At 41.5% G+C, this 57,671-nt stretch carries 52 protein-coding genes, 1 tRNA gene and 1 pseudogene (1 of these 54 running past the window's edge); 48 read left to right on the top strand and 6 right to left on the bottom strand.

The window, feature by feature from the left end; all coding sequences use genetic code 11:
• The 30 genes from addA to radA all read left to right on the top strand — a co-directional run.
• Window positions 1–3,131, top strand: the 3' portion of a protein-coding gene (addA, locus tag ACWJAF_RS04380; RefSeq protein WP_448862458.1) for a helicase-exonuclease AddAB subunit AddA. The gene continues 547 nt to the left of window position 1, outside the view; only the last 3,131 of its 3,678 coding nucleotides appear in the window; its start codon lies beyond the left edge, outside the window; its stop codon occupies window positions 3,129–3,131.
• Between the two features lie 209 nt (window positions 3,132–3,340).
• Window positions 3,341–3,664, top strand: coding sequence for a PadR family transcriptional regulator (locus ACWJAF_RS04375; protein ID WP_296031130.1), 324 nt, complete (start codon window positions 3,341–3,343; stop codon window positions 3,662–3,664).
• The gene (locus tag ACWJAF_RS04370) at window positions 3,661–4,413 is read left to right on the top strand and encodes a DUF1700 domain-containing protein (protein ID WP_448862456.1); all 753 of its coding nucleotides are present in this window, start codon (window positions 3,661–3,663) and stop codon (window positions 4,411–4,413) included. The genes ACWJAF_RS04375 and ACWJAF_RS04370 overlap by 4 nt, the downstream gene beginning before the upstream one ends.
• A 3-nt stretch (window positions 4,414–4,416) precedes the next feature.
• Window positions 4,417–5,430, top strand: a complete 1,014-nt coding sequence (locus tag ACWJAF_RS04365; protein WP_448862454.1) for a DUF4097 family beta strand repeat-containing protein — start codon at window positions 4,417–4,419, stop codon at window positions 5,428–5,430.
• Window positions 5,431–5,499: 69 nt separating this feature from the next.
• Window positions 5,500–5,697, top strand: a complete 198-nt coding sequence (locus ACWJAF_RS04360) for a PspC domain-containing protein (protein WP_296031141.1) — start codon at window positions 5,500–5,502, stop codon at window positions 5,695–5,697.
• 138 nt (window positions 5,698–5,835) lie between these two features.
• Entirely contained in the window at window positions 5,836–6,054 is a 219-nt protein-coding gene (locus ACWJAF_RS04355) for a small, acid-soluble spore protein, alpha/beta type (RefSeq protein ID WP_296031143.1), read from the top strand.
• A gap of 161 nt (window positions 6,055–6,215) precedes the next feature.
• Window positions 6,216–6,902 (top strand): WecB/TagA/CpsF family glycosyltransferase, encoded by a 687-nt coding sequence (locus ACWJAF_RS04350; RefSeq protein ID WP_448862452.1) that lies wholly within the window; start codon window positions 6,216–6,218, stop codon window positions 6,900–6,902.
• A gap of 213 nt (window positions 6,903–7,115) precedes the next feature.
• The gene (locus ACWJAF_RS04345) at window positions 7,116–8,204 is read left to right on the top strand and encodes a PucR family transcriptional regulator (protein ID WP_296031149.1); all 1,089 of its coding nucleotides are present in this window, start codon (window positions 7,116–7,118) and stop codon (window positions 8,202–8,204) included.
• Between the two features lie 17 nt (window positions 8,205–8,221).
• The gene (gene ftsE / locus ACWJAF_RS04340; protein WP_296031153.1) at window positions 8,222–8,908 is read left to right on the top strand and encodes a cell division ATP-binding protein FtsE; all 687 of its coding nucleotides are present in this window, start codon (window positions 8,222–8,224) and stop codon (window positions 8,906–8,908) included.
• The gene (gene ftsX / locus ACWJAF_RS04335) at window positions 8,898–9,806 is read left to right on the top strand and encodes a permease-like cell division protein FtsX (protein WP_448862450.1); all 909 of its coding nucleotides are present in this window, start codon (window positions 8,898–8,900) and stop codon (window positions 9,804–9,806) included. The genes ftsE and ftsX overlap by 11 nt, the downstream gene beginning before the upstream one ends.
• A 27-nt stretch (window positions 9,807–9,833) precedes the next feature.
• On the top strand, window positions 9,834–11,033 hold the full coding sequence (locus tag ACWJAF_RS04330; RefSeq protein ID WP_448862448.1) for a murein hydrolase activator EnvC family protein: 1,200 nt from the start codon (window positions 9,834–9,836) through the stop codon (window positions 11,031–11,033).
• 23 nt (window positions 11,034–11,056) lie between these two features.
• Window positions 11,057–12,226 carry a S41 family peptidase gene (locus ACWJAF_RS04325; RefSeq protein WP_448862446.1) on the top strand — a complete coding sequence of 390 codons (1,170 nt, stop codon included), beginning with the start codon at window positions 11,057–11,059 and terminating at the stop codon, window positions 12,224–12,226.
• Between the two features lie 159 nt (window positions 12,227–12,385).
• Window positions 12,386–13,312, top strand: coding sequence for an orotidine-5'-phosphate decarboxylase (pyrF, locus tag ACWJAF_RS04320; protein WP_296031161.1), 927 nt, complete (start codon window positions 12,386–12,388; stop codon window positions 13,310–13,312).
• Window positions 13,313–13,443: 131 nt separating this feature from the next.
• Window positions 13,444–14,226: a dihydroorotate dehydrogenase electron transfer subunit gene (locus ACWJAF_RS04315; RefSeq protein ID WP_448862444.1), complete on the top strand. Its 783-nt coding sequence runs from the start codon at window positions 13,444–13,446 to the stop codon at window positions 14,224–14,226.
• On the top strand, window positions 14,226–15,128 hold the full coding sequence (locus ACWJAF_RS04310; RefSeq protein WP_296031165.1) for a dihydroorotate dehydrogenase: 903 nt from the start codon (window positions 14,226–14,228) through the stop codon (window positions 15,126–15,128). Before ACWJAF_RS04315 ends, ACWJAF_RS04310 begins: the two co-directional genes overlap by 1 nt.
• Before the next feature lie 433 nt (window positions 15,129–15,561).
• On the top strand, window positions 15,562–18,114 hold the full coding sequence (locus tag ACWJAF_RS04305) for a YhgE/Pip family protein (RefSeq protein WP_448862443.1): 2,553 nt from the start codon (window positions 15,562–15,564) through the stop codon (window positions 18,112–18,114).
• Window positions 18,111–20,294, top strand: a complete 2,184-nt coding sequence (locus tag ACWJAF_RS04300) for a YhgE/Pip family protein (protein ID WP_448862442.1) — start codon at window positions 18,111–18,113, stop codon at window positions 20,292–20,294. The genes ACWJAF_RS04305 and ACWJAF_RS04300 overlap by 4 nt, the downstream gene beginning before the upstream one ends.
• A gap of 231 nt (window positions 20,295–20,525) precedes the next feature.
• Window positions 20,526–21,206, top strand: coding sequence for an orotate phosphoribosyltransferase (pyrE, locus tag ACWJAF_RS04295; protein WP_296031174.1), 681 nt, complete (start codon window positions 20,526–20,528; stop codon window positions 21,204–21,206).
• 35 nt (window positions 21,207–21,241) lie between these two features.
• On the top strand, window positions 21,242–21,394 hold the full coding sequence (locus ACWJAF_RS04290; RefSeq protein ID WP_296031177.1) for a hypothetical protein: 153 nt from the start codon (window positions 21,242–21,244) through the stop codon (window positions 21,392–21,394).
• Between the two features lie 127 nt (window positions 21,395–21,521).
• On the top strand, window positions 21,522–22,010 hold the full coding sequence (locus tag ACWJAF_RS04285) for a VanZ family protein (protein WP_296031180.1): 489 nt from the start codon (window positions 21,522–21,524) through the stop codon (window positions 22,008–22,010).
• Window positions 21,976–22,368: a DUF6142 family protein gene (locus ACWJAF_RS04280; protein WP_296031182.1), complete on the top strand. Its 393-nt coding sequence runs from the start codon at window positions 21,976–21,978 to the stop codon at window positions 22,366–22,368. Before ACWJAF_RS04285 ends, ACWJAF_RS04280 begins: the two co-directional genes overlap by 35 nt.
• Window positions 22,369–24,411: an aminopeptidase gene (locus tag ACWJAF_RS04275; RefSeq protein ID WP_448862439.1), complete on the top strand. Its 2,043-nt coding sequence runs from the start codon at window positions 22,369–22,371 to the stop codon at window positions 24,409–24,411.
• 42 nt (window positions 24,412–24,453) lie between these two features.
• Window positions 24,454–24,966, top strand: a complete 513-nt coding sequence (gene purE, locus ACWJAF_RS04270; protein WP_296092387.1) for a 5-(carboxyamino)imidazole ribonucleotide mutase — start codon at window positions 24,454–24,456, stop codon at window positions 24,964–24,966.
• A 73-nt stretch (window positions 24,967–25,039) separates the two neighbouring features.
• Entirely contained in the window at window positions 25,040–26,065 is a 1,026-nt protein-coding gene (gene purM, locus ACWJAF_RS04265) for a phosphoribosylformylglycinamidine cyclo-ligase (protein ID WP_296031188.1), read from the top strand.
• The gene (gene purN / locus ACWJAF_RS04260) at window positions 26,059–26,685 is read left to right on the top strand and encodes a phosphoribosylglycinamide formyltransferase (RefSeq protein WP_296031190.1); all 627 of its coding nucleotides are present in this window, start codon (window positions 26,059–26,061) and stop codon (window positions 26,683–26,685) included. The genes purM and purN overlap by 7 nt, the downstream gene beginning before the upstream one ends.
• Window positions 26,686–26,706: 21 nt before the next feature.
• Window positions 26,707–27,981 carry a phosphoribosylamine--glycine ligase gene (gene purD, locus ACWJAF_RS04255; RefSeq protein ID WP_448862436.1) on the top strand — a complete coding sequence of 425 codons (1,275 nt, stop codon included), beginning with the start codon at window positions 26,707–26,709 and terminating at the stop codon, window positions 27,979–27,981.
• A gap of 168 nt (window positions 27,982–28,149) precedes the next feature.
• Window positions 28,150–28,524 (top strand): GntR family transcriptional regulator, encoded by a 375-nt coding sequence (locus tag ACWJAF_RS04250; RefSeq protein WP_296031196.1) that lies wholly within the window; start codon window positions 28,150–28,152, stop codon window positions 28,522–28,524.
• A 6-nt stretch (window positions 28,525–28,530) separates the two neighbouring features.
• The gene (locus ACWJAF_RS04245) at window positions 28,531–30,969 is read left to right on the top strand and encodes an ATP-dependent Clp protease ATP-binding subunit (RefSeq protein WP_448862434.1); all 2,439 of its coding nucleotides are present in this window, start codon (window positions 28,531–28,533) and stop codon (window positions 30,967–30,969) included.
• Window positions 30,970–31,053: 84 nt separating this feature from the next.
• Entirely contained in the window at window positions 31,054–31,467 is a 414-nt protein-coding gene (locus ACWJAF_RS04240) for an endosialidase (RefSeq protein WP_296031204.1), read from the top strand.
• Window positions 31,467–32,834 (top strand): DNA repair protein RadA, encoded by a 1,368-nt coding sequence (gene radA, locus ACWJAF_RS04235; protein WP_448862432.1) that lies wholly within the window; start codon window positions 31,467–31,469, stop codon window positions 32,832–32,834. Before ACWJAF_RS04240 ends, radA begins: the two co-directional genes overlap by 1 nt.
• A gap of 93 nt (window positions 32,835–32,927) precedes the next feature.
• Here radA and ACWJAF_RS04230 read toward each other — a convergent pair whose 3' ends face one another.
• Together ACWJAF_RS04230 and coaBC are read right to left on the bottom strand one after the other, a co-directional pair.
• On the bottom strand, window positions 32,928–33,131 hold the full coding sequence (locus ACWJAF_RS04230) for a hypothetical protein (RefSeq protein WP_296031209.1): 204 nt from the start codon (window positions 33,129–33,131) through the stop codon (window positions 32,928–32,930).
• Window positions 33,132–33,159: 28 nt separating this feature from the next.
• Complete coding sequence (coaBC, locus tag ACWJAF_RS04225) at window positions 33,160–34,356, bottom strand: bifunctional phosphopantothenoylcysteine decarboxylase/phosphopantothenate--cysteine ligase CoaBC (protein ID WP_448862430.1); 1,197 nt, start codon at window positions 34,354–34,356, stop codon at window positions 33,160–33,162.
• Window positions 34,357–34,669: 313 nt separating this feature from the next.
• Between coaBC and ACWJAF_RS04220 the strand changes: the two genes are divergently transcribed.
• Window positions 34,670–35,314, top strand: a complete 645-nt coding sequence (locus ACWJAF_RS04220; RefSeq protein WP_296031216.1) for an ECF transporter S component — start codon at window positions 34,670–34,672, stop codon at window positions 35,312–35,314.
• 169 nt (window positions 35,315–35,483) lie between these two features.
• Here the strand turns inward: ACWJAF_RS04220 and ACWJAF_RS04215 are convergent, their stop codons facing one another.
• A complete protein-coding gene (locus ACWJAF_RS04215; RefSeq protein WP_448862427.1) occupies window positions 35,484–36,035 on the bottom strand; it encodes a nuclear transport factor 2 family protein in 552 nt (183 codons plus the stop codon).
• Window positions 36,036–36,330: 295 nt separating this feature from the next.
• Between ACWJAF_RS04215 and ACWJAF_RS04210 the strand changes: the two genes are divergently transcribed.
• From ACWJAF_RS04210 to ACWJAF_RS04200, 3 genes are all read left to right on the top strand, one after another.
• A tRNA-Trp gene (locus ACWJAF_RS04210) sits at window positions 36,331–36,401 on the top strand.
• Between the two features lie 214 nt (window positions 36,402–36,615).
• Window positions 36,616–37,239 carry a hypothetical protein gene (locus ACWJAF_RS04205; protein ID WP_448862425.1) on the top strand — a complete coding sequence of 208 codons (624 nt, stop codon included), beginning with the start codon at window positions 36,616–36,618 and terminating at the stop codon, window positions 37,237–37,239.
• Window positions 37,211–37,438, top strand: a complete 228-nt coding sequence (locus ACWJAF_RS04200) for a DUF6718 family protein (RefSeq protein ID WP_296031224.1) — start codon at window positions 37,211–37,213, stop codon at window positions 37,436–37,438. Before ACWJAF_RS04205 ends, ACWJAF_RS04200 begins: the two co-directional genes overlap by 29 nt.
• Before the next feature lie 206 nt (window positions 37,439–37,644).
• Here the strand turns inward: ACWJAF_RS04200 and ACWJAF_RS04195 are convergent, their stop codons facing one another.
• Window positions 37,645–38,025, bottom strand: a complete 381-nt coding sequence (locus tag ACWJAF_RS04195; protein ID WP_448862423.1) for a DUF4825 domain-containing protein — start codon at window positions 38,023–38,025, stop codon at window positions 37,645–37,647.
• A 291-nt stretch (window positions 38,026–38,316) separates the two neighbouring features.
• Between ACWJAF_RS04195 and ACWJAF_RS04190 the strand changes: the two genes are divergently transcribed.
• On the top strand, window positions 38,317–39,783 hold the full coding sequence (locus ACWJAF_RS04190) for a hypothetical protein (RefSeq protein ID WP_448862421.1): 1,467 nt from the start codon (window positions 38,317–38,319) through the stop codon (window positions 39,781–39,783).
• A gap of 95 nt (window positions 39,784–39,878) precedes the next feature.
• Here ACWJAF_RS04190 and ACWJAF_RS04185 read toward each other — a convergent pair whose 3' ends face one another.
• Window positions 39,879–40,871: an aldo/keto reductase gene (locus tag ACWJAF_RS04185; RefSeq protein WP_448862419.1), complete on the bottom strand. Its 993-nt coding sequence runs from the start codon at window positions 40,869–40,871 to the stop codon at window positions 39,879–39,881.
• Between the two features lie 256 nt (window positions 40,872–41,127).
• Here ACWJAF_RS04185 and ACWJAF_RS04180 point away from each other — a divergent pair.
• The 6 genes and pseudogenes from ACWJAF_RS04180 to ACWJAF_RS04155 form a co-directional block, all read left to right on the top strand.
• Window positions 41,128–42,244: pseudogene (locus ACWJAF_RS04180) on the top strand (sugar-binding domain-containing protein); the annotation flags it as partial.
• 304 nt (window positions 42,245–42,548) lie between these two features.
• Window positions 42,549–43,073, top strand: coding sequence for a hypothetical protein (locus ACWJAF_RS04175; protein WP_296031236.1), 525 nt, complete (start codon window positions 42,549–42,551; stop codon window positions 43,071–43,073).
• 277 nt (window positions 43,074–43,350) lie between these two features.
• Window positions 43,351–43,860 carry an NUDIX hydrolase gene (locus ACWJAF_RS04170; protein WP_296031239.1) on the top strand — a complete coding sequence of 170 codons (510 nt, stop codon included), beginning with the start codon at window positions 43,351–43,353 and terminating at the stop codon, window positions 43,858–43,860.
• Window positions 43,823–44,350: an HD domain-containing protein gene (locus tag ACWJAF_RS04165; protein WP_448862417.1), complete on the top strand. Its 528-nt coding sequence runs from the start codon at window positions 43,823–43,825 to the stop codon at window positions 44,348–44,350. Before ACWJAF_RS04170 ends, ACWJAF_RS04165 begins: the two co-directional genes overlap by 38 nt.
• A gap of 119 nt (window positions 44,351–44,469) precedes the next feature.
• Window positions 44,470–45,252 (top strand): tRNA threonylcarbamoyladenosine dehydratase, encoded by a 783-nt coding sequence (locus ACWJAF_RS04160; RefSeq protein WP_296031243.1) that lies wholly within the window; start codon window positions 44,470–44,472, stop codon window positions 45,250–45,252.
• Between the two features lie 137 nt (window positions 45,253–45,389).
• On the top strand, window positions 45,390–45,707 hold the full coding sequence (locus ACWJAF_RS04155) for a DUF6465 family protein (RefSeq protein WP_448862414.1): 318 nt from the start codon (window positions 45,390–45,392) through the stop codon (window positions 45,705–45,707).
• Between the two features lie 362 nt (window positions 45,708–46,069).
• Here the strand turns inward: ACWJAF_RS04155 and ACWJAF_RS04150 are convergent, their stop codons facing one another.
• Window positions 46,070–46,414 carry a hypothetical protein gene (locus ACWJAF_RS04150; RefSeq protein WP_448862412.1) on the bottom strand — a complete coding sequence of 115 codons (345 nt, stop codon included), beginning with the start codon at window positions 46,412–46,414 and terminating at the stop codon, window positions 46,070–46,072.
• 388 nt (window positions 46,415–46,802) lie between these two features.
• On the opposite strand from ACWJAF_RS04150, the gene ACWJAF_RS04145 reads away from it, so the two are divergent.
• From ACWJAF_RS04145 to ACWJAF_RS04115, 7 genes are all read left to right on the top strand, one after another.
• Window positions 46,803–47,687, top strand: coding sequence for a DMT family transporter (locus ACWJAF_RS04145; RefSeq protein WP_448862410.1), 885 nt, complete (start codon window positions 46,803–46,805; stop codon window positions 47,685–47,687).
• 27 nt (window positions 47,688–47,714) lie between these two features.
• Window positions 47,715–48,161 (top strand): D-aminoacyl-tRNA deacylase, encoded by a 447-nt coding sequence (dtd, locus tag ACWJAF_RS04140; protein WP_296031252.1) that lies wholly within the window; start codon window positions 47,715–47,717, stop codon window positions 48,159–48,161.
• Between the two features lie 54 nt (window positions 48,162–48,215).
• The gene (locus ACWJAF_RS04135; protein ID WP_448862408.1) at window positions 48,216–51,032 is read left to right on the top strand and encodes a two-component system response regulator; all 2,817 of its coding nucleotides are present in this window, start codon (window positions 48,216–48,218) and stop codon (window positions 51,030–51,032) included.
• A 300-nt stretch (window positions 51,033–51,332) separates the two neighbouring features.
• Window positions 51,333–51,833 carry a MarR family winged helix-turn-helix transcriptional regulator gene (locus ACWJAF_RS04130; RefSeq protein ID WP_296031257.1) on the top strand — a complete coding sequence of 167 codons (501 nt, stop codon included), beginning with the start codon at window positions 51,333–51,335 and terminating at the stop codon, window positions 51,831–51,833.
• 70 nt (window positions 51,834–51,903) lie between these two features.
• Window positions 51,904–54,174 carry an ABC transporter ATP-binding protein gene (locus ACWJAF_RS04125; protein ID WP_448862406.1) on the top strand — a complete coding sequence of 757 codons (2,271 nt, stop codon included), beginning with the start codon at window positions 51,904–51,906 and terminating at the stop codon, window positions 54,172–54,174.
• Window position 54,175: 1 nt separating this feature from the next.
• A complete protein-coding gene (locus ACWJAF_RS04120) occupies window positions 54,176–55,990 on the top strand; it encodes an ABC transporter ATP-binding protein (RefSeq protein WP_448862404.1) in 1,815 nt (604 codons plus the stop codon).
• 562 nt (window positions 55,991–56,552) lie between these two features.
• On the top strand, window positions 56,553–57,521 hold the full coding sequence (locus tag ACWJAF_RS04115; protein WP_448862402.1) for a dipeptidase: 969 nt from the start codon (window positions 56,553–56,555) through the stop codon (window positions 57,519–57,521).
• Window positions 57,522–57,671: the final 150 nt, after the last annotated feature.

The raw sequence follows: 57,671 nt of genomic DNA, 5'->3' as shown, positions 1-57,671 counted from the left end.
GAAGTTATCCAGATAGTGAAGCGTGGCTTGATTCTTGCGTGAAAGCGTATGAAATCGAAGATCTGGAGGCATTCGAAGAAAGTAATGTCATCAAAAAGATCCTGCAGGATGTACAGAAGAATCTGGAAGACGCAAAAGCACTGGTAGAATTCGCAATGCAGACAGCGTTAAGTATAGATGGACCGGCGGCATATGAGGCTGCACTGGAAAAAGATCTGATCGTTATAGAGGATCTACAAAGCGCACGCACATACAGACAGCAGTCAGAAGCATTTGCAAATGTAAAATGGGCCAGACTTCCGGTGAATAAGGATAAGACGGTATCCGAAGAGAAGATAACACAGGTTAAAAAGCTAAGAGAAATGGTGAAAGGCGTGGTAAAGAATATTGCGGCGCAGTATTTTTACGAGACGCCGGAAGCAATGATAGAAGATATGAATCTGTGTGCGCCGGCCATGGAGGAACTGGCAGATCTGGTTCGTTTATTTGGAAGCCGGTTCGAAGAAAAGAAGCGTTCGCAGAATATGATTGATTTTTCCGATATGGAGCAATATGCACTCCGGATACTGACACAGAAGACGGAGGAAGGATTTGTTCCGTCTCCAGTGGCTTTGGAATATCAAAAGCAATATCAGGAGATCATGATTGATGAATATCAGGACAGTAACCTGATACAGGAAGCAATCCTGACCAGTGTGTCAACGTGCAGAAGCGGAAGATATAATATCTTCATGGTAGGAGATGTAAAACAGAGCATCTATCGTTTCCGTTTGTCTAAGCCGGAACTGTTTCTGGAAAAGTTTTACACATATAATATAGAAGAAAGTCAGACCCAGAGGATCGATCTTCATAAGAACTTCCGGAGCAGAAAAGAAGTATTGGAAAGTGTGAATGCGATATTCGGACGGATTATGACAGAGAAGCTTGGCGGAATTGTCTATGATGATCAGGCTGCGCTGTATCCGGGAGCGGAATACCCGGAGAATGAGAACCTGAATACAGAAATTTATCTGATCGACAGCGATCTGGACCGTGTAAAAGAACGTTATCAGTTGGAAGAAAATGAAAACAACGCAGAAGAACTGTCGAAAATCGCGTCAGAAAAAGAACTGGAAGCAAGAGCAATTGCGATGCGTATCAGGGAGCTTTTAAGAACACAGAAGGTTACAGATAAGGCTACCGGCGAGCTGAGAAATGCGAAGTATTCCGATATCGTAATACTGACAAGAAGTGTAAAGGGATTTGCTGATGTATTTACAGAAGTGCTCAACCGGGAAGGAATCCCTACGTATGCTGGAACGAGTGAAGGATATTTTCGAACGCAGGAGATAGGAGTGCTGCTGGATTATCTGCGTACACTGGATAACCGGAGACAGGATATTCCGCTTACGGCAGTGCTTACGTCGCCGTTTTGTGGATTGGATGCAGAAGAGTTAGCAAAGATAAAATGTTTCTATCCGGAACTGCCGTTTTATGAAGCAGTTGTCAGATACCGGGAAGATGACGAAGAAAGAAAAAATGAAAAAGATGAAGTGATCCGTACGAAGATCAGTGCGTGTCTGGAGCAGATGGATGCATTCCGGAGAATCGTTCCATTTACACCGATGCATGAGCTGCTGTGGAAGATTTTGGAAGATACAGGGTATGGGGATTATGTAGCGGCCATGCCGGGAGGACAGCAGAGAAAAGCCAACCTGGAGATGTTGATCGAAAAGGCAAGAGCATATGAATCGACGAGCTATAAAGGACTGTTTCATTTTGTAAGATATATTGAACAGCTGCAAAAATATGATGTGGATTACGGAGAAGCTAGTATCGAAGACGAACATGCAGATACGGTAAGAGTTATGACGATCCATAAAAGTAAAGGACTGGAATTTCCGATCGTAATTGTTGCCGGTATGGGAAAACGCTTTAATATGCAGGATGCAAGAAGTGCAGTAGCACTGCATGCCGGTATGGGAGTAGGACTGGATGCGGTTGACCTGGGACTTCGGACAAAGAGTCCAAGCATCGTTAAAAAAGTGATTCAAAAAGAAGAAGTGTTAGAAAGCCTTGGGGAAGAACTACGCGTACTCTACGTAGCACTGACGCGTGCGAAGGAAAAACTGATCATTACCGGTACGCTTCCAAGACCGGAAGAAAAGTTAGAAGAAAGCCGGATGCTTCAAAGAAGTAATCAGAAGGAATTGTCATTTGGCGAGTTAAGCCACGCCGGAACCTATTGGGACTGGATCCTGCCGGCGGTACTTGGCTGTGGGGAGGATGTACCGTTAGAGGTAAATATCCTGCATTTTGAAGATATTGTAAAAGAAGGACTGAAAGAAGAGACAAAGGGAGTGATATCGAGATCACTTCTGGAAAAATGGGACACAGACAGAGTCTATGAGCCTGAAATGCATACGGTTATGGAAGAACAGTTCGGATTCCATTATCCATATGAAAAGAGCAGTACAAGAAAGCTAAAATTTACAGTTACAGAATTGAAAAAGCGTGCGCATGAGATCGCAATGGATCATAGTCTGGAGGAAGAAGCACAGGAAGAATTACTTTATGAAGAGCCGGAAGTGACACCGTTGATACCAACTTTTATGCAAAAAGAAGAAGGACTGACCGGAGCACCAAGAGGAACCGCATACCATAGAATCATGGAGCTTCTTGCATTTGAAGGACCGGAACCCGACAGCATAGAAGCGGTTGCAGAGTGGATTGACGGGATGGCTGCCAGTGGAAAGATAGAAAAAGAGGCAGCTGAATGTGTGAAAGCATACGATATCTTCCGGTTCCTGGAGACGTCATCCGGAAAGCGGATGAAAAAGGCCGCCAAGAGCCAGAAACTCTGGAAAGAGCAGCCGTTTGTATTAGGGATAGATGCGAAAGAGCTTTATCCGGAAGAAGAGGATGGAGAACTTATACTGGTACAGGGAATTATCGATGCATATTTTGAAGAAGAGGACGGACTGGTTGTGTTGGATTATAAGACGGACCGGGTGAGAAAGGCAGAAGAATTGGTGGAAAAATATCAGGAACAGCTGCGGTATTATGCAAAAGCACTGGAGCAGATGACTGGGAAAAAAGTGAAAGAAAAGATTATCTATGCATTTTCACTTGGAAAAGAAATACGTATATAGAAAGAAAAGAATGTGAGAAAAAGAATGACGCAAAAAGGAAATGTGTCATTCTTTTTTTTGATGCCAAAGCATGCAAGAGAAGCTGCCAGTGGCAAGTTCTCTGTATAGCAAAATATAATATATGTTGACATACTATATTATACGACGTATAATATGTGTAAAGAAATAATATTGTGATGCAAATTATAAAATAACAAGGAAGTGAGCATATGGTTTTTAATACAGGAGCAGCGCTTCTGGATGCAATCGTCCTGGCTGTTGTGTCGCGGAAAGAGGAAGGAACATACGGATATAAGATCACACAGGATGTCAGAAAAGCAATCGATGTGTCAGAATCTACGTTATATCCGGTCCTTAGAAGATTGCAAAAAGGGGAATATCTGGAAGTATATGACCGGCAGTTCGATGGAAGAAACCGCAGATACTATAAAGTGACAGAAAGCGGCAAAGAACAGCTTGCGATGTACCAGACTGAATGGAAGAATTATTCGAAAAAAATCAGCGCATTATTTGAGGGAGGGAGTTTGGAATGAACAGAATAGAATTTATGGCTGAGTTGTCGAGACTCCTGGAAGGAATTCCGGAAGAAGACAGACTGGATGCACTGAACTATTATAATGATTATTTTGACGATGCGGGCAGTGAAAATGAGCAGAACGTAATAGAAGAACTGGAAAGCCCGGAAAAGGTCGCTATGAAGATCAAAGCCGAAAGAGGGGATATAGAGGTTGTAAATATTAAGAGCACAGAGGCCGGGGAAGAGGAAGAGGCCGGATCTGGATATCAATATTATCAGGAATCAAAAGAAGAAACCGGATACAGAGAAAAGAATGTATATTATGATAACGGAACCTATACATATGATAATGATAATCCGGAAGAATCAGAAGCAGATAAGCCGTGGACCAGTAAACCATTAAAATATCTTCTGATCGCAGCAATTATTCTGGTAGGATGTCCGGTTATCGTTCCGCTGGCAGCAGCTTTGGTGGTAACAGTACTGGCACTTGTGGTAGCAGCATTTGCAGTATTTGCGTGTATTGTGATCGCATTTGCGGCAGTGATTCTGGTAGGAGTTGTGCTTTTGTGTTCCGGAATTGGAAGTCTTATAAGTTCTGGTGCAGCAGGACTTGGGATCATGGGAATTGGACTGATTGTAATACCGATAGGGCTGATTGGAACAATTGCAGGCATAAGACTATGTACGATCGTATTCCCGGGGATGATAAGAGGAATCGTATGTGTATGCAGAAAACCATTTCACAGAAGAACGGAGGTATAGCTTATGAAGAAAAGATGGAAAATATTCTGGATTGTATGTGGAGTAATGTTCCTGACCGGTGTGATATGTTGTGTGGCAGCTAACAGAGTGTTTGGGGTAACATTGACAGATATTGCAGCAGAATTTCCGCATGGAATTGTGATTGGATCAGACACAGATGAGGATGACTGGGATGATGATGATGGTGATTGGGATGACGATGATGATTGGGATGACGACGATGATGATTGGGATGACGATGATGACGAGGATGACTGGGATGACGATTGGGATGACGACGATGATAAGGATCATGCGGCAAAGATAGAGAATAATAAGAATAAAGCTGCTACGAATACAAAAGAAAGTGGGAAAGAACGCATGCTCAATGGAAATGGCAAAGCAGTTTATCAGCAGATTACATCAATCAAAGGAAAAATCTATGCAGGAAGGGTGTACTTTAAAACTGCAGCAACAGATGAGATTACAGTTGAGAGTAAGGATACACATGAAAAACTTGGATTTCAGGCTTATGAAGAGGACGGAGTCCTGTATCTGAAGACGAATAAAAAGGTGAAAAATAAAAATGATATAGGAAAAGGTTCAATCACAGTGACATTACCGGAGAAACAGACATTTGACAAGATTGATCTGACACTGAAAGCTGGAGAATTAAATGCGGATGAATTCAGCGCAGATGATCTTGAAGTAAAAAATGGAGCCGGAAAGGTATTTGTTAAGGATTTTACAGCGAAAAAAGCAGAATTTGAAAGTGGAGCCGGATCATTGTCTGGAACGGGTGATGTATCAGAAAAGATGGATATAGATTGCGGTGTCGGTGAGATAGATCTGAAACTTAAAGGCAGCCAGAATGATTATAATTACGATCTGGAATGTGGAATCGGAGAGATACAGTGTGGCGACAATAGATACAGCGGTTTTGGAAGAGAAGTACATGTAGATAATCAGGCTTCGAAAGAGATGAAGATTGACTGCGGCATAGGACAGATTACGATCAGTTATGCGACAGAAATGTAAGGGACTTTTGAAAAAAGCCGGATTTGAAATATAAAAAAAGAGTCTAAGAAAGAGCAGGAGGATATGAAGATGGAGAATAAGAGATTATACCGTTCAAGAAAAGACAGAATGATCTGTGGAGTATGTGGAGGGATTGCAAAATATTTTAATATTGACCCAACATTAGTCAGACTGGCATTTGTACTGATTGCGTTGTGGGCAGGATCAGGAATCTTTGCATATATTATTGCTGCAATTATTATTCCAGATGATCCAAATGAAGTGTAAGAGATTACAGTATCCGGGAATTGCGCAGCAATATAGCAATCTGTGGACAGCAGTAGGAACATAAAATAAAATCAAAATAACAGTATAGTTTGCAAAAAGCGGGCCATAATAAGAAAAAAACGAAAGGAAGTTCTTATTATGGCCCGAAAAGCAAAAGCACCTGTCCGGTTTGACGATCTTGCACCGGAGGATAAGCTGAAATATGAAATAGCTGACGAACTGGGACTCCTGGACCGTGTTATGCAGGATGGATGGAAATCCCTGACTTCAAAAGAAACAGGAAGGATCGGAGGTCTGATCACCAAAAAGAAACGGCAGGATCAAAAAAATGACAAAAATATTACGAATGTTAATTAGTATGAAGATTATGTAATAAATGTTGAAAAGGGAATATCCATTTGCTATAATCGAAAAACTGGAAAAGATTTGTGTGCCTGTTTGAAATGCGTAATATGGTCAGAGCCGTGTTGCCATTTGCGCCATGTACAAACCGCAGACAAGAATTAGCAGGTGAGGATATGAACGAGAAGATTAATGTTTTAGATGTGAATATAGACAGCTGTACAGCTAAAGAGGCCATGAAAGAAACCATTGCTTTTCTGGAGTCGGATCCTGTAAGTGTTGTAGAGATTGTAACCGTGGATGGTCTGATGCAGATGAATGATCTGCCGGAACTAAAAGAGCAGATGAATGAATTCAATCTGGTGCTGGCTGGCGAAAAGCAGATATTAGAAGCTGCGGATACCAGGAGTGTATCCAGAGTAAAAGAGATAGATCTTAAGCTCTTTTTTAAGATGTTTATGCGATATCTGCATAAGAATCATAAAAGGATCTATCTGTTGGTGGAATCCGAAGAAGAAGGGCAGGAAGCATTCCGCTACATGCAGAAGTATTACAGCGGGATCCAGCTGATCGGACTGGCGAAGGTGTCGGCAGAGGCAAGGGCTGATGATATGCTTGTCAATGCGATCAACGGAAGTGAGGTAGACTGTGTATTATCGGCATTATCCGTTCCTCTTCAGGAAGATTTTATTGCAAAGAACCGGAATCTTCTGGATGCCAGGGTATGGATCGGCGGAGGAAAAAGGATGTTTTCGGATCAGAAAAACGGTCTGGGAAGAGGACGTATTGCGCACTATCTTCTGAATCATTTTTTTAAAAAAGAACTGGAAAAACGAAAAAAAGAAGAAAAGTTCGAATCGTAAGAAAAATATAAGAAAATTGTTTCGTTATTATGTCCATGGTATAAATGTGAATAAATTGTGAAAAAACCGAGGAAATCACCAAAAAAGTGTGATTTCCTCTTTATTTTTTTGGTCATATATATTAAGATAAGATTTAGCAGTATACATTTTAGAGTTTTAATGGAAAGATTTGTTGTGAAAAATGTATATTGAAAAGAGTGGAGGAGATGGAATATGATATCTAATCAAATACTTCAAAACACAATTGAAGGATTGAAAGGGATTACACGAATTGACTTTTGCGTGATGGACACAGATGGTAAATCTCTTGCAAGCACATTTTCAGAACAGGAGAACTATGTAGAGGAGGTTATCTCCTTTGTTGAATCCCCGGCAGACAGTCAGGTTGTGCAGGGATATCAGTTTTTTAAGATTTTTGATGAGCATCAGCTGGAATATATCCTTCTTGCAAACGGAGGAAGCGATGATGTATACATGGTAGGCAAGATTGCAGCCTTCCAGATTCAGAATCTTCTGGTCGCATATAAAGAAAGATTTGACAAGGATAACTTTATTAAAAACCTGTTGTTGGATAACCTGTTGCTGGTAGATATTTACAATCGTGCCAAGAAATTACATATTGACACAGAAGTAAGACGTGTTATCTTTATTATCGAGACAAAGCATGAAAAAGATACGAATGCGTTAGACAACGTGCGCAATCTTCTGGGCAACCGTACCAGAGACTTTGTGACAGCCGTTGATGAAAAGAATATTATCGTAGTAAAAGAGCTTGAGCCGAATGACGGACATGCAGAGCTTGAAAAAATTGCAGGGAACATGTACAACCTGTTGAAAGATGACGGGGAAGAAGATGTTCTGATCGCATATGGAACTGTAGTAAATGATATCAAAGAAGTATCAAAGTCATACAAAGAGGCAAAGCTTGCGCTTGATGTAGGTAAGATCTTCTTCAGTGAGCGCAGCGTGATCGCATACAGTGCTTTGGGAATTGGCCGTCTGATCTATCAGCTCCCGATTCCGCTTTGTAAGATGTTCATACGTGAGATTTTTGAGGGGAAATCGCCGGATGATTTTGATGAGGAGACATTGACAACGATCAATAAATTCTTTGAGAATAATCTGAACGTATCAGAGACATCCAGACAATTGTATATACACCGTAATACACTGGTGTACAGACTGGACAAGCTTCAAAAGAGCACCGGTCTGGATCTTCGTGTGTTCGAAGATGCCATTACTTTTAAAATCGCACTCATGGTTGTGAAATATATGAAGTATATGGAGTCATTGGAGTATTAATAATTCAGGAGGAAACTATGATCGAACTAAGAGAAGTAACGAAAGAGTACTCAAAAGGGGTTGCAGCCCTGAATGGTGTCAATCTTAAGATTGAACAGGGCGAGTTTGTGTTTATCGTAGGAGACAGCGGTTCTGGTAAGTCTACTTTGATCAAACTTATTATGAAGGAGCTGGAGCCTACATCTGGAACGATTATTGTAAATGGCAATAACTTAAGCCGTCTGAGACATCGTAAAATACCGATGTACAGAAGAAATATCGGCGTAGTGTTCCAGGATTTCCGTCTTTTAAAAGATCGTAATATTTATGAAAATATTGCGTTCGCTCAGAGAGTTACAGAGACACCTGCAAGAATCATTAAGAAAAAAGTACCGGCTGCATTATCACTGGTTGGTCTTGCTCAGAAGTATAAGGCGTTCCCAAAGGAACTGTCAGGTGGAGAGCAGCAGAGAGTTGCGATCGCAAGAGCGATTGTCAATGAGCCTGCAATTCTGCTGGCAGATGAGCCGACTGGTAACCTGGATCCGACAAACTCATGGGAAATCATGAAGCTGTTGGAAGAGGCGAACGAAAGAGGAACTACGGTTCTTGTCGTTACACATAACCAGGAAATCGTAAATGAGATGCAGAAGCGGGTTGTTACAATGAAAAAGGGTGTCATTGTAAGCGACGAGAAAAAAGGTGGGTATAAGAATGAGAATTAGTACATTAGGATATTCGATGAAGCAAGGCGTTAAGAACATCCGCAGAAACAAGATGTTCTCGATTGCGTCTATTGCAACAATGGCAGCGTGTATCTTCTTGTTCGGATTGTTCTATTCCATTGTAGTCAACTTTAACTACATAGTTGAGAAAGCAGAGGAAGGTGTGGCAATCACCGTATTCTTCAACGAAGATGCGACTCAGGAGCAAAAAGATGCAATTGGCAAGGAACTTAAGAAAAAAGATGGCGTTTTAAAAGTCAACTATGTAAGTGCGGATGAAGCATGGAACAAATTCAAAGATCAGTATTTTGGAGAATCTGCTGATCTTGCAGAAGGATTCAAAAGCGATAACCCGCTTGCAAATTCGGATAACTATGAGGTATATCTGTCAGATGTATCAAAACAGAAATCTATCGTATCTTATGCAAAATCATTAGAAGGTGTGCGTAAGGTTAATAAATCAGATGTAGTAGCAAAGACACTTACCAGTGTGAACAAGCTGGTTGGATATGTATCAGTTGCAATTATTGCAATTCTGTTAGCAGTATCCGTGTTCCTGATCAGCAATACCGTTACTATGGGTATCACCGTACGACGGGAAGAAATTGCGATTATGAAATATATCGGAGCGAAGGACGGATTCGTCCGTGCGCCATTCGTAATCGAAGGTCTGATCATCGGAGCAGTGGGAGCGGTTATTCCGTTGGTATTATTGTACTTTATGTATGATAAGGCAATTACATATATTATGGCAAAATTCAGTCTTCTGAATAATATCGTAGACTTCCTGCCGGTTGCAACCGTATACAGAACATTACTTCCAATCGGAATTATTCTCGGTGTTGGAATTGGTTTCTTAGGAAGTACTGTCACGATCCGCAAACATCTTAAGGTGTAATGGTTCTATCCGGGAAAGGGGCAGTATATGATTAACAGAAAGAAGATGGTAAGTCTTCTGCTTGTCCTGACACTTTGTTCGGGGATGGTTGTGAATGGCTATGCATCCGAGATTGATGACACCAAGAAAAAAGCAGAAGAACTGGAAAATAAGAAAAAGACTGCAGAAAATGAAAAAGCATCTCTGGCAGAACAGTTAAAACAGCTGACGCAGGAGATGGAAAATACAAAGAAGAAGATTACAGAAAAAGAAGACGAAATTACAACCAAGGAAGAAGAGCTGGTTCAGGCAAAGATTGATGAAGACGATCAGTATAATAGTATGAAAAAAAGAATCCGCTACATGTATGAAAATGGTAATACCGGATTCGTAGAGATTCTCTGTTCGTCAAAGTCCATCGGCGAGTTTCTGAATAATGCAGAGTATATCAGCACGATATCGGGATACGACAGAGACATGCTGGTAGAATTCCAGAAAGTAGTAAAGAATGTAGAGGCACAGGAAGCATCTCTGAAAAAGGAATATGACAAACTGCAGACGATGCAGGATGATTTAATTACAAAGCAGGATAATGTAAGCCAGCTTGTACAGAATAAGCAAAGCGAGATTCAGTCTCTGGACAGTGAGCTTGGTGATACAAAGAACAAACTGGCACAGCTTCAGGCTGCAGCAGCAGAAGCAGAAAGAAGGCAAAAAGAAGCTGCTGCAGCAGCGGAAGCGGCAAAACAGGCGGCAGCACGGCAGGCAGCAGCTCAGGCTGCAGCTGCAAAGAAAAGCAGCAGTAGTTCTTCAAGTTCAGGAAGTTCTTCGGGTTCTGCAGGATCTTCGGTAGTGTCTGGTAATGGAACATTTGCACATCCTTGTCCTAGTGGGTATATATCCAGTGGTTTCGGATATAGAACACAGCCAATCGCAGGTGCAAGCACGAACCATAAGGGAATTGATTTTGCAGCAGCTACCGGAACACCGATTTATGCAGCAGCATCCGGAACGGTAGTTTCAGCAGGGTATGCAGGTAATGCAGGAAACCTTCTGGTAATCAATCATGGCGGTGGTCTGGCAACGTATTATATGCATTGCAGTAAGATCTATGTCAGTGCCGGACAGAGTGTTACAAAAGGACAGAATGTGGCAGCAGTAGGAACAACAGGTAATTCAACAGGACCACATTTACATTTCCAGGTAATGTTAAATGGAACACCGGTGAATCCGGCGAATTATCTGTAACAGGTAAGAGGCAGAAAAATAGAATGAAAAACAGAAAAAGTTTTTTGAAAGGGGCGCTTTGCGGCGCCCTTGCTATGTTATTAGTGGCAGGACTTGTGTCCTGTGGATTGCGTATAGGAAGCGGAGATATTACCGCAAAGACAAGTGAGAAGCTGTCAGAACTTCAGAATCTGATTGACAAACATTACATGGGTGATGTGAAAGAAAAGGATCTGGAAGATGGCATATACAAAGGATATATCAGCGGATTAAATGATCCGTATTCGGTATATTATAATAAAAAAGAGACAAAAGCACTGTATGAATCAACCGGCGGGGAATACGACGGAGTCGGGGCAGTTATGTCCCAGAGCTATGATACCGGAGTGATCACAATCACACAGGTATACAAAGATTCTCCGGCAGAAAAAGCTGGATTAAAGGACAATGATATCCTTTATAAGGTAAATGGAAAAGAAGTTACCGGAAAGGATCTCAGCAAGGTTGTAAGTAAGATAAAAGGGAAAAAAGGTACAACAGTCAAGCTTACAGTATTGCGAGGGGAAAATGCAGATGAAGTAACTGTCACGGCAACGAGAGATACCGTACAGGCACAGACGATAGAGTATAAGATGCTGGACGATCAGATTGGTTATATTGATGTGTCGGAGTTCGATACCGTTACCTATGACCAGTATAAGAGTGCACTGGAAGACCTGGAAAATCAGGGGATGACAGGACTGGTGGTAGATCTTCGTAATAATCCGGGAGGTTCGCTTAAGACAGTATGTGATATGCTGGATCTGATGCTTCCAGAAGGATTGATCGTTTATACTGAAGATAAAGACGGCAAGAAGACAGAGATGAAATCAGATGATGAGCATCAGTTTACCAAGCCGATGGCAGTGCTTGTTAATGGCAACAGTGCCAGTGCATCTGAAATTTACGCAGGCGCGATCCAGGATTACGGTATCGGAAAGATTGTCGGAACACAGACCTATGGAAAAGGTGTGGTGCAGCAGATATTTGATCTGGATGACGGAACTGCTGTAAAACTTACAATCGCAAAATATTTTACCCCAAAGGGAAGAAGTATCAACGGAAAAGGCATTACACCGGATACAAAGATTGAGTATGAGCAGGATGAAAATAATCCGGACACCGATAACCAGCTTGATAAATCGGTAGAAGAAGTAAAGGCACAGATGAAATAGAGACAGAAGAATAAAAGATGACCGTCAGGCAATGACAATCATACGGATAAAATGAATTGTAAAGGGAATGCAGTTTTGCATTCCCTTTTACTATGCCTTATGGTAAAATAAAAACAATGTAAAAAATTAGTTTAACCAGTAAGGTAGGAGGAAGAAACATTGATTAATCAGTTAGTAGCCAACATAAAAAAGACAGGAGCACCAATCGTAGTAGGATTAGATCCGATGTTGAATTATATTCCGGAGCACATTCAGAAAAAAGCATTTGCAGAATATGGTGAGACATTGGAAGGTGCAGCAGAAGCAATCTGGCAGTTTAACAAAGAGATCGTAGACAAGACATATGATCTGATCCCGGCTGTAAAACCACAGATCGCAATGTATGAGCAGTTTGGCCTTCCGGGACTTGCAGCATTTAAAAAGACAGTAGATTACTGCAAGGAAAAAGGACTGGTAGTAATTGGAGATATCAAACGTGGAGACATAGGCTCAACTTCCGCAGCATATGCCGTAGGACATATCGGAAAAGTAAAAGTCGGAAGCAAGACATACGCACCATTTGATGAAGATTTTGTAACGGTTAACCCATATCTTGGTTCTGACGGAGTGAATCCGTTTCTGGATGTATGTAAGGAAGAAAAGAAAGGTATCTTCGTACTGGTAAAGACATCTAACCCATCCAGCGGTGAATTCCAGGATCAGAAGATTGACGGACGTCCACTGTATGAGCTCGTAGGAGAAAAAGTAGCTGCATGGGGCGAAGAAGTCATGGGTGATGAGTACAGTTATGTAGGTGCTGTTGTCGGAGCTACATATCCAGAGATGGGTAAAGTATTAAGAAAAGTAATGCCAAAGGCATATATCCTGGTTCCAGGTTACGGTGCACAGGGTGGAAAAGGAAAAGATTTGGTACATTTCTTCAATGAAGACGGACTTGGAGCAATCGTTAACTCTTCCAGAGGAATCATCGCAGCATATAAGCAGGAGCAGTATGCAAAATTCGGAGCAGAGAACTTTGGAGATGCATCAAGAGCAGCCGTTGAGACAATGATCGCAGATATTAAAGGAGCTCTCGAGAACAGATAGAGAAAACAAAGGAAGATATCATGCTATGAGCATGTATCTGTTCTGGACCAGAGAAAAAAAGATGAAAAGGTTACTGTTTACACAGTGTGTGAACAGTAACAGCAAGAATAAAGTCAGGAGAAAAAAGGAACATGGAGAGAAAGAAAGAGCAGGCAAAAGTCCTGTCACAGGAGATGCTTGCAGATGGAATCTACAGTCTGTGGATCGAAACAGAAGCAGCACTTGAGGCAAAGCCGGGACAGTTCGTATCTGTATATACAAAAGACGCAAGTAAATTACTTCCGCGTCCGATCAGTATCTGTGAAATTGATAAAGATGCAAAGAAATTAAGACTTGTATACAGAGTAACAGGAGAAAAGACCGGAACAAAACAGTTTTCAGAGCTGAAAGCCGGTGATACCGTTCCGGTGATCGGACCACTGGGAAATGGATTTCCGTATGAGAAGGCAGAAGGAAAGAAAGTATTTCTGATGGGCGGAGGAATCGGAGTACCTCCGATCCTGGAGCTTGCAAAACAGATGAAATGTGAAGAAAAGCAGATCGTAGTAGGCTACAGAGATGCACATACATTCCTGAAGGAAGAGTTTGAACAGAACGGAAAACTCTATATCTCTACAGAAGACGGAAGCGTCGGAACGAAGGGAAATGTCATGAATGCAATCCAGGAAAATGCACTGGATGCAGACATGATCTATGCCTGTGGACCGACACCGATGCTTCGTGCAATCAAAGCATATGCAGAGGAGAAGAAAATCGAGTGCTATATCTCACTGGAAGAGAGAATGGCATGTGGAATCGGAGCCTGTCTGGCGTGTGTGTGCAAGACAAAAGAAAAAGATGCACACAGCAATGTGCATAACAAGCGCATCTGCAAGGATGGTCCGGTATTCTTATCTACGGAGGTGGAATTATAATGGATATGAAAGTAAATATCGCCGGTGTAGAATGGAAGAATCCGGTAACGGTTGCATCCGGAACATTTGGTTCAGGGGAAGAGTTCAGTGATTTTGTAGATTTGAACCGTCTTGGAGCAGTGACTACAAAAGGAGTTGCTAATGTACCATGGGCAGGTAATCCGACACCTCGTGTGGCAGAAGTATATGGCGGAATGATGAATGCCATCGGACTTCAGAATCCGGGAATCGATCTCTTTTGTAAAAGAGATATCCCATTTCTTAAAAAATATGACACAAAGATTATCGTAAATGTCTGCGGTCATGCGCCGGAAGAATATCTTGCAGTAGTAGAAAGACTGGCAGATGAACCGATTGATATGATGGAGATCAACATCTCATGTCCGAATGTCAATGCGGGATTCCTTGCATTTGGACAGGATGCGAAGCATGTAGAAGAGCTGACTGCGCAGATTAAGAAAATCGCAAAACAGCCGATTATCATGAAATTGACACCGAACGTAACAGATATTACAGAGATTGCAAAAGCAGCAGAAGCAGGTGGAGCAGATGCATTGTCACTGATTAATACTCTGACAGGTATGAAGATTGATATTAACCGTAAGACATTTGCCGTAGCAAATAAAACCGGTGGTGTATCGGGACCGGCCGTTCATCCAATTGCTGTCCGCATGGTATACCAGACTGCACAGGCGGTTAACATTCCGATCATCGGAATGGGCGGTATCGCGACACCGGAAGATGCAATCGAGATGATCCTTGCAGGAGCATCCGCAGTATCTGTCGGAACAGCAAACTTTTATAATCCGAATGCAACCATCGAGATCATCGACGGAATCGAAGCCTATATGAAGAAGAACGGATTCGACTCTGTGAAGGATATGGTTGGTATCGTGAAATAAAAATAATCAAAGTATAAAAAATAAACAAACGAATATATTAATAATAAAAATGCATCAACATGGAAGAAAATTCGCCCATATTGATGCATTTTTCTATTCAAAGCAATAGAATATGACTATTGGCAGGACAGAGAGCTGATCAGTAATCAGACTTTGAAGCCGGACAAAACTCTTTTTTATGCATTTGCCAGATACACTCTGGTTCAAGTGTACAAAATAAAATACATATTTTAATGACCATTCGTCAGTTTTGTGTGTAGATTTTGTGAAACCTTTTTGTTATACTGTTAAGCAGTATGACACGGGAGTGGTTAATGTTCGCCGGCAGCGTGTCTGAAAGATGCCATCTGTAAGGTGTGCAGGAGATAACCACGCATATAACAATATGTGATAGAAATACTAACAGCAGAAATGATAAACGGAGGTTGATTGAATGAAGAAATCGTTTCAGATTTTCAAAAGAGATCTTGGCAGACTTTTCCGCAACCGGGCAGCAGTGCTGATCCTGGTAGGAATCAGTGTGTTACCATCTCTGTATGCCTGGTTTAACATTGCGGCCAATATGGATCCATATGGGAATACCAGAGGAATTAAAGTGGCGGTTGCGAATCAGGATAAAGGGGCAGACAGTGAACAGATATCCCTGGATGCAGGAAAGACTATTATAGATAGTCTGAAGGAAAATAAGCAGCTGGGATGGACATTTGTAGACGAAAGTCAGGCAAAAAAAGGAGTCCGTTCCGGAAAATATTACGCTGCCATTGTGATACCGGAAGATTTTAGCGAGTCGCTTTTAAGTATCTTATCCGGAGATATCAAACAGCCAAAATTAGACTACTATATTAATGAAAAGAAAAATGCCATTGCTCCAAAGATCACAGATACCGGAGCAAGTACGATCCAGCAACAGATCAATGATACGTTTACATCTGTTGCAGCAGAATCCATCGCTGATCTGGTAGGAGAAAAAGCCGGAGATGTGGCAGGAAAAGTAGATGAAAATAATTCCGGAATTGTAAAGGATATCGCACAGATCAGAGAGAATCTGAAGGAATACAATCAGGTCCTTGATAATTTCCAGAAGACGGCAGATAAGTCAGATTCGGTGATCCAGACTGCGGTATCTGCCCTTGATCAGGTTAAGACAACTGCCGATACCGGAGCAGCAGCCTTAAAAGACAGTACCGCTGTCATGGATGATACAAGATCAGCAGTCGGTACATTTTCAAGTGAATTCGCTAAAGGATTATCAAACGGCGAGACACTTATGAATGATACGTATGTATCTGCCGCTGCAAAGCTTGGCGTATTTGAAACAAAAGCCTCACAGGCACTGACGACTGTAGATGATACACTGACAACTGTAAACTCACTGGTGCAGAAGAACCGGGAACTCTTAGATCAGCTCCAGGCGCTGAATGACAAAATCCAGGGACATACAGAACTTGCACAGCAGTTTTCGGCACTGATCGGTGAAAAGATCACGGAACTTCAAAATCAGAATACATCACTTCAGAATCTGATTACATCGCTGCAGAGTGGAAATGCAGGAATCAAAAATGCAGTTGAAACGGCGCAGACAACAAGAACTTCTCTTGAAAAGCTTGCCGCAAGCAGCAAAGAAAGCCTGCAGAATTACAGGAATAGTTTCGATACTAATCTGATGCCGCAGCTGAATCAGTCATTAGACAGTCTTGCATCATTAAGCGGAAGTCTGTCATCAACACTGACTGGAATAGAACCTACAGTGAATCAGATGAAAGTGATCCTGAATCAGTTAAACCAGAGCTTAAAGGACAGCGCAAGTGCGCTTGGACAGACCGGAACGATACTTGCAAGGGTAGATGAGCTGCTGGCATCGGTACAGAATGACCTGGGAGCATTACAGAGCTCTGAACTTTATCAGAAGCTTGTATCACTGGAAGGAATTGACGCGGATTCTATCGCAGATTTTATGTCATCACCGGTCAGCATCAATTCAAAAGTATTCTATGATGTAAAAAATTATGGATCAGGAATGACACCATTTTATACCAATCTTGCCCTCTGGGTAGGCGGGCTGATTCTTGTTTCTATCCTGAAACAGGAAGTAGACAAAGATGAAAAAATCAAAAGATTTACCGCAGCGAATGCATATTTTGGAAGATGGCTTTTGTTTGTGTCAGTAGGACTGGTACAGGGATTTATCGTATGTGTGGGAGATATCGTGCTGTTAAAGGCACAGTGTCTGCACCCGGTTGCATTTGTATGTGTCGGAATGTTCTGCTCATTTATCTATGTAAATATTATCTATGCACTGGCACTGGCATTCAAACATATCGGAAAAGCATTAGGAGTGCTGCTTGTAATCCTGCAGATTCCTGGCTCGTCCGGAACCTATCCGATCGAGATGACACCGGCATTTTTCCAGCATCTGCATCCACTTCTTCCATTTACTTATGGAATCAATGCCATGCGTGAGTGTGTTGCCGGGATGTATGGAACGAATATCTGGAAGGATGTGGGAATCCTGGCGATTTATTTCCCACTGTCACTGCTGATCGGACTGGGACTGCGGCCGCTTCTGATGAATCTTAATCATCTGTTTGATAAGCGTCTTGCAGAGACGGAGCTCATGCTTGGAGAGACGGAAGCAGAAGAAAGAAAACGTCCAGAGATTGCAATGATGATGAAGACACTGATGCAGGATGAAGAATGGAAGCAGGAATTTATGGAAAGATCTGCAGCCTTTGAACGCAGATATCCGAAGATGATAAGATGGGGATTTGCAGGAATGATCGTGATACCGCTGATCTTTCTGGTGTTAATGTTCAGTCTGGAATCTAAATTGGTATTCCTGGTTCTGTGGATCGTATCGATCATCGTGCTGGCACTTTATCTAATCTGTGTAGAGTATTTCCACGATAAGATGGAACGCGAGCTGGAAGCAATTCATATAACGACCGAAGAACTGATACACGAATTAAAGGAGGAAAGAGGCGAATGAGAAATATATGGGAAATCTTCCGAAGAGACGTAAAACGGATCCGAAAGAATGTAATAGCCATGATCGTAATCGTTGGTATTACGGTCGTACCGTGCCTCTATGCCTGGTTTAATATTGCTGCCAGCTGGGATCCGTATGGAAATACAGGCAATCTGAAAGTAGCAGTAGCAAGCGTGGATGAAGGATACGAAGGCAGTATCATTCCAATCCAGATCAATGTCGGGGATCAGGTGCTGACCTCACTTCGGAGTAATTCACAGCTGGACTGGGTATTTACGAATAAGAAAAAGGCAGTAGAAGGAGTAAAATCCGGAAAATATTATGCGGCAATCGTGATACCAAAAGATTTCAGTAACGATATGATGAGTATCTTCTCTGAAAATATAAGCAAGCCAAGCATTACGTACTATTCAAATGCAAAAGAAAATGCAATCGCACCGAAAGTAACAGATAAAGGTGCAAGTGCAATCAAGACACAGGTCAACGAAGTGTTCATAGAGACGGTGACAAATACAGCACTGACGTCATTTAAGACAATTGCAAATGTAGCGGACCAGGGCGGTGTAGAATCCATTGCGCTGAATCTTGCCAATAATCTGGATAAGATTGCATCAGATCTGAATACAGCATCTGCAACACTTCAGTCATTTTCAGGAATGACGTCATCAGCACAGCAGTTACTGGACACCACCGGAACATTTTTAAAAGAGACACAGAGCCGGTCATCGGATACTGCATCGTCACTTAAGAAGACGAAAAAGTCATTCAGCGGAATTCAGGGAACGATAAGCGGTGCAACCGACGGGGTAAATGAAGCGCTGAATTCCGGAAAAGATTTTTATGCACAGATGTCTGACATCGTGGATCAGGCATTTTCATCGAATTCATCCAGTGCAGATGATATCGCCGGAATGCTCAATACGCTGGCTTCAAGAGTACAGAAAGTAATCGATGCGTATACATCACTGCAGAATGCGATCAATGGTATTAATGTAGATGATTTTGCAGAACTGAACCAGATCAAAGGAAATATCATAGGAAAGCTTGGAGAGACCATTGCAACACAGACAGAACTAAGAGATAAGCTTACGAATACAGCAGCATCTCTGCAGGGGGCGGCTTCCGATGCGGTGAATAACAAAGCAGAGCTCGACGCCCTGATCAAATCAAGTGCGGACAGTCTCGCAAGTGTGAAATCTGATTATGAAAAGAATGTAAAAGGAAGCCTTAATAAGCTTTCCTCTTCACTTGGAGATACAAGCGGCAGCCTCAGTACACTTATGAACCAGCTAGATCAGAGTGTGGATGGCGTCTATGATCTTTCAAGTACGGCATCATCAGATCTTACAGAGATCGAAAAAGCACTGAATAATTCCTGTGATCTTCTAAACCAGGCAGCAGCAAAGATTACAGATACAACGGCAAAAATAGGAGAAATGCAGGAAAGCGGTGATTTTTCACAGCTTCAGGAACTGATATCAGGCGACTCGAATGAAATTGCAGAATTCCTTGCGGCACCGGTAAGCTTAAAGACGAATAAGATCTATAAGATTGAAAATTATGGATCATCCATGACACCGTTTTATTCTTCGCTGTCTATCTGGATTGGCGGAATCGTCCTGGTTGCCATGTTAAAGACCGGTGTATCGGAAAAATGTATAAAAGGATTACGAGGAGTAAAACCACATCAGGAATATCTGGGAAGATATCTGATCTTCCTTGTGGTTGGTCTGATGCAAAGTACACTGATCTGTCTCGGAGATCTGCTATACCTTGGAATACAGTGTAAGCATCCGTTCCTGTTCATGCTGGCAGGATGGTTCTCAAGCATTGTATATGTCAATATTATCTATACACTTACGGTGTCATTCGGAGATATCGGTAAAGCGGTAAGCGTTGTGCTTCTGGTTGTACAGGTGGCAGGTTCGGGAGGAACGTTCCCGATCGAGGTTGCGCCGGCATTTTTCAAAGCCGTATATCCGCTGCTTCCGTTCGTACACAGCATGGCGGCCCTCAGGGAGACTATTGGAGGTATGTATGGAATGACATACTGGATCGAACTTGGAAAACTTGGAATCTTCCTGATATTGTCACTGATCCTTGGTCTGGTGCTTAGAAAGCCGATTATCCGGATGAATGAGGCATTTGCTGAAAAACTGGAAGAAACTAAGATTATGTAATCATATGATGAAAAAAGAATACAGGATGTATGGAGCCATTGGGTACCGGAACGGGGAATAAGATGCCGGGCATACATCAGGATAAAAGGGAGACAGAAAGTAAGTTGACAATGAATGTCTCTCTTTTTTCGTATAACCTGAATTGAAAAAGTGATTTTTATATGATAGAATTATAAAGAATTATGAGAACTAATAAGACCAGAAGGTCAGAATATATGGAGGTATCAGAATATGGAAAGCTATAAGCAGGAATTTATTGAATTTATGGTAGAAAGTGATGTGCTCAAATTTGGAGAGTTTACATTAAAAAGTGGAAGAAAGTCTCCATTCTTTATGAATGCAGGAGCATATGTGACAGGATCACAGCTTAAAAAATTAGGACAGTATTATGCAAAAGCCATTCATGACACATATGGTGATGATTTTGATGTATTATTTGGACCAGCTTACAAGGGAATTCCACTTGGTGTTGTGACAGCAATTGCTTATAGTGATCTGTATGGAAAAGAAGTACGTTACTGTTCCGACAGAAAAGAAGAAAAAGACCATGGCGCAGATAAGGGAAGCTTCCTTGGAAGCAAGTTAAAAGACGGAGACCGTGTCATCATGATCGAAGATGTGACAACATCCGGAAAATCCATGGAAGAGACCGTACCAAAGGTAAAAGGTGCAGCAGATGTAACCATCGTAGGACTGATGGTATCACTGAACCGTATGGAAGTCGGAAAAGGCGGAGAAAAATGTGCGCTTGATGAAGTAAAAGAGTTATATGGATTTGATACAGCGGCAATCGTTACAATGGAAGAAGTTGTAGAATGCCTGTATAACAAAGAATGCAACGGAAAAATTGTGATCGATGATACATTAAAAGCAGCCATCGACGCATATTATGAACAGTATGGTGCGAAATAATAAAAGCACAGATCAAAAAAGCGGAGGAACGGACAATGAACGAAAAAGCTTATAAGACTATGGGACTTGCAGGCGGAGCCGGAATTGCAGTAGGTATCGTTGTGGCAGTCGTAGGAGTAGCAGCCGGGATCATCTCGATCATCAGCGGGGCACGCCTGTTAAAAGAGCGGAAAGGGTTATTATTTTAACCAGATCAGGTAAGTTCCCCGGCTTCAATTGCGAAAAGCAATCGCAGTGGGAACATGTCTTGTATTATATACAGGGGAATGAAAGGTTATCACTCGGATGGTAACTATGTTAGAAGGGAGTATAAAATTGGATTCAGGGAGAACAAGAAGAATCCGGATACTGGGGAAGATACTGTTTGTATTATATGTTATATTTATTATATATTTCCTGTTGTTCTCTGACTGGTACGGGCGTACCGGTGAAATGCAGGAATACCACTATAATCTGGTGCTGTTTCAGGAAATAAAAAGATTCTGGCAGTACCGGGAGCAGCTGGGATTCTTTGCTATGTTCACGAATTTATTTGGAAATGTGATCATATTCATTCCATTTGGCTTTTTTCTTCCGATGGGAAGCAGATACAGAAGTTTCTTTACAACCACATTTTACAGCTTTGGGTTAAGCCTTGGTGTAGAGATGTTTCAGTTTATTACAAAAGTAGGAAGTTTTGATGTAGATGACCTGCTTTTGAATACCATCGGGGGAACATGTGGCTATATATTATTTGCAATATGCGCAGCAATAAGGAGAAGCAGAAGACATGCTGGGAAAAAGACTAAGAACAGAAGACGATAGAATCAAAGCGGCAGCAAAAGCCCGCAAAAAAAAGCGCAAAAAGATGCTTAGAACAAAATATGGACAGAAAGCAGTCAGACACTCCAAGAGGGGTGTCTATTCCTGTACTTATGCAGCTGTCATAGCATTTCTGGTAATTGTAATGATATTATTTTCATTCAAGAACAGAGGGGATGTAGGTATTCTGATAGGATTTTGCGGACTGGGAACGGCAGTCATGTCCGTGATCGGAATATGGCTGGGAATCAAAGGATTAAAAGAGCGCGAGAAGAATTATGTAACCTGCAAAGTAGGAATTACAACGAATGCTATATTTTTAGTGATGATGGCAGCAATGTTTGCAAGGGGGCTTGTATAGATGATAGAAGAAAGATATGAACTGGCACTGGAACGTATCCGTACGATGCAGACGGAGGAGACGGTAAAGGAGCCTTATAGAAGATATTTCCGGCAGATGGCAGAATTTGTCCTGATGCTGGATGAACTGCGGGGGGAGCTTCTGGATGGAAGATACCAGAAGCTTGAGCTGCATGCATTAAAAGAATGGAACGAACGTCTGTATCAGGACGTTCTGCCGGGGCAGTATGAAACAAGTTATGCCAATCCGGATTATGCATGTGCACTTCTCGGGGAAGAATACGGGCAGATATTGAGTGCTTTGTATACGGAACTGAGGGGTGCAATTGTCTATGTATTCGAAGGAAAGACGGAATATCTGGATGTGTTGTATGAACTTCTGATCGAAGTATATAACCAGTTCGAAGAAGAACCGGATATCAAGGCAGTCCGCAATATTTTTTACTGGTATGCAAGTGATTATTGTGATGTCTTTGTCGCAGACCGGGTAAGAGAGCAGATACTTCCGGAAGAATCATTTGCCACAGATATTATTGAGAACAGTGATCTGTCTGACCTGCGTTATCTGTATCAGTTTGGAGAATATATCAGTGATAATGAATGGAAAACCGCAGAGCATCTGATGAAGCTTCCGGAGGAGACCATTCAGAAGATGGCAGATGTATATACAGAAGGATACCGGATTGGATTCATTAACACTGGAAAAGACCTGTCTAAAAAATCGGTTGTAAATATCCGGTATATTCTGGGATTTGAAAGAGTTGTAAAAAAGGCAATTGAGAACTTTGAAAAAATGGGGCTGAAGCCTGTAATCTACCGTGCGGCGGTCAGTGTCCTGACGAAGAGACAGCATATCAAGATTGGATATTACGGTGCTGTAGCGAACAAGCAGTATGAATACGACCACAAAGATGACCAGGCGTTGTTCCTGGATAAGAAATTCATGGAGCGTAGGTTGGAAGTTATGCAGACCACTTATGAACATCATAAAAAAGAGGCAGCAGGATTTGCAGGTCCGGCAGTGATAGAGATGTTCGGGGAAGAGCCGTTTGAACCACAGGCAAAAGAGTCTGTGATCAAGCTGTCGAAGAATCAGGAAGAACTGGTACTAAGCGGGGACAGCAGACAGAGCCAGATGGTGAACCGTTATATCAAAGGTGAGGAACGAAGTTTTACGATCATCGCATATCCGGTTCCGGAGATCGGGAAACAATACGAAGAGATCTTTGATGAGATCATCAAGATCAACACACTGGATGCAAAAGTATACGAGAAAGTGCAGCAGACACTGATCGATGCACTGGATCAGGGAGAATATGTACACATCCTGGGACAGAACGGGAACCGTACAGACTTAAAAGTACAGCTGCATCCATTGCAGGATCCGGATAAAGAAACCATATTTGAAAACTGTGTGGCAGATGTGAATATTCCGGTTGGAGAAGTATTTACCTCACCGGTTCTGGAAGGTACGAATGGGGTATTGCATGTCGGCAAAGTCTATCTGAATGAACTGCAGTACCGTGATCTGGAGATTGCATTTTCCAATGGTATGGTTTCAGAATATAATTGTGCCAATTTTGAGCGTGAACTGGAGAATAAGGCCTATATTCACGATAATGTGTTGTATAAGCATCCAACACTTCCGCTTGGGGAATTTGCGATCGGAACGAATACAACCGCATATGTAACTGCGAAGAAGTATGGCATCGAAGATAAGATGCCGATTCTGATCGCAGAAAAGATGGGGCCGCATTTTGCGGTAGGAGATACCTGTTACAGCTGGTGTGAGGATATTAAAGTCTATAACCCGAACGGAAAAGAAATCATTGCCAGAGACAACTCGGTATCGATCCGCAGAAAAGAAGATGTATCAAAAGCATATTTCCACTGCCATACAGATATCACGATTCCATATGAAGAACTGGGCAGTATTGTGGTCGTTACCAAAGATGGAAATGAGATAAAATTGCTTGAAAATGGAAAATTTGTACTTTCTGGTACAGAGATTTTAAATGAACCATTGAAAAATTCTAATAAATAGGGTATGATTTATTTGTCAAACTTATAAGAAAGGATGAAAATTATGCCAAAAGTAGGAATTATTATGGGCAGCGACTCAGATCTTAAGGTTATGAGCAAAGCTGCAGTAATGCTGGAAGAGTTAGGAATCGATTATGAGATGACCATCATCTCAGCACATCGTGAACCAGATGAACTGATTGAATGGACCAGAGGAGCAGAAGACCGTGGAATAAAGGTTATGATCGCCGGTGCAGGAATGGCAGCAGCCCTTCCGGGAATGTGCGCAGCATTATTTGCCCTTCCGGTTATTGGTGTACCTCTCTCAGGAAAGAATCTGGACGGAATGGATGCAGTGTTCTCAATCATGCAGATGCCGCCGGGAGTTCCGGTTGCAACCGTAGCAATTGACGGAGCGAAGAATGCAGCAATCCTTGCAGCAAAGATTCTTGCAGCATCAGATGAAGCACTTCTGAAAAAGCTGAAAGAATATACAAACGAACAGAAAGAAGCAGTAAAAGCCAAGGCTGCAAAGCTTGATTCGATCGGATATGAGGCATATCTGGCATCAAAATAAAAGAAAACTTATAAAAGATAAATAAAAATCAGGTATCAGAAAAAACAAAACAAAGTACATAAGGAGACGGGTTATGGATTACAAAAAAGCAGGTGTGGATATTGAAGCAGGTTACAAATCAGTAGAGCTTATGAAAGAGCATGTGAAAAAGACCATGCGCCCAGAAGTTCTTGGTGGACTTGGAGGATTTTCAGGAGCATTTTCTCTTGCAAAGATCAAAGAGATGGAAGAGCCGGTACTGTTATCCGGAACTGACGGATGCGGAACCAAGGTAAAACTTGCTATGATCATGGATAAGCACGATACGATCGGAATCGATGCAGTAGCCATGTGTGTAAATGATATTGCATGTGCAGGTGGAGAGCCATTATTCTTCCTGGATTATATTGCATGTGGTAAAAACTATCCGGAAAAGATCGCATCAATCGTAAAAGGTGTGGCAGAAGGATGCCTTCAGTCAGAAGCAGCACTGATCGGTGGAGAGACTGCAGAACATCCTGGACTTATGCCGGAAGATGAATATGACCTTGCAGGATTTGCAGTAGGTGTATGTGATAAGAAAGACATGATCACAGGTGAAGACTTAAAAGCCGGGGACGTACTGATCGGTATGGCATCTACAGGAGTTCACAGCAATGGATTCTCCTTGGTACGTAAAGTATTTGAGATGACAAAGGAATCTCTGGATACTTATTATGATGATCTTGGAACAACACTTGGAGAAGCATTACTTGCTCCGACAAGAATCTATGTAAAAGCATTAAAGAGCGTAAAGAACGCAGGCGTGAAAGTAAAAGCATGCAGCCATATCACAGGTGGTGGATTTTACGAGAACATTCCAAGAATGTTAAAAGACGGAGTAAGAGCAGTGGTAGAAAAAGACAGCTACCCGGTTCCACCAATCTTTACAAAGCTTGCAAAAGAGGGAAATGTAGACGAGCATGCAATGTATAACACATATAACATGGGTATCGGTATGATCGTTGCAGTAGATCCTGCTGATGTAGATAAGACAATGGAAGCAATCAAAGCTACAGGAGATACACCGTATGTGATCGGTCACATCGAAGACGGAGAAAAGGGAGTAACATTATGCTAAATGTTGTAGTTCTGGTATCCGGAGGAGGAACTAATCTTCAGGCAATCATAGATGCAGTAGATTCCGGTGTGATTACTAATACAAAGATTGCAGGAGTCATCAGCAATAATAAAAATGCATATGCGCTGGAGCGTGCAAAAAAGCATGGGATTGCGAACCAGTGCATTTCTCCTAAGGATTATGAGACGCGTGAGATATTCAATCAGGAATTCATGAAGGCTGTAGATAAGCTGCAGCCAGATCTCATTGTACTTGCCGGCTTCCTGGTAGTGATTCCGGCAGAGATGATCGCAAAATACAGAAACCGCATGATCAACATTCATCCGTCATTGATCCCGGCTTTTTGCGGAACAGGATTTTATGGACTGAAGGTACATGAAAAGGCACTGGAACGCGGCGTCAAAGTTGTGGGTGCGACGGTTCATTTTGTAGATGAAGGGACGGATACCGGACCGATCATTCTGCAAAAAGCGGTGGAAGTAGAACAGGGAGATACACCGGAAGTGTTACAAAGACGTGTGATGGAGCAGGCAGAATGGAAGATTCTTCCAAAGGCCATTGACCTGATCGCTAATGACAAGGTAAAAGTAGAAGGACATCATGTGACGATCGAGTCATAGAAGATAAAGGAGTAGTGTAAGATGAAGGTATTAATCGTTGGAAGTGGCGGAAGAGAACATGCAATCGCATACAGCGTTGCAAAAAGCGATAAGGTAGATAAGATTTACTGTACTCCTGGAAATGCAGGAATTGCAGAATTCGCAGAATGCGCACCGGTCGGAGCGATGGAGTTCGATAAGATCGTAGCATTTGCAAAAGAAAAAGAGATCGATCTTGTGATCGTAGGTATGGATGATCCGTTAGTTGGCGGTCTGGTAGATGAACTGGAAGCAGCAGGAATCCGTACATTCGGACCTAGAAAAAATGCAGCAATCCTGGAGGGATCCAAGGCATTTTCCAAGGATCTTATGAAAAAATATCATATTCCTACCGCAGCATATGAGAATTTTACAGATCCGGACAAAGCAATTGAATATCTGAAGACAGAAGCAAAGTTCCCAATCGTATTAAAAGCAGACGGACTGGCACTTGGAAAAGGTGTACTCATTTGTCAGAATCTGAAAGAAGCAGAAGAAGGCGTGAAGACGATCATGCTGGATAAAAAGTTCGGTACAGCCGGCAATGAGATGGTCATCGAAGAATTCATGACAGGAAGAGAAGTATCGGTATTATCTTTTGTAGATGGTAATACGATCAAGACGATGACTTCCGCACAGGATCATAAGCGTGCAGGAGATGGAGATACAGGACTTAATACAGGCGGTATGGGTACATTTTCACCAAGTCCGTTCTATACAGAAGAAGTAGATGAATTCTGTAAGAAATATGTATACCAGGCAACTGTTGATGCCATGAAGGCAGAAGGAAGACCATTTAAAGGTGTGATCTTCTTCGGACTGATGCTGACAGCGGACGGACCAAAAGTTCTGGAATACAATGCAAGATTCGGAGATCCGGAAGCCCAGGTTGTACTTCCTAGAATGAAGAATGATATCATTGACGTGGTAGAAGCATGTATTGACGGCACACTGGATCAGATTGATCTGCAGTTTGAAGACAATGCGGCTGTATGTGTTGTTCTGGCAAGTGACGGATATCCGGTAAAATATGACAAAGGACTTCCGATCAGCGGACTGGATGAATTTAAAAAGCATGATGGTTATTACTGCTTCCATGCCGGTACAAAATTTGACGGAGATCAGATTGTAACAAATGCTGGACGTGTACTTGGTGTAACAGCAAAAGGAAAAGACTTAAAAGAAGCAAGAGCCAATGCCTATGCAGCAACAGAATGGGTAAAATTCGATAATAAATATATGCGTCATGATATTGGTAAAGCGATCGATGAGGCATAAAAAGAAATATCATAAAGCAGATGCTTAGCAGCTGTATATAGAATGTTTCATGACAAATCATATTTGACAAAGAATAGTACGAAAAAAAGAGCTTACGATTTTGGTTGTAAGCTCTTTTTAGTTGTGTTATATTATCTCTATAACAAATGATAGAGATAAGGTGATAGGATGCTAATAGAAATTGATTTTAACAGCAATGAAGCAATCTATGTGCAGTTACAGAATCAGATCATCATGGGAATTGCAACGGATATGATCCGGGAGGGAGATACACTTCCTTCGGTCAGACAGCTGGCAGATACCGTGGGGATTAATATGCATACGGTGAATAAGGCTTATTCTATCCTTAAGCAGGAGGGATTCATACAGCTGGACAGAAGAAGAGGGGCTGTGGTAGCCATAGATGCAGACAAGGCACAGGCAATGCTGAAACTCAGGGAAAAACTTGCAATCTTACTTGCAAAAGGATGTTGTAAGAATATCGGCAGAGAAGATGTGCATGCATTGGTAGATGAGATATTTGACGAATATAGAAAGGAATAGACAGGCATGGATTACACAAGGCAGGCAAAGGAAGTGCTGGCGATTGCAGAAAAAAGTGCAAAAGAGATGGCACATCCTTATGTGGGGACAGAACACCTGCTTCTGGGACTTAGAAAGGTATATACCGGCGTGGCAGCACAGGTCCTTGGGGCAAATGGTGTAGATGAAGATAACATACAGAAGGTAATGGCAGAACTGATTTCTCCATCTGAGGAAACCGAAAGAAAAGGAAAGCCACAGTTCAGCCCGAGACTTTCTTATATATTAGAAGACAGTAAGATAGAAGCAGAACAGTTTCATTCAGATGAGATTGGAACAGAGCATATGTTAGTTGCGCTGATCCGGGATGTAGACTGTGTGGCTGCGAAGATCTTAAGCACACTGGGATCCAATCTTCAAAAGATTTATCTGGATATATTCGAAACCGTTGGGATCGATCCGAAAATGTATCAGGAAGAATACGGACCGGACGGGGGCAGAAGACGCGATGGAGTTCTGGATCAGTACGGGACAGATCTGACGGCAGAGGCAGAAGAGGGAAAACTGGATCCGGTAATCGGAAGAGAAGAAGAAATCGGACGTCTGATGCAGGTGTTAAGCAGAAGAACAAAGAATAATCCGTGTTTGGTCGGGGAACCGGGTGTTGGAAAGACTGCAGTCATCGAAGGTCTGGCAACACAGATTGCAGAAGGCATTGTACCGGAAGGGATCAGAGATAAGAGAATCTATACGATGGATCTTGCAAGCATGATTGCAGGATCAAAATACCGTGGTGAATTCGAAGAGCGTATGAAACGCCTGATCCAGGAAGTAAAGGCAGCGGGGAATATTATATTATTCCTCGATGAAGTGCATACCATTATCGGTGCCGGCGGTGCAGAAGGGGCAATGGATGCGTCTAATATCCTGAAACCGTCTCTGGCAAGAGGAGAGCTTCAGTTGATCGGAGCAACGACGATTACAGAATATCGTAAATATATCGAAAAAGATGCAGCACTGGAAAGAAGATTCCAGCCGATCACAGTAGAAGAACCGGATCAGGAAAAATGTCTGGAGATATTAAAGGGCTTACGTCCAAGATATGAAAAGCACCATAAAGTAAAGATACAGGATGAAGCACTTGAGACGGCAGTAAGATATTCCAGCCGTTACATTAACGACCGTTTCCTTCCAGATAAGGCAATCGATGTGGTAGATGAGGCATGCTCAAAGGTAGGACTTCGTGGATTCAAAGTCCCGGACAATATCTATAAGCTTGAAAAGACCGGACAAGAGCTGGAAAAAGATCTGGAGGATGCAATCCGTCATGGAGATATGACAGAGGCATCACTGCTTCACAAAGAACTACATGCGACGGAAGAAAAGCTGGAACAGATTAAGAAACGCTTCCACAAGAAGAACGACGGCAAACATCTGGAAGTTACAGAGGATGATATTACAGAAGTTGTGGCACAGTGGACGAAGATTCCGGTCAGCCGTCTGGCAGAATCGGAAAGCGCCAGATTAAACAAACTGGAGCAGACACTTCATAAACGTGTCATCGGACAGGACGAAGCAGTAACAGCCGTAGCAAAATCAATCAAACGCGGAAGAGTCGGATTAAAAGATCCAAAACGCCCAATCGGATCATTCCTGTTCCTTGGACCAACTGGTGTTGGAAAGACAGAATTATCCAAAGCACTGGCAGAAGCACTTTTCGGAGATGAAAATTCGATGATCCGTGTAGATATGTCAGAGTATATGGAAAAGCACAGTGTGGCAAAGATGATCGGTTCGCCTCCGGGATACGTGGGACATGATGATGGAGGCCAGTTAAGTGAACAGGTAAGAAGACATCCGTATTCTGTAGTACTTTTTGATGAGATTGAAAAAGCACATCCGGATGTATTCAATATATTATTACAGGTGCTGGATGACGGACATATTACAGATTCACAGGGAAGAAAAGTAGATTTTTCCAACACAGTGATTATCATGACATCTAATGCTGGAGCACAGTCCATTATCGATCCGAAGAAGCTTGGATTTAATACAAAAGAAGATGCGGCGGGAGATTACAAGCGGATGAAGAGCAATGTGATGAACGAGATCAAGTTCATCTTCCGTCCGGAGTTCTTAAACCGTATCGATGAGATACTGGTATTCCATCCACTGACACAGGAACAGATGCAGAAAATTGTCGGCCTGATGTGTAAAGAACTCATAAAACGCGCAAAAGAACAGCTTGGAATCAAGCTTACAATCCGTGATTCCGTGAAGAAACACATTGTAGAGACCGGCATGGATAAAAAATACGGTGCAAGACCACTAAGAAGAGCTGTGCAGAATCAGCTGGAGAATAAACTTGCAGAAGCCATACTGAACGGTGAGATTGGAAGAGACATGGAAGTCGTTGCCGGAATCTCTAAAAAAGAAATTAAATTTACAGCAAAGACTACAAATTAAAAATATTTTATTATATAATAGAATGAACGAAAGAAGATGTTACGGTTTGAACAGTAACAAGAAGAACCTTAGGAGGACAAAAAAATGGCAGCAGTGAAAGAGCTTTTAAGAGCTGAAACAGACGGTACACTTAGTTTTGGAGATTACACATTAGAGAGTAAAACTAAGCTGGATGGATTTGATTTTCAGGGGGATATCTACAAAGTTAAGACGTTCAAAGAGATTACAAAGTTAGAAAAGAACGGAATGTTTGTATATGAATCTGTACCGGGAACTGCAGTGGAAAACTTTAAAGCAACAGAAAATGTAGTTTCATTCAAGGTGTGTGGAGAGACAGACTTCCAGTTCACACTTGGAATGGAAGCAGATGCAGAATATGTAGTATATATGGATGATGTCAATATCGGAGATATGACAACAAACTTAAGTGGAAAGCTCAGCGTAAGTGCAGAAGCTGATCCGGGCAAAGAGATTGAGATCAAAGTTGTAAGAAAATAATGGCAAAAGCAAAAAAGAGCGTTTATTTCTGTCAGAACTGTGGACATGAAGAGAGCAAATGGCTGGGACAGTGCCCGATGTGCAAAGAATGGAATACATTTGTGGAAGAAAAAGTAGTGACGACCGCAGGTGGAATCTTAAGAGGCAGCAGCGTGACAAAGCCGGAAAGCCAGATCGTAACCCTGTCCAGTGTATCAACGACAGATGAAGAACGGACAAAAACTGGAATTAAAGAATTAGACAGAGTATTAGGCGGGGGAATCGTACAAGGTTCCCTCGTATTAGTAGGAGGAGATCCGGGAATCGGTAAGTCGACCCTGTTATTGCAGGTCTGCCAGAAGCTGGCAGCTATGAAGAAAAAAGTCCTGTATATATCAGGAGAAGAATCCTTAAAACAGATTAAACTGCGTGCGAACCGTATGGGAGAATTCTCAGACAGCCTGTATCTTCTGTGTGAGACAAATCTTGCGACAATACAGAGCGTGATTGAAAAAGAGACGCCGGATGTCGTAGTGATCGATTCGATCCAGACGATGTATAACGAAGAGGTATCATCGGCTCCGGGAAGTGTCTCGCAGGTGCGGGAGTCGACGAATGTCCTGATGCAGCTTGCAAAAGGCCTGAACATATCTACCTTTATTGTAGGACATGTAACAAAAGAAGGAACCGTTGCAGGACCAAGAGTACTGGAGCATATGGTAGATACAGTGCTTTATTTTGAAGGTGACAGACATGCATCATACAGAATCCTGCGCGGGGTTAAGAACCGGTTTGGGTCTACGAATGAGATCGGTGTCTTCGAGATGCGAAGAGAAGGCTTATGTGAAGTGGAAAATCCATCGGAATTCATGCTAAGTGGTAAGCCGGAGAATGCCTCGGGATCAGTTGTGGCATGTGCGATGGAAGGAACCAGACCGATGCTTATGGAGATTCAGGCGCTGATCTGCAGAAGTAATTTTGGAATGCCAAGGAGAACAGCGGCAGGGCTTGACTATAACCGCGTCAATCTTCTGATGGCAGTTCTTGAAAAAAGAATGGGACTTCCACTGTCTAATTATGACGCATATGTTAATATTGCCGGAGGAATCCGGATGAATGAACCGGCAGCAGATCTTGGAATCGTGATGGCAATTGCATCCAGCTATAAGAATAAACCGATATCCGAAGATACAATCGTATTCGGAGAGGTTGGATTAAGCGGCGAAGTAAGAGCTGTAACCATGCCGGAACAACGTGTTGCCGAAGCGAAGAAACTTGGCTTTAAGACCTGTATCGTACCGGAAGTGTCGATTAAGACCATCGGTAAGGTGAGTGGTATTGAAGTAATCGGGGTTAGTAGTGTGAACCAGGCGATGAATTATATTTAAAAGAAATATATTTAAAAGAAATGATATACAGAGAACCTGCCACTGGCAGGCTATATAAAAGACCTGCCAGCCAGCAGGTCTTTTTTGACAACTTTATAAACTTGCTTCAACGAGTACAGCCACAGCCATGGCATCGTCCTCTGTGAATCCCTGTGCGCAGGTAAGGATTGTCTGTACGTAGTCTTTTGGAAGATCGAGTTTGTGACAGATAGTGTCCATGTCACGGCCTTCCAGATTCAATTCAGTTACATTTTTAACGTCCTCTTTGATTTGTTCCATTGATAAATTTGCATCCATGATAAGTTCCTCCTCTTAAATCTCAAGGTTATTTCTTAAGCTCTAATATTTTATCTAACAGTCGGAATGCGACGTCTTCTTTACTCATGAGTTCCAGTTCGAATACCTGATCTTCGGTGATCATAGTAACGATATTGGTATCTGTTTCAAATCCGGCGCCCTGCATCTTCAGGTTGTTGGCTACGATCATATCCAGATTCTTTTTCTGGAGCTTTTTCTTGGAATTTTCGAGCATGTTCTGGGTTTCCATAGAAAAACCACACAGGAACTGTCCGGTTTTTTTGTGCTCGCCAAGGTATTTTAAGATGTCGTCTGTGCGTTCCAGTGGGATGGACATGGCATCATCGTCTTTTTTCTTGATCTTTTCATCGGCGACGTTACAAGGTCTGTAGTCAGCAACGGCAGCAGCTTTGATGATAATATCCATCTCAGCGCTTCGGGAAGTCACTTCTTCGTACATATCTTTTGCGGAGATAACCGGGACAGTATTGACGAACAAAGGCGCTTCAAGAGAAGTACGTCCGCTTACCAGTGTGACGTCGGCACCACGAAGTGCGCAGGCTTTTGCAATACTGTAACCCATCTTTCCGGAAGAGTGGTTGGTGATATAACGTACCGGGTCGATCGCTTCCTGCGTAGGTCCGGCGGTAACCAGTACTTTCATGCCGGCCATATCTTTTTCATGAGTAACTGCTTTACACAGATATTGGAATAAAGTTTCCGGTTCCGGCATCTTTCCGGCGCCGTTGTCTCCACAGGCCAGATGTCCGCAGGCAGGGGTAATAACCTCCATACCATAATGCTGTAGTAACCGGATATTGTCCTGTGTAACCGGGTTTTCATACATACCGGTGTTCATAGCCGGGGCAATGATCTTAGGTGCGCGGCTGGCAAGAATTGTGGTTGTCAGCATATCATCGGCAAGTCCGTGGGAAAGTTTTGCTATAACATTAGCCGTTGCCGGGGCAACCATGATCACATCAGCAAGCTGGGCAAGAGCCACATGCTCTACTTTGAATTCAAAATTGCGGTCAAATGTATCTACGACACATTTATGTCCGGTTAAAGTCTCGAATGTAATTGGATTAATAAAATTTGTGGCATTCTCTGTCATGATAACATGGACATCAGCCCCTGACTTTACAAGAAGACTTGCCAGATTTGCAATTTTATAAGAAGCAATGCCTCCGGTAACGCCAAGCAGGATATGTTTTCCTTTTAACATAAATATGCATCCTCATTTCATTACGTTCTTGTTGGTTATCATGTGAATAAGCATTTATGCAAAATATAGTCATAACTGCCAGGTTTCATATTCACATGGTAAAATAAAACAATTATAATCACTATAGCTCTTTTTTGCGATTCTTGCAAGATGTAGGATGCGAATGAAAGTAATAATGAAGAAAAAAGTGGGAAAACTGGGCATATTGTACGTTTTTTTGTACTTGTTTGGGAAAGGGGTGAATGATATAATGAGACACGATAATTGTATTGTATCCTGCAGGGCAGGAATGATAACAAGGAGGAAATTGAATATGAAAACGAAGAAACATGACACAAGCTGGATGGTCAGTGTTGCACTTATGGCAGCAATCGTAATCGTTCTGGCGAATACACCGCTTGGAATGATACAGCTTCCGATTATTAAGGCGACAACGGTACATATTCCGGTAATTCTTGGAGCAATTTTATTAGGACCGGCAGCAGGGGCAATCTTAGGTGGTGTATTTGGATTGTGTTCACTGATCAGTAACACGATGGCACCGACATTATTGTCATTTGCATTTTCACCATTTATGAGCACGACGGGGATACCGGGAGCTATGAAAGCAATCTGGATTTCTGTAGGATGCAGGATTTTAATCGGTGTGGCAGCAGGATGGCTGTGGATTCTTTTATCAAAAATAAAGTTAAATAGCGTGATCGCACTTCCAATCGTAGGATTTGCAGGAGCAATGGTAAATACGATTACAGTTATGGGAAGCATCTACCTTCTGTTTGCAAAACAGTACGCAGAAGCAAAGGATGTAGCCGTTGGCGCAGTATGGGGCCTGGTAATGGGAACCGTAACAGCATCCGGAATCCCGGAAGCAATCGCAGCGGCAATTCTTGTTCTGGCAATCGGAAAAGTATTACTTGGGGTATTCAAGAAGATGAATATCGGAACAGCGAAAGCGTAAGAGAGTAATATAGATAATAATAAATGAATCGAAAAAGTAAAAGAGCTGTTATTAGGAAGTTTTTTATGAGTGATACATTATAATATAAAAAAATCAGAGATGATTCAGGTTCGATGAAGATATAATGGCAGATATATTTTCATTGAAAAGATCATCTCTGATTTTTTGGTTAGTTTTCAACCGGACATTTCCATTCTTCCCACTTTTTAGGAGTCCATCCATCGGGAACATCATAGTCGTCAAGGCTTCCGTTCATCTTGCGATAACCAATCCGCATCTTACTGATCCGCCAGATTCCGTCCTCACATTTCCGGAAATCATTGCAGTAGATGGAGAATCCTTCGACCGTATGATCAGAGTAAGAATTATTATCTTCATAGAGGAAGATTCCACGGGCATGTGTATCATCCATCAGCCAGATGAGAGGATTGTGGCTCATATGCATGGTCATCATATTGCGGTTGACATACTTAGAACGGAGCGCCTGATCTTTGGGAACTACAGGATTTTCCGTAAAACACCGGTAAGTAAAATCCTCTGTAAAAAGATCACAGACATATTCCTCCTTTTTCATATCCATAGACCAGTAGTAAAAATACTGCGCATCAAGAATACGCTGGCGTTCACATAATTGTTCCGGAGTATAAGTCTGCTGACGGACCTGCTTCATCGTTTCGATGACAAGCTTTTGAATAGTAGAATCCTGTTTTAAAATTTTCATTAAGAAAGCCCTCCTTTTGCATTATTCGGCTTGTCAATAAGTATCGATTGTTTATTTGTACAGGCATAAACGAATTGATATTTTTGACGTTTACATCAAGTTATAATTATTGTAACAGATGTGGGAAAAAGAAAAGATACAAAAAATGGGAAAAAGCTATCGAAAAGAAGTGTTTTGTAGATAAAATTTGAAAAAATACAAAAAAATTGAAAAAAATGAAAAATTCTGTTGACAGACACATAAGGAATATGGTATAAATAATGAGTACCAAGCAACGGGGTACAAAAACAAAAATAGGGGATTGGTCAAGTGGTATGATAGGGGTCTCCAAAACCTTTGGCGGGAGTTCGATTCTCTCATCCCCTGCTTGATTGGAAGGCTAGAAATCTTGAGTTTTAAGGTTTCTGGTCTTTTTTTGTTTTCTTGGAATAAATATTCACCTACTTCTACAACATTTTTTCCATTGTCGTTTTTCCAATATCTAAATCTTCAAAAAAGTTCTGGCACTTATACAGTCTTGATAATTCAATATATCTGTAGTAACATAAATGAAGAATCCAGATGAGTAGAAGGTGTGTTTATGAATGAGCAGTTGCTAAAAATGAATGGTTTATCTGTGAAAATTTTAGATATGTTATCGTTTGAATCACATCTGGGAATCCCATTAAAGAAAAATTTACATTATTTTGATAAGGAGTCTTTAATTGAGGAATTAATGACAATGACAGAATGGCTGGACGAACAGGAACTACTTTCTGAAATTGCATTAGACTACAGAATAAAGAGTTTAGACTCTATATTGATGAAATACGAGCGTTATTATCCGGATCATCAGACGCGAAAAGTATTTAATGATATTTTGGGTTTCAGAGCGTTTTGTGATGGCTATAAGCAAATATTGGAAGAGAAATCTCCTCAGTTTCGAATTGCTGATATGACAAAAGGAAAAACAGTGGATGATGGATACAGAGGAGTTCATGTATATTATCAGAAAAGTGGAAGACACTATCCGATAGAAATTCAGTTTAATACATTGTTTGACAGACAATTAAATAATTGGCTTCATGATTATTTATATAAGAAGAATTATCCAATAGAAATAGGCAAGATAATGCGTGATAAATATGAAAGTGGATTCATACGGAATGAGCATGAATTTAAGGAGGTGCTGAATAATGTGTTATTTGATAGCGAAAGATCGTGATTCACATGGTTGTTATGCTTTAAAAACAAATCATGGAAGGCATCTTGTAGAATTGAAGAGAGAATTGAACAAAGCTGTTGGATATAAGGGAGTACAGCTTGTAACGATTAGCAGGCCAACAGCATATGGTGAGTATGCACCGTATCATTTTGTTGATACAGAACAAGAGTTTCAAGCGCTTGTCAGAGGACTACGTTAAGATAAGGCGTCGTTGAAAGGAAAAATACGGGAACTGATGAACTGGGTCTCCAAAACCTTTGGCGGGAGGTCGATTCTCTCATACCCGCTTGATTGAAAGGCTAGAAACCTTGAGCTTCAAGGTTTCTGGCTTTTTCCTTTTGGGGTGACAATAAAATATAATCCTAAAGGTATCCCCAGTTAAACTGGAAATGCTTAATAATCCAATTACCGTTCATACGATGCAATAATTTCTTTACTATCAGCTGTTCTATAATCAAGTGTTCCAAGATTACCAATCAAATCAAAAGTTATATCTGCATTAACCTGTAATTCATCTTCAAGCGTAGAAGCCGACGGGTTAGATTTTAGAAAAACAGTTAATCCATAAGGCTCTGTTTCAGACTGTATCTCTATGCTGTCATAGGTGTATCCTTCTGGATAATCCTGTCTGCTTACGATATTGATAACATTTGAGGAATTTCCTACGTAATCTGTCTTGTATTGAGATAAATCAGGTATCTCGTATAGTGCTTCTTTTTTACCACACGAAGAAATTGATGTTATAGATATGACAGACAGGATAAGTGCAAGTGTTTTTCCATTCATAAAGATCTCCTTTCCAAATTCAAATAAAACTAGTTAGTTTAAGTATCCGACCAATAATTATATAACTATTGTATCATCAAGCGATATGTAAGTCATGTTAAAATGTATATCAAGTTAGCATCAAATAATTTTCTGAAATACTGTTTGTAATGGAGTTAGATATGTTAATAACTGCTGCAGTTTTTTGAATATATTTTGAAAAATATTTGAATTTTTAAAAGGCAATGCTAAAATGATATCAATTCAGGAGGTGATCTTATAAAACAAGCAAATAAAACAAAATGGGTGTTTGTGTTACTGGAAATATTTGTTCTTATATTGCTGGTGTATGTGGAGTGTACAACAGATGTATGGACTAGTGGCGGATTTATCTGCCAGGGGCTTGCGATTATAGAACTGAGTTGTGGATTACGGCTTGCTGAGATAGCACAGAATAGAAAAAGATCCTATAAGCTATCGCCGAAAGAACGGCATGCATATGCCCGGCAGCTATATGAAAAACAATACCGCAGTTATCCGGCAGCAGCGAATCATACGTTTTTTGTTATGGCACGGATGGATGTTCAGATGGGAAAGTATGAACGGGCAGGGAAGGAACTGGAAGAAATACGTATAAAAAAATGCAGCACAATGCAGCTGAAACTATATTATTATCTGAAAATAATTGTATCAGTGTCGGAAGAAGACATAACAGGAGTGAAAGAGAACCGTATGCGTTATTTGGCAATTCCAGACGCAAAAGGGACATATCCGTCGGAAGATAAGTTAGATATGTGGATAAAACAAAGAGATATAGAGCAGATGGCAGAAGGAATGAAAAAGGCTGTGCCGGATAGGAAAGAGCATCCGATGAGAACCTGTATCATTACAATGATTCTCGCATACAGTACAGCTTTTTATGGATTGTGGTATGGTATTAACCGCGATAACGGATATGAAGTAAGATTACATTTTACAGAAATATCGGTTGTGGCTAGTACAGTAGGGCTTGTGATTGTTATTGTTTGCGCAATTATAAGTATATATAGACGTAACTGTCAGGAGTTGGTGAAACATCCAGGCAAAATAAAAGCGCTCTTGCTGTTGTTTTATGGAGTTGTTGCGGCATTGTTACTTATGATTATAGGAACCCTTGGGCAGAATGTGATACATGAGACGAATTGGACAGAAACAATAACGGAGAAAGATGGCAAATATGTATATATAAAAGTAAAGAATGATTACGGAAGAGTGAGTACATATAGAGCGGATAATCCATTTGTCATGCAAAACCTGAATCGTATGTGGCCGTTTTCAGATACAATGGATGAAAAAGATGATGAAGAGAAAGCACCGGATACAAATACTGATAATCCGGAAAATGAATCAGACACTCAGAATGAAGAAAATGCTAAAGATGATACATCAGAATACCAGGGAGATGGATTGACGATTCAAAATGAGATGTTAGCAGTTTATAATTATCTGCAGAGACAGAATACGCTGCAGAATATGGCATTCAGTTACACAGCGAGTGCAAAAGGTGAAGTCTATGCAGTTGTCAGTGAAATGCAGGAAGAAAAAGATGGAAATATGGTAACCGTCCGTTATTGTCTGTATGATAATGGGGGAAAGAAAGATGCAGAAGGAAATCCGTGTGAAGAACTTGTATTAGAAAAAGTGTATCCAGACGGCGGTTATGAAAATGAGCTGGTAAATTTCTATCTGGTAAATGCGGATACGATGCAGGTGACGGATGAGCAAAAGGATACATGGTAAGCAATTTTTGCATTCCTTGTTCATAAAGTGCATTTAAAAAGCCAGAAATACTGATATTATTAGGTATTTCTGGCCTTTTGTTTTTGGCTGATTGCTTACTTCAGGGAAATTTCATCAATCAATTTCAATTCTTCTTCAGTAAATGGTGCACAGGAGGCTGCTTTTACGTTATCAAGAATCTGCTGTGGTTTGGAGGCTCCGATCAGGACACTTGTAACTTCCTGATGCTGCAGAAGCCAGCCAAGAGCCATGTCTGCAAGTTTTTCGCCACGTTGTGCTGCAAGGTTATTTAACTTATGGATTTGATCCATCCTGTGGCTATTAAGAGCGCTCTCTTTGAGAAATCTTCCGTCTGTACGGATACGGCTGTCTTCAGGAATTCCATTCAGATAGCGGTCGGTAAGTTGCCCCTGTGCAAGAGGGCTGTAGGTAATCAGGCCTTTCTGCAACTTCCCTGTCATATCTTTCAGCCCGTTTTTTTCAACTGTTCTGTCAAAGATCGAGTAGCGGTTCTGGTTGATGATAAACGGGCAATGAAGTTCCTTGAGAATGTCTGCTGCCGCTTGTAATGTATTGCCATCATAATTGGAAAGTCCGACATAGAGAGATTTACCACTTTGTACCGCACTTGCCAGTGCACCCATGGTTTCTTCTAATGGAGTATCAGGATCCATTCTATGATGATAAAAGATATCTACATAATCCAGTCCCATCCGCTTCAGGCTCTGATCCAGACTCGCAAGAAGATATTTCCTGCTTCCCAAGTTTCCATAAGGACCTTCCCACATATCATATCCGGCCTTGGTAGAAATAATCAGTTCGTCGCGGTAAGTTCCCAGATCTTCTTTCAGAATACGTCCGAAATTCTTCTCGGCACTTCCAGGTTCAGGTCCATAATTATTTGCCAGATCAAAATGAGTGATGCCATTATCGAAAGCAGTAAAACAAAGCTGTTTCATATTTTCGAAAACGGTGGTATCCCCAAAATTGTGCCATAGTCCGAGTGATACCTTTGGCAGTAATAGGCCACTCTTTCCACAACGGTTATAATCCATTGCTGTATATCTGTCTTTTGAAGCAGTGTACATATTCATATCCTCCTAAGTTTCATATTAAATGTTTTAACAAATTATCTACTTGTCTTTCGGGAAAGTCAAGTAGCTGGTTTTAATTAAATAGAAATTCATATTTTTTGAATAGATTAGGTGGAAGGTTTTGTGTATTCTGTTATTTTATGCATATATTCCAACATTCCGTTTATATGAATTGAATGGCATTCACTATATAATAAGGATAAAGAAAAAGTAATAACGAATATTTAATTATCCAGAGGAGGGCACGCAAATGATCGTACCTAATTATTATGAAAACCTTCAGGTATTGCATGAACACACCATGCCATACCGCGCATATTATATCCCGGCATCAAAGTCAATGGGACCACTTGTTCATGACAGAGAAACTTCTGACCGCTTCCAACTGTTAAATGGTAACTGGAAATTTAACTTCTATAAAAGTATCTATGATCTGCAGGAAGAATTCTATCAGGAAGAAGCACTGACAGAAAACTATGATGAGATTCCGGTTCGGGCATTTGGCAGAATTATGGCTATGACAGCCACCAGTATACCAATGTACGCTATCCGATCCCGTTAGATCCACCATATGTACCACAGGAGAATCCTTGTGGAGCATATATTCACGAATTTGATTATGAAAAAGATGAAAAAGCACCAAAAGCATACCTGAACTTTGAGGGGGTAGATTCCTGCTTCTATGTATGGATGAATGGCAGGTACGTAGGTTACAGCCAGGTATCCCATGCGACCGCAGAGTTTAACGTGACAGAATATATGAAAGATGGAAAGAACCGTCTGGCAGTATTAGTCTTAAAATGGTGTGACGGAACCTATCTGGAAGATCAGGATAAATTCCGCATGACCGGTATTTTCAGAGATGTATATATCTTAAAACGTCCGGAAAATACAATATATGACTATTTTACAACGACGACAATAAACGGAACAGAAGCGAAGATAGAAATCTGCGCAAATTTTACAGGAGAAGGAAATGTAGCAAAAGATATGAAGCTCCCACTCTCTGGAATCCGGAACAGCCATACCTGTATCAGCTTATCTTGTTCTCTGATACAGAGACGATTGTAGACCGGATCGGTATCCGTGAGATTACAAAAGAGGGAAGCATCATTTACATCAATGGTGAAAAGATCAAGTTCAAGGGCGTAAACCGTCATGACAGCGATCCGGTGACGGGTTCGGTTATCAATATCGGACAGGCAGAGAAAGATCTGATCATGATGAAACAGCATAACTTTAATGCAGTGCGCAGCAGCCATTATGCAAATGCTCCGTATTTTTACCAGCTCTGCGATGAATATGGTTTTTTCGTGATCGGGGAAGCGGACAATGAAAGCCACGGGACACAGACCCAATATCTGAAAAACGCAGAGTGGGACAATGTTGTGGAACAGCGCCTTAGAACCTTGTCAGGAGAGATCGGTGAAGGAGAATATAAAAGAGTATGTGAGCTTTTTGAAAAAGTTGTCTATGGTGATATAGAACTGGAAACATATGAGCTTCGTACACTGGAAACATTTTTAAAGAAACTTCTGGAAGAAAGCAGAAAATGCAGTACAAAGATCAGGATAAAGATCCGCTACCGTTACCTGACTTTGCAATGATTGGCGATTAATGGTATAATCTGACTATTGGGGGATTGTTTTATCGCAAGGAGGCGTAAGAAAAATGCAGGAGAAGAAGATACAGGGCGGAATTATGAATGGCGTAAAGATGCTGGTGTGCCCGACCTGGGAACGCAATTTCCGGGAGGAGATCCAGAAGACAGGAGGATGCTTTCGGATCAATATGGATTATAGTGCAGTAGATGTATCCTGGTGGAAAGAACTGGAAAAGATAGCTGTAAAATATGGCTATACACTGGATGAAGAGTGCATAGATATCATTCAGGAATACGTGAAAAAATACAAAAAATATGAAGAACATTCCTGGGAGTATGGAGATGGAAAAGTAAGCTTCGAACAATTTTGCAGGATGCTAAGTAAAAAAGCGGGAATCCAGCCAAGAGAAGCCAAAGATTATGTGGCAGGAAATCTTCAGAATCTCGAACACAAAGAAGTTTTGGATGCGTTATTATTTTCCTTACAACTGATTAAGGCAGAAAGCGGTCTGGAAGGAACACAGTGGACAAAACCGACCTGTGATTATATCAAAAAAGATTTTGAAAAAATGATCATAAGCGGAAAATATTAAAAAGTATATGCGTGGTCTTTCGGAGCCTGTTTATGTAAGAAGAGTCTGAAAGGACACGAAAAAAGCGGGGGACTCAGAAGAAAAAAGGAGGTTCCCGCTTTTTCTTATCGCCATGCATTCGGAAGGAGCTGCCAGTGGCAGGTCCTGTAGATAAGAGAGTGTTTGAAAAAAAGTGTTTCTGTAATCGAAATATCACATTTGGCAGTATACAGATTGCAGAACGTATTATTTTAGAAGCGATCCAGAATATATTATGACAAATAAGGAGAAGAAAACTATGGAATTATGGGATATTTACGATGAAAATAAAAAAAGAACCGGACGCACAATGAAACACAACGACTGGAACATGCAGCCGGGTGAATTCCATCTGACAGTGCTTGGAGTACTTATGCGTCCGGATGGAAAATACCTGATCACCAGAAGAAGACTGGATAAAGAATGGGCTGCCGGATGGTGGGAAGTACCAGGCGGTGGAGTACGTGCAGGAGAAGATTCCAAAGATGCAGTGATCCGTGAGATCAAAGAAGAGACTGGTATTGATGTGACAGGTGCAGAAGGTGGATATGCATTTTCTTATAAGAGGGTGAATCTGGAAGAGAAGAATAATTATTTTGTAGACATTTATAAATTCATTCTGGATTTTGATGAATCCGATGTAAAGACACAGGAAGAAGAAGTGTCGGGCTTCAAGATTGCGGATCTTGAAGAAATCAAAGGGTATGCAGAAGAGGGTGTCTTCTTACATTATGACAGCATCAGACAGGCATTTGAAGAAAATGTATAAAGAGCAGATCATGAATGAAATTAAAGAAGTGCTGAAAGAACTGGACGAGCAGGGAAGAATGAAGCATACGCAGAAATATATGCAGCACAGTGACATATCCGTATACAAGCACTGTATCAGTGTGGCATATACAAGTGTGGAACTTGCTGAGAAGTTCTCATGGGATGTAAATCGAAGAGAACTGATCAGAGGAGCATTGCTTCACGACTATTTTCTGTATGACTGGCATGAAAAAGATGGAGGACACCGGTTTCATGGTTTCATACATGCAGGGCGTGCACTTCAGAATGCGAAGAGAGATTTTGAACTTACCAGACGGGAAGAGAATATCATTTTGCGTCATATGTTTCCGCTGAATATTGTCCCGCCAATGTGCAAAGAAGCGTGGCTTGTCTGCCTGGCGGATAAGATCTGTGCATCGAAAGAGACCGTAATCGGAAGAATACATGACCGGAAGAAGAAAAATAAAAAGAATGCGAAGCAAGAATAGGAAGCTGGTAAGAAATCAGTTGACGTGCTATATACCCTACTATTATAATAGGAATTGCTCTGTAAAATCGCAGGAAGAATATAGATGGTGAAAGAATAAGAATAATCGGAGGAAAGAATATGTTAAATCAGTTTTCCAGAACACAGCTTCTTCTCGGAGCTGACAATATGGACAGACTGGCAAATGCAAAAGTTGCAGTCTTTGGAATCGGTGGTGTCGGCGGATATGTAGTAGAGGCACTGGCAAGAAGCGGTGTAGGTTCATTTGTATTAGTGGATGACGATAAAGTATGTCTGACCAATATAAACCGTCAGATTATCGCAACAAGAAAAACAGTTGGAAAATACAAAGTAGATGTCATGAAAGAAAGAATTCTGGAGATCAACCCAGATGCAGAAGTAGAAGTAAGAAAATGCTTCTACCTTCCGGAAAATGCACATGAATTTGCATTTGAAGAATACTCTTATGTTGTAGATGCCGTGGATACAGTTACTGCAAAAATCGAGATCATCATGCGTGCCAAAGAGGCAAATGTACCGGTAATTAGCTGTATGGGAGCGGGAAATAAACTGGACGCATCTGCGTTCCAGGTAGCAGATATCTACAAGACAAAGATGTGCCCGCTTGCAAAAGTAATGCGAAGAGAATTAAAAGCCCGTGGCGTAAAGAAACTGAAGGTAGTATATTCAGAAGAAAAAACGGTACGCCCATTGGAAGATATGAGCATCAGCTGCAGAAAACACTGTGTCTGCCCGCCGGGAACAGCAAGAAAATGTACCGAGAGAAGAGACATCCCGGGAAGTATTGCATTCGTACCATCGGTAGCAGGACTGATCCTTGCAGGTGAGGTTGTAAAAGATCTGACGATCAATCAGTATGGACGCGGAGATGAAGAAGCGTAAGAAGAGGGATGTATAAAGCATTATATGTCAAAAAGAGGATATAAAATAGATTATAGAATGACAATATTTTGACATTTTTCGTAAATGCTTTATAATAGAAGAAGTAACGATTTATTATAAATTGAGGAGGTTAACACATGAAGAAAAATAGAAGAAACAACAGACCGGTAGCAATTGCAACTGCAAAAGATACAACAAAGGCAATCGAAACAAGAGCTGGTGTATTAAAAGAGGCAGCTGACGAAAAGAAAGAAGCAAAGACAAGCATCTACCTTCAGTACATGGGGAAAGAAGTCAGCACAGAAGAAATTACAAAAAAAGTTCAGGATGCATGGGTAAATGCGACAGGTAAGAGCGTTGCAGATATCAAGACACTGAACATCTACATCAAACCAGAAGATGCAGCAGCATATTATGTAATCAACGAAGAAACAACAGGGAAAGTAGAGTTATAAAGTATTTCATACATTAATTTGGGTTGGATTCCCGGTCCTTGATAAGCCCTGAAACTAAGGCTCTTCACTAAGATTCCACTCGGCAGAAGTTCTAGGCGAGTCAGAATCCCCTAAGGACGAAAGGAGCTCCGTTCAAACTCGCGTTGCTCAGACAGTTCTCTTCGCTCCTTTAACGGGGTTTCTGACTCACCAAGAACTGCTACACCTCGTTCCATATACGTTCAGTTCCTTAGTTTCAGGGCTTATCAAGTCGTGACTGGCTGGCGTAATGTATGAAACAATGGTGGCGTAACCGAGAGTGCTTACCCCAGATGTTTTTTCAAAAAACTTCCGGGGTAAGCACTCTCGGTTACGCCCTTCAACTACCCGCAATATTTCCGCACGTCTTCCTCCAACGCATCCACCTGCGCAGCTAATTTCGCAATCTGATCATCTGAAAGACTTCCAAGAACCGCATTCATATCCGCTTCAATTTTCCCAGGATTATAAGGCACCTCCAGTGCGAAATCGCTGAAAGCACGCAGTTTCTGGAAATACGTATTCGTTTCCGGTTCCTCGCCTCCTGTGCGGCACATCTGATACATGGTAACGCAGTCTGTGGCATCCTGATCTGTACATTCTTTGCAGATCCATTTTCCAAAGTAATAATAAGTGCTTCCAACCTGATAAAGGAATCCTGGAAGCTTTAATAAGCGTTCTGTTAACATGAAAAAACCTCCTTAATCTGTCGTAGATCCACAGGCGATTGCTTTTTAAGCGGCAAAGCGGCCGAAAAAACAGAAAGCCGTTGGTCATTCTCTTTTATAAGTATCCCGTGAATTTACACAAAAGTCAAGTTAGATTTGAATGCTGAAAATGAAAACTAAAATGAAAGATGTGGTGTATGATATGCCACAGAAAGTTGTATTGTATCTCGTATTTCTTTTGGAAAAATATAAGTTTAGTGCATAAAAATGCAGAAGTTACATCATTTTCTTTGTAAATTGCTAAAAAGTGTCGTATAATGAATTAATGTATGTTAGAATGTTAATTATACAAATAGATTATATGAGCGTAGTTTTAACACGCGTACATATATAATGTATGGAGAGAAGAATGAGGGTAAAAAATGGTGTAATGTTGTTCCTGACAGCATTTATATGGGGAACGGCATTTGTAGCACAAAGTGTGGGAATGGATTATCTGGAGCCTTTCACATTCAATGGTGTGAGAAGCCTGATCGGGGGCATAGCACTTTTGCCGTGTATCTGGCTTTTGCATAAGCTGAATGGAGAAAGCAAGAAAGAAGAATCTGGAAAAGTTCTGTTAATCGGAGGTCTTGCGTGCGGAGTATTATTGTTCGCGGCGAGCAGCCTTCAGCAGATAGGACTGAAGTACACGACGGCAGGAAAGGCAGGATTTATCACAGCATTTTATATCGTGATCGTTCCGGTACTTGGAATTTTTCTTCATAAGAAGATCGGATGGAAGATATGGCTTGCGGTAGTACTGGCACTTGCCGGACTTTATTTTTTATGTATTACAGAGTCTTTTTCGATAGGAAAAGGAGATATTCTGATATTTCTTTGTGCGTTGATATTTGCAGTGCATATTCTGGTCATTGATCATTTTTCACCAAAAGTGGATGGTGTGAAGATGTCATGTATTCAATTTTTTGTCTGTGGAATATTATCACTTCCTTTTATGTTTACAATAGAGACACCAAAGGCTGCGGCTATGACAGCTGCATGGATGCCACTTTTATATGCAGGTGTGCTATCCTGCGGAGTAGCTTATACATTACAGATACTTGGTCAGAAGAATGTGAATCCGGCGGTTGCATCCCTGATTTTAAGTCTGGAGTCGTGTTTTTCTGTACTTGCAGGCTGGATCGTTCTGGGAGAGCGGCTTTCGCTCAGGGAATCAGCAGGATGTGTGCTGATGTTTGCGGCGATTATACTGGCACAGCTCCCGGATAAGAAGGCAATGGTAGAAAAGTAGTAAGAAGATGCAGCAGGAGGATAAAAGATGCGTTTTGTGATCCAGAGAGTTACGAACAGCAGTGTAAAAGTAGACGGGGAAGTGATCGGTCAGATCGGAAAAGGTTTTATGGTTCTGATCGGAGTTGCGGATACGGATACAAAAGAGATTGCAGATAAGATGATAAAAAAGATGATCGGTCTTCGTATTTTTGAGGATGAAAATGGTAAGACTAATTTGTCGCTTGAGGCAGTGGAAGGGGAACTGCTGCTGATCTCACAGTTTACATTGTATGCAAATTGTAAAAAAGGAAACCGCCCAAGCTTCATAGAAGCAGGAAAACCTGATATGGCAGAAGAGATGTACGAATATATCATAGACAGATGCAAAGAACAGGTTCCTGTCGTAGAACGGGGCAAATTTGGAGCAGATATGAAAGTAAGTCTGGTAAATGACGGGCCGTTCACTATCGTACTGGATTCGGAAAGATTGTGATAAAAATATGAGTATAAAATCACGAACAAAAGTTCGGGGGGGGGGTAAAACGATATGGTAGAACAGAAGAAAAAGATATTAATTGTAGATGATTCTGAGATGAACCGTGAGATTCTGATCAGTATGCTGGAAGATGAATACGATATTATAGAAGCCGAAGACGGACAGCAGGCAGTTTGCATTATGACTGAGAACCATAAAGACTTGTCCCTTCTTCTTTTGGATATGAACATGCCGGTTATGAATGGCTATGAAGTCCTCCGTGTCATGAAAGAAAGACTCTGGCTTGACCGGATACCGGTTATCTGCATATCAGCAGATTCCTCAGATGATACAATTGGAAAAGCCTATGAACTGGGAGTCAGCGATTACTTTGCAAGACCATTTGACGCGGCAGTCGTCTTAAGAAGAGTACATAATACGATTGCACTTCATGATAAATCTATGGGAAATTTCCAGGATGCGATCGGCATGCTGTCTGCATTCTATTACCTGATCTTAAAGGTGAATCTGACGACGGACAGTTATCTGATCTTAAAAGATGGAGTTGAAGATCAGGAAAAGTATTTTAATGAACAGACATCATTCTATGACAGAGTATACAGTTTCATAGAAAAAGAACACATTTATCAAGATGACGAAAAGGATTATCTGGAGTTCTGCAGCCTGCAGCGCTTAAGAGAGGCATTTGCCGGTGGATCCAAACAGGAAAGTATCCGTTACAGGAGAAAAGTCGGTAATGAATTCAAATGGGTATCCGTAACCATGATATGCAGTGAAGAGTACCAGCCGGATAATCAGGTGGTGATGCTGTATGTTAAGGATATTAATGATGATTATCTGAAGCAGTTAGATGAAGTTATGCGTAAAACCACGGATTCTCTTGGAACCGTGACGGTGAATGTATCAGAAGGATATTGCGTGTCATGTGCGGTAAAAGATAAGAGCATGGATATGGCCGGTGAAAAAGAAAGGCTCAACTCTTATGTAAGACGTCTGTCACAGTATGCAATTGGCTGGGAGGATCGGATCAAAGCAGAAGAATTGTTTTCACAGGAATCGCTGCTACAGAGTTTTGAAAATGGAAGGACGAATGTTTCTCTGGAGACGGCTGTGCAGGGGGATGACGACGAAAAGATCCGTATGTTCCGTGTGGCAATTGAGATGGCGAGAAATTCGGTGACACAGGAGATCGAAGGTGTCATGTATTTCCTGGACATTACAGAGAGCTATCTGGCGGAGAAGATCCCGCAGCTTTTATATCAGAAGAGTTTTGAAAAGATTGCCCTGATTGATGCAAGAAGAAAACTGATCAATATAGAATCAACGGAAGAATTCAATGCGTACCGTTATCTGAACACAAAGATTAATTACGATGTGTATGTGCATGATATCATCGGCGCGACTGTTCCGCCACAGGAGAGGGAACGTTTGACGAGATATATGGATCTGGATCATATCTGTGAAGAGCTGGATTTGAACGGACGTTATTCTTATACAATCCATCAGATCAGCGAAGACGGTGAAAAACGGCTGAAAGAATTTAACTGTATGTATCTGTTTAAAGAACTGGGAATCATCCTGGCAGTGACAGAAGATATCACAGAGCTTTCCAGTAAGGATGTGCTGACCGGCGGCTATAATATGCAGGGATTTGTTCATGAGGCTGAAAATATATTCAGACACTGCAAAGACAGAACGGATTATGTAGTGCTTTACTTTAATGTCCGTAATTTTAAAGCGGTAAACGAACTGTTTGGCATTGATAACGGAGATAAAGTTCTCCGGATGATTCACAAGCACTTAAAAGAATCAAGACTGAAGCCATGCATTACGGCAAGGGTGGAAGCAGACCAGTTCACTTGTCTGATCCGTAAAGAGAATCTGGATCTGGAAGTGCTTTCGGGACTGTGTGAATGGAATTTTGCACATGATGGAAAGATGATGAATATCTTATGTGGATGCGGTATTTTCTATGTGGAAGACAAGCCGATGAGCATCAACGGAATGATTGACCGTGCAAAGATTGCGAAAAGATATATTAAAGACGAGTATGTCAAACCATATAATATCTACGATACCACGATGAAGTCAGACTACATCAACCGTGCAGAGCTGACAGGAGAACTGAAAAACGGACTTGCGCAGGAGCAGTTCAAAGTGTATTACCAGCCGGTCATCGATGCAAAGACAGAAAAAATTGTATCTGCGGAAGCACTGATCCGTTGGATCCATCCACAGAGAGGCTTTGTATCACCGGCAGTATTCATCCCGGCACTGGAAGAAAGCGGTCATATCTCAGAACTGGATTTTTACGTGACAAAGAAAGTATTTGCATTTGAAAAAGAACGTTACAACCAGGGAAAGAAGATCGTACCGGTATCGATCAATCTGTCATGGATGGATTTTTATGACGAGACGATGATGAGCTGGATCGATCAGAATGTAGGAGAGTATCAGAAGCTTGGCATCAAGTCAAGATTCGAGATTACGGAGACTTCGTTCGAAGCAATGAAACAGAACCGTAACAATATTCTGGAAGCACTGCAGGCAAAAGGTGCAATGACATTGTTGGATGACTTTGGAAGTGGTTATTCATCATACGGAGTACTTCAGGATTATAATTTTGATATTCTGAAGATCGACATGAGTCTGGTCCGCCAGATTGAGACGAATCCGAAGTCCAGAAGCATCTTAAAGTCTATCATCGAGATGGCGCATGAGCTGGGTATGAAGCTTGTGGCAGAAGGTGCGGAGACAGAAGAGCAGGTAGCATTCTTGAAAGAAAATGACTGTGATTATATTCAGGGATATTATTATTCTAAGCCGCTGCCGGAAGAGGAATTTATTGAATTTATGGAGACGCATTAAATAGCAGAATATTATAAAAAAGAATATTTTAATCAAATCAGACAGCGGAGCGGACTGCGAATATCCGCCTGGCTATCGGAATGATAAGATATTAAGAGAGAATAAGAGATACAACTGATTGGAAAAAGATCGGATGTATCTCTTGTTTTATACCTGAAAATATAATTTGAAATCTAATTAAATAATTGTAAAAATAACGGGGATAAATATTAAATAAATATAAAAATGTTGACATTATTGGTAATAATGACTAATATAATCGTTAGATTTCTAATTAATTAGCGGGAGGAGGAAGAAAGGATGGAACGCGAGATGGAGACATCCGTATTTTTTTCGGTATTTCAGCTGATGCAGTTTATGAAGTATCAGGCGATGAAACGGATGGAAGAGTTAGATATTAAGCCAAGTCAGGCAGGAATTCTTTTTTCGCTTCACTGCTGGGGAGAATTGTCTCAGAAACAGCTGGCAGAGAAGATTGGAATCACACCGCCGTCGATGACGGTTGCAATCCGCAAGATGGAAGAACTGGGGTATGTGGTCCGTAAGCATGATGAGAATGACCAGAGAGTGATCAAGATCAAGCTTGCTCCAAAAGGAGAAGAATGTATCGAAGGAGTCAGAAGGGTTGTATATGATATGGAGGAGGTCATACGTCAGGGAATCTCAAGAGAAGAGATGCTTCTGATGAAGCGGTTGCTGACAGAGATGAAGAATAATCTGTTAGAATCCAAAGACTTCAAAGGCATGGATATGAAGACCATCATGGAAAAGACACGTCCTTCAGGAAATAAAGAACTCTAATTGTCATCCAGAAAGGATTTCAACATATAACAACATATAACAATACAGAAAGGAAAGGCAGAAAAAAGATATGGGAAAATTATTGAAATTTCTAAAACCGTATGCAGGTGCTGTTGTGGCGATTGTCTGTATACTGGTTGTGCAGGCATACTGCGATCTGTCATTGCCGACTTATACATCGGATATTGTAAATGTAGGTATCCAGCAGGGCGGTATTGACGAGACAGTGCCTGATACAATATCGAAAAAAGATCTGAATCATCTGTTACTTCTGGTGAAGTCGGATCAGCAGGATACTGTAAAAAATGCATACACAAAGTCAGAAAAAAATTATGACTACAGAGGAACCGTCATGGAGTTAAAGTCTTCGGTAAAAGAAGATGAAAAGAAGTTGGATGAACTTTCAGAGATCCTGGCGAAACCAATGCTTCTGGCATCAGGTTTTGATTCCGGAAGTGATATGACGGAAAAGATAGAGAATCAGCTGCGCACACAGATGAAAAAGCAGGTAGAAGCAAAACAGGCAGCTGCACAGATGTCTGAAATCCCTGATTTTGATAAGATGGATATCTATGAGATGCTTGATTTCATGGGTGCCGAAGGTAGGGATCAGCTGGTAAAACAGATGAACAAGCAGCTGAATAAAATGCAGGATTCGATCATTGAACAGGCATCTTCCGTATATATTAAAAATGCTTATGACCATGTAGGCGTTGATACAGATAAAATTGAAACAAATTATATCCTGAATACAGGAGGAAAAATGCTTGCATTAGCATTCCTTGGAATGGCAGCAAGTATTCTGGTAGGTCTTCTGGCATCCCGTGTAGGTGCCGGTGTCGGACGTGGCCTTCGTGAAAATGTATTCCGTAAGGTCGTAGGATTTTCCAATGCGGAATTTGACAAATTTTCAACAGCGTCACTGATCACAAGAAGTACGAACGATATTCAGCAGATCCAGCTTCTGATCGTAATGATTCTTAGAATGGTTCTGTATGCACCGATCATGGCTATCGGGGGAATATGGAAAGTATTCCATACAAATGTAAGTATGTCATGGATCATCGGTCTTGCCGTGGCAGTGATCGTGGTGATTGTAGCATTCTTATTCTTCGTAGTCATGCCGAAGTTCAAACTGATCCAGACCCAGGTGGACAATCTGAACCTGGTCAGCCGTGAGATCTTAACCGGACTTTCGGTTATCCGTGCATTTGGAACACAGAAACACGAAGAAGAACGATTTGATGATGCAAATAAGGCACTGACCAAGACGAACTTATTCGTTAACCGTGCGATGACATTCATGATGCCGCTTATGATGTTTGTTATGAACAGTATTACGGTCCTGATCGTATGGGTAGGCGGACACAGCATCAATGATGGAGCAATGCAGGTTGGAGACATGATGGCATTTATCCAGTATACGATGCAGATTATCATGGCATTCTTAATGATCTGTATGATATCCGTCATGCTTCCAAGAGCGGCAGTATCTGCAAGCCGTGTAGATGAAGTACTGACAAGTGAAACGATGATCCATGATCCACAGATGCCAAAGAAGATTCCAGAGGCAGGAAAAGGAAAGGTTGTATTCGATCATGTATGTTTCCGTTATCCTGGTGCGGAAGAAGATGTATTGCATGATATTTCATTTACAGCAGAACCTGGAAAAACAACTGCATTTATCGGAAGTACTGGCTGTGGTAAATCAACACTGGTGAACCTGATCCCAAGATTTTACGATGTGACAGGCGGTAAGATTACGCTTGACGGAGAAGATATAAAAGATATTACACAGCATGAGTTAAGAGAAAAGCTTGGCTATGTGCCGCAGAAAGCAGTCTTGTTCTCCGGTGATATCGCTTCGAATATTATGTATGGCAATCCGGATGGAAGCCACGAAGAGATGGTAGAGGCTGCATCGATCGCGCAGGCAACCGAGTTCATCGAACAGAAAAAGAAAAAGTACGAAAGTCCGATCTCACAGGGCGGAGCCAATGTATCCGGAGGTCAGAAGCAGAGACTTTCTATCGCTCGTGCAATTGCAAAACACCCGGATGTATACATCTTTGATGACAGCTTTTCAGCGCTTGATTATAAGACGGATGCAACCCTTCGTGCGCAGTTAAAAGATAAGACTGCAGACAGCACGGTTATGATCGTAGCACAGAGAATCAGCACGATCCTTCATGCGGATCAGATCATCGTTCTGGAAGACGGACAGATCGTAGGAAAAGGAACACACAAAGAACTGCTTAAGAACTGTGATGCTTATTATCAGATCGCGTCGTCACAGTTATCAGAAAAAGAATTAGAAGAAGATCTTAAGGAGGTGGAATAATATGCCAAGAGGTATGGGACGAAGAGGCAAAATGTCCAATGAAAAAGCAAAAGATTTTAAAGGCACAATGAAAAAACTGATGGCATATTTGAGCGCATATAAGATTGGAATCTTTTTTGTTATCATATTTGCCATTGGAAGTACGATATTTAACATTGCAGGACCAAAGATCCTGGGAAAAGCAACGACGGAGATCTTTAATGGACTGGTCAGAAAAGTATCGGGTGGATCCGGAATTAATTTTACCAAGATCGTCCACATCGTGATTATTTTGTTATGCCTGTATCTTACAAGTGCTGTATTTTCGTTCATGCAGGGATATATTATGACGGGTGTCTCACAGAAGCTGACATACAGACTGAGAAAAGAAATCTCAGAAAAGATCAACCGGCTTCCGATGAATTACTTTGATAAGCAGACACACGGAGAAGTGTTATCACGTATTACCAATGACGTAGATACACTAAGCCAGAGCCTGAACCAGAGCGCGACGCAGGTCATTACATCCGTTACAACGATCATCGGAGTACTGGTTATGATGTTGAGTATCAGCCCTCTTATGACACTGGTGGCATTACTGATCCTTCCAGTATCCATGGGTCTGATTTCCATGATCGTAAAGCGTTCGCAGAAATACTTCATGAGCCAGCAGGAATATCTGGGACATGTCAATGGACAGGTAGAAGAAATCTACGGCGGACATAATATCATCAAAGCATTTAATAAAGAGGAAGATGTCATCGAGACATTCAAACGGGACAATGATATCCTGTATAATTCTGCATGGAAGTCACAGTTCCTCTCAGGAATGATGATGCCGATCATGCAGTTTGTAGGAAATCTGGGATACGTAGGAGAAGTTATCCTCGGCGGATACCTTGCTATGAAAGGTGTGATAGAGGTTGGAGACATCCAGTCATTTATCCAGTATGTAAGAAGCTTTACTCAGCCAATCCAGCAGGTAGCACAGGTAGCCAATATGCTCCAGTCTACAGCGGCAGCTTCTGAACGTGTATTTGAATTCCTGGAAGAAACAGAGGAAGACCAGACGGTAGAGAATCCGGTATCCATTGATAATTTGGAAGGAAGCGTAAGCTTTGAACATGTACATTTTGGATATAATCCGGATCATACGATCATTAATGACTTTAGTGTGGATGTAAAGCCAGGACAGAAGGTTGCAATCGTAGGACCGACGGGAGCCGGAAAGACAACGATGATTAAGCTTCTGATGAGATTTTACGATGTAGGAAGCGGTTCGATCAAAGTGGATGGACACGATATCAGGGACTTTAACAGAGATGATCTTCGTAAGATGTTCGGTATGGTATTGCAGGACACATGGCTTTTTAAGGGAAGCATTGAAGATAATATCCGTTACGGGCGTCTGGATGCCACACACGAAGAAGTGGTCCAGGCAGCAAAAGCAGCAAAGGCACACCGCTTTATCCAGACACTTCCGGGTGGTTATCAGATGGAACTGAATGAGGAAGCAAGTAATGTTTCCCAGGGACAGAAGCAGCTTCTGACAATTGCAAGAGCAATGCTTGCAGATCCTAAAATACTGATCCTTGATGAGGCAACAAGTTCTGTTGATACAAGAACAGAGATCCAGATCCAGAAGGCGATGGACAGTCTGATGAAGGGAAGAACAAGCTTCGTCATTGCACACAGACTTTCTACTATCCGGGATGCAGATGTGATCCTTGTTATGAAAGATGGAGATATCGTAGAACAGGGTAACCATGAAGAACTGCTTGCCAAGAATGGATTCTATGCGGAACTTTACAACTCACAGTTTGAAAGAAGTGCGTAAGAAAGGAATATAAGGAAGTCAGGGCTTGTCTGAAAAATCATTCCTGCAATCTATAAGCCTTACATTGCGGTATATTTTGTAGAAAGCAAAGTATTTATAAGATATGCCCTAAAACATATAAAAAGCGCAGTCAGAAGAATATCTGGCTGCGCTTTTTGGTGTCACACGAGAATGTGCAGGAACAACATCATTATAAGACCTATGTTAACCATCATAAGCAAAAAGTCCGCCAAATAAATCATAGTTTTATAGTGAGGGAAAAACACGGACAATTTCTAATATAATAATGTTAATAGACGATAAAAATAAAGTTTAGAATAAATTCAGTATAGCATAGAATAATCGGGAAGTCTGGAAACAAGCAAAAGAAGGCGTAAAATCAACAAAATGTGACAAAATCGGTATGCGTAATAGACATTAATGATAAGAAAAAACAATCTATTAGAAATATCTATCGATTTTGATGAAAAAAACTATAGAAAATGTTGTATACTGACAACAGATGGTTTGCATAAAGGAACCATGCATAAATAATCATACAGATAAAGGAGATTCGAAAGATATGAGAATTATTGATATGCATTGTGATACCTTATGGAAATTAACGGATCCAGGTAAGAACGGGGATCTGATGGAAAATGACTGCAGTATTGATATCCCCGCCATGCAAAAAGCAGGAACAGTAGTACAACTATTTGCATGTTTTACAGACGTGAAAGATTACAGGAACAAAGGCGGATATGATGCTGCATACAGACATGTACATGAGATGATGGATTATCTGAGAAAGCAGCAGGAGTGTTATAGTGAAGATTTGGCACTTGCATACTCGTGGCATGATGTAAAACGGAACAACCTGGCGGGCAGAATATCGGCGATGATGACGGTAGAGGAAGGAGGAGTCCTGAACGGCCATATGGAACGACTGGAAGAACTTTACCAATATGGAATCCGGTTGATGACTCCGATGTGGAACTATGAAAACTGTATCGGATATCCGAACAGCCGGGACAAAACTATCATGTATCAGGGATTAAAGCCATTTGGAAAAGAAGTTATTACAAGAATGGGAGAACTTGGAATGATCGTGGATGTATCTCATGCATCGGATGGAACATTCAAGGATATTCTGTTTCTGGCAAAAGGACCTGTAGTGGCCACACATTCGAACTGCCGCGAACTTGCGGAACATCCACGCAATCTTACCGATGAGATGATAGGGGACCTTGCAAATACCGGAGGAATCGCAGGCCTGAACTTGTATGGCCCGTTCCTCGGAACAAAAAAAGAATCAAAAATCGAAGAAATGACTGCGCATATACTACACATGCTAAACGAAGGCGGAAGCGAATTCCCTGCAATAGGAACAGACTTTGACGGATTCGACGGCATGACCAGAATGGAGATCGCACATCCGGATGAATTGGAGAAGCTGTGGGAAGCTTTGAAACAAAAGGGGGTGTCGGAGGCGCAGTTGGATAAGATATGGTATCGGAATGCGAAGAGGGTATTAAAAGGAATGGCTGTTTAATACACTAGTTCATCATGGCCTCCCGGTCCATGAGAAAGCGCTGGTATCCTGTTTGCTGCTAGATGTCACGATGCAGAAGTTCTAAGGAAGTCCGACTTTCCTAAGGACGAAAGGGACTCCGCTCCAAACTCGCCGTTCGGCTCAAACAGT

This window comes from Dorea sp., assembly GCF_977044405.1.
The sequence above is the reverse complement of the archived record's forward strand: the minus strand, read 5'-3'. Positions and strand labels throughout refer to the sequence as shown.

What these genes read in the sequence shown, in the direction of transcription:
- ACWJAF_RS04120 (WP_448862404.1), top strand. Translation starts at nt 54,176, where the DNA reads ATGCCAAGAGGTATGGGACGAAGAGGCAAAATGTCCAATGAAAAAGCA.
- radA (WP_448862432.1), top strand. Translation starts at nt 31,467, where the DNA reads ATGGCAAAAGCAAAAAAGAGCGTTTATTTCTGTCAGAACTGTGGACAT.
- ACWJAF_RS04310 (WP_296031165.1), top strand. Translation starts at nt 14,226, where the DNA reads ATGGATATGAAAGTAAATATCGCCGGTGTAGAATGGAAGAATCCGGTA.
- ACWJAF_RS04150 (WP_448862412.1), bottom strand. Translation starts at nt 46,414, where the DNA reads ATGTTAACAGAACGCTTATTAAAGCTTCCAGGATTCCTTTATCAGGTT.
- purD (WP_448862436.1), top strand. Translation starts at nt 26,707, where the DNA reads ATGAAGGTATTAATCGTTGGAAGTGGCGGAAGAGAACATGCAATCGCA.
- ACWJAF_RS04160 (WP_296031243.1), top strand. Translation starts at nt 44,470, where the DNA reads ATGTTAAATCAGTTTTCCAGAACACAGCTTCTTCTCGGAGCTGACAAT.
- ACWJAF_RS04135 (WP_448862408.1), top strand. Translation starts at nt 48,216, where the DNA reads ATGGTAGAACAGAAGAAAAAGATATTAATTGTAGATGATTCTGAGATG.
- ACWJAF_RS04290 (WP_296031177.1), top strand. Translation starts at nt 21,242, where the DNA reads ATGAACGAAAAAGCTTATAAGACTATGGGACTTGCAGGCGGAGCCGGA.
- ACWJAF_RS04275 (WP_448862439.1), top strand. Translation starts at nt 22,369, where the DNA reads ATGATAGAAGAAAGATATGAACTGGCACTGGAACGTATCCGTACGATG.
- ACWJAF_RS04360 (WP_296031141.1), top strand. Translation starts at nt 5,500, where the DNA reads ATGGAGAATAAGAGATTATACCGTTCAAGAAAAGACAGAATGATCTGT.
- ACWJAF_RS04325 (WP_448862446.1), top strand. Translation starts at nt 11,057, where the DNA reads ATGAAAAACAGAAAAAGTTTTTTGAAAGGGGCGCTTTGCGGCGCCCTT.
- ACWJAF_RS04185 (WP_448862419.1), bottom strand. Translation starts at nt 40,871, where the DNA reads ATGTACACTGCTTCAAAAGACAGATATACAGCAATGGATTATAACCGT.
- ACWJAF_RS04170 (WP_296031239.1), top strand. Translation starts at nt 43,351, where the DNA reads ATGGAATTATGGGATATTTACGATGAAAATAAAAAAAGAACCGGACGC.
- ACWJAF_RS04365 (WP_448862454.1), top strand. Translation starts at nt 4,417, where the DNA reads ATGAAGAAAAGATGGAAAATATTCTGGATTGTATGTGGAGTAATGTTC.
- ftsX (WP_448862450.1), top strand. Translation starts at nt 8,898, where the DNA reads ATGAGAATTAGTACATTAGGATATTCGATGAAGCAAGGCGTTAAGAAC.
- ACWJAF_RS04195 (WP_448862423.1), bottom strand. Translation starts at nt 38,025, where the DNA reads ATGAATGGAAAAACACTTGCACTTATCCTGTCTGTCATATCTATAACA.
- ACWJAF_RS04355 (WP_296031143.1), top strand. Translation starts at nt 5,836, where the DNA reads ATGGCCCGAAAAGCAAAAGCACCTGTCCGGTTTGACGATCTTGCACCG.
- ACWJAF_RS04200 (WP_296031224.1), top strand. Translation starts at nt 37,211, where the DNA reads ATGTGTTATTTGATAGCGAAAGATCGTGATTCACATGGTTGTTATGCT.
- ACWJAF_RS04245 (WP_448862434.1), top strand. Translation starts at nt 28,531, where the DNA reads ATGGATTACACAAGGCAGGCAAAGGAAGTGCTGGCGATTGCAGAAAAA.
- ACWJAF_RS04155 (WP_448862414.1), top strand. Translation starts at nt 45,390, where the DNA reads ATGAAGAAAAATAGAAGAAACAACAGACCGGTAGCAATTGCAACTGCA.
- purN (WP_296031190.1), top strand. Translation starts at nt 26,059, where the DNA reads ATGCTAAATGTTGTAGTTCTGGTATCCGGAGGAGGAACTAATCTTCAG.
- ACWJAF_RS04115 (WP_448862402.1), top strand. Translation starts at nt 56,553, where the DNA reads ATGAGAATTATTGATATGCATTGTGATACCTTATGGAAATTAACGGAT.
- ACWJAF_RS04215 (WP_448862427.1), bottom strand. Translation starts at nt 36,035, where the DNA reads ATGAAAATTTTAAAACAGGATTCTACTATTCAAAAGCTTGTCATCGAA.
- purM (WP_296031188.1), top strand. Translation starts at nt 25,040, where the DNA reads ATGGATTACAAAAAAGCAGGTGTGGATATTGAAGCAGGTTACAAATCA.
- ftsE (WP_296031153.1), top strand. Translation starts at nt 8,222, where the DNA reads ATGATCGAACTAAGAGAAGTAACGAAAGAGTACTCAAAAGGGGTTGCA.
- ACWJAF_RS04230 (WP_296031209.1), bottom strand. Translation starts at nt 33,131, where the DNA reads ATGGATGCAAATTTATCAATGGAACAAATCAAAGAGGACGTTAAAAAT.
- ACWJAF_RS04375 (WP_296031130.1), top strand. Translation starts at nt 3,341, where the DNA reads ATGGTTTTTAATACAGGAGCAGCGCTTCTGGATGCAATCGTCCTGGCT.
- ACWJAF_RS04240 (WP_296031204.1), top strand. Translation starts at nt 31,054, where the DNA reads ATGGCAGCAGTGAAAGAGCTTTTAAGAGCTGAAACAGACGGTACACTT.
- ACWJAF_RS04280 (WP_296031182.1), top strand. Translation starts at nt 21,976, where the DNA reads ATGCTGGGAAAAAGACTAAGAACAGAAGACGATAGAATCAAAGCGGCA.
- pyrE (WP_296031174.1), top strand. Translation starts at nt 20,526, where the DNA reads ATGGAAAGCTATAAGCAGGAATTTATTGAATTTATGGTAGAAAGTGAT.
- ACWJAF_RS04205 (WP_448862425.1), top strand. Translation starts at nt 36,616, where the DNA reads ATGAATGAGCAGTTGCTAAAAATGAATGGTTTATCTGTGAAAATTTTA.
- coaBC (WP_448862430.1), bottom strand. Translation starts at nt 34,356, where the DNA reads ATGTTAAAAGGAAAACATATCCTGCTTGGCGTTACCGGAGGCATTGCT.
- ACWJAF_RS04175 (WP_296031236.1), top strand. Translation starts at nt 42,549, where the DNA reads ATGCAGGAGAAGAAGATACAGGGCGGAATTATGAATGGCGTAAAGATG.
- ACWJAF_RS04145 (WP_448862410.1), top strand. Translation starts at nt 46,803, where the DNA reads ATGAGGGTAAAAAATGGTGTAATGTTGTTCCTGACAGCATTTATATGG.
- ACWJAF_RS04125 (WP_448862406.1), top strand. Translation starts at nt 51,904, where the DNA reads ATGGGAAAATTATTGAAATTTCTAAAACCGTATGCAGGTGCTGTTGTG.
- ACWJAF_RS04165 (WP_448862417.1), top strand. Translation starts at nt 43,823, where the DNA reads ATGACAGCATCAGACAGGCATTTGAAGAAAATGTATAAAGAGCAGATC.
- dtd (WP_296031252.1), top strand. Translation starts at nt 47,715, where the DNA reads ATGCGTTTTGTGATCCAGAGAGTTACGAACAGCAGTGTAAAAGTAGAC.
- ACWJAF_RS04345 (WP_296031149.1), top strand. Translation starts at nt 7,116, where the DNA reads ATGATATCTAATCAAATACTTCAAAACACAATTGAAGGATTGAAAGGG.
- ACWJAF_RS04305 (WP_448862443.1), top strand. Translation starts at nt 15,562, where the DNA reads ATGAAGAAATCGTTTCAGATTTTCAAAAGAGATCTTGGCAGACTTTTC.
- ACWJAF_RS04350 (WP_448862452.1), top strand. Translation starts at nt 6,216, where the DNA reads ATGAACGAGAAGATTAATGTTTTAGATGTGAATATAGACAGCTGTACA.
- ACWJAF_RS04220 (WP_296031216.1), top strand. Translation starts at nt 34,670, where the DNA reads ATGAAAACGAAGAAACATGACACAAGCTGGATGGTCAGTGTTGCACTT.
- ACWJAF_RS04315 (WP_448862444.1), top strand. Translation starts at nt 13,444, where the DNA reads ATGGAGAGAAAGAAAGAGCAGGCAAAAGTCCTGTCACAGGAGATGCTT.
- purE (WP_296092387.1), top strand. Translation starts at nt 24,454, where the DNA reads ATGCCAAAAGTAGGAATTATTATGGGCAGCGACTCAGATCTTAAGGTT.
- ACWJAF_RS04370 (WP_448862456.1), top strand. Translation starts at nt 3,661, where the DNA reads ATGAACAGAATAGAATTTATGGCTGAGTTGTCGAGACTCCTGGAAGGA.
- ACWJAF_RS04250 (WP_296031196.1), top strand. Translation starts at nt 28,150, where the DNA reads ATGCTAATAGAAATTGATTTTAACAGCAATGAAGCAATCTATGTGCAG.
- ACWJAF_RS04300 (WP_448862442.1), top strand. Translation starts at nt 18,111, where the DNA reads ATGAGAAATATATGGGAAATCTTCCGAAGAGACGTAAAACGGATCCGA.
- ACWJAF_RS04330 (WP_448862448.1), top strand. Translation starts at nt 9,834, where the DNA reads ATGATTAACAGAAAGAAGATGGTAAGTCTTCTGCTTGTCCTGACACTT.
- ACWJAF_RS04130 (WP_296031257.1), top strand. Translation starts at nt 51,333, where the DNA reads ATGGAACGCGAGATGGAGACATCCGTATTTTTTTCGGTATTTCAGCTG.